Origin of the sequence: Sinorhizobium sp. CCBAU 05631 (genome assembly GCF_002288505.1) — a bacterium.
Taxonomy (GTDB): domain Bacteria; phylum Pseudomonadota; class Alphaproteobacteria; order Rhizobiales; family Rhizobiaceae; genus Sinorhizobium; species Sinorhizobium fredii_C.
The window spans coordinates 3,727,501-3,784,301 of record NZ_CP023063.1 but is presented as its reverse complement, the minus strand read 5'-3'; the positions used below and the strand labels follow the sequence as shown (position 1 = coordinate 3,784,301).

The 56,801-nt window shown below is 63.0% G+C and carries 52 protein-coding genes, 1 tRNA gene, 2 rRNA genes and 1 pseudogene (1 of these 56 running past the window's edge); 31 read left to right on the top strand and 25 right to left on the bottom strand.

The annotated features are described in order from the left end of the window. Positions 1–34 precede the first annotated feature (34 nt). The 9 genes from SS05631_RS18290 to SS05631_RS18250 form a co-directional block, all read right to left on the bottom strand. Positions 35–1,018 (bottom strand): type II secretion system F family protein, encoded by a 984-nt coding sequence (locus SS05631_RS18290; protein WP_037422676.1) that lies wholly within the window; start codon positions 1,016–1,018, stop codon positions 35–37. Positions 1,019–1,025: 7 nt separating this feature from the next. After that, on the bottom strand, positions 1,026–2,036 hold the full coding sequence (locus tag SS05631_RS18285; protein ID WP_037422679.1) for a type II secretion system F family protein: 1,011 nt from the start codon (positions 2,034–2,036) through the stop codon (positions 1,026–1,028). Positions 2,037–2,068: 32 nt separating this feature from the next. Then, positions 2,069–3,532, bottom strand: coding sequence for a CpaF family protein (locus SS05631_RS18280; protein WP_095678031.1), 1,464 nt, complete (start codon positions 3,530–3,532; stop codon positions 2,069–2,071). 44 nt (positions 3,533–3,576) lie between these two features. Next, a complete protein-coding gene (locus SS05631_RS18275; protein WP_037422683.1) occupies positions 3,577–4,860 on the bottom strand; it encodes a CpaE family protein in 1,284 nt (427 codons plus the stop codon). Positions 4,861–4,896: 36 nt separating this feature from the next. After that, positions 4,897–5,547, bottom strand: a complete 651-nt coding sequence (locus tag SS05631_RS18270) for a CpaD family pilus assembly protein (RefSeq protein ID WP_162109148.1) — start codon at positions 5,545–5,547, stop codon at positions 4,897–4,899. Positions 5,548–5,603: 56 nt separating this feature from the next. Then, the gene (locus SS05631_RS18265; RefSeq protein WP_234828106.1) at positions 5,604–7,076 is read right to left on the bottom strand and encodes a type II and III secretion system protein family protein; all 1,473 of its coding nucleotides are present in this window, start codon (positions 7,074–7,076) and stop codon (positions 5,604–5,606) included. 93 nt (positions 7,077–7,169) lie between these two features. After that, positions 7,170–7,982: a Flp pilus assembly protein CpaB gene (gene cpaB, locus SS05631_RS18260; RefSeq protein WP_037422692.1), complete on the bottom strand. Its 813-nt coding sequence runs from the start codon at positions 7,980–7,982 to the stop codon at positions 7,170–7,172. Between the two features lie 123 nt (positions 7,983–8,105). Next, complete coding sequence (locus tag SS05631_RS18255) at positions 8,106–8,618, bottom strand: prepilin peptidase (RefSeq protein ID WP_037422695.1); 513 nt, start codon at positions 8,616–8,618, stop codon at positions 8,106–8,108. 101 nt (positions 8,619–8,719) lie between these two features. Then, a complete protein-coding gene (locus tag SS05631_RS18250) occupies positions 8,720–8,902 on the bottom strand; it encodes a Flp family type IVb pilin (protein WP_037422698.1) in 183 nt (60 codons plus the stop codon). 251 nt (positions 8,903–9,153) lie between these two features. Between SS05631_RS18250 and SS05631_RS18245 the strand changes: the two genes are divergently transcribed. The 7 genes from SS05631_RS18245 (at position 9,154) to SS05631_RS18215 (ending at position 14,625) form a co-directional block, all read left to right on the top strand. Further along, entirely contained in the window at positions 9,154–9,579 is a 426-nt protein-coding gene (locus SS05631_RS18245) for a pilus assembly protein N-terminal domain-containing protein (RefSeq protein WP_037422701.1), read from the top strand. Positions 9,580–9,735: 156 nt separating this feature from the next. After that, positions 9,736–10,341: a TadE/TadG family type IV pilus assembly protein gene (locus tag SS05631_RS18240; RefSeq protein ID WP_037422704.1), complete on the top strand. Its 606-nt coding sequence runs from the start codon at positions 9,736–9,738 to the stop codon at positions 10,339–10,341. 25 nt (positions 10,342–10,366) lie between these two features. Then, positions 10,367–10,924, top strand: a complete 558-nt coding sequence (locus tag SS05631_RS18235) for a TadE/TadG family type IV pilus assembly protein (protein WP_083854184.1) — start codon at positions 10,367–10,369, stop codon at positions 10,922–10,924. Positions 10,925–11,049: 125 nt separating this feature from the next. Continuing rightward, entirely contained in the window at positions 11,050–12,270 is a 1,221-nt protein-coding gene (locus SS05631_RS18230) for a phosphopentomutase (protein WP_037422710.1), read from the top strand. After that, a complete protein-coding gene (locus SS05631_RS18225; protein ID WP_037422713.1) occupies positions 12,267–13,241 on the top strand; it encodes an adenosine deaminase in 975 nt (324 codons plus the stop codon). Before SS05631_RS18230 ends, SS05631_RS18225 begins: the two co-directional genes overlap by 4 nt. A 97-nt stretch (positions 13,242–13,338) precedes the next feature. Continuing rightward, on the top strand, positions 13,339–13,968 hold the full coding sequence (gene upp / locus SS05631_RS18220; protein ID WP_037422726.1) for a uracil phosphoribosyltransferase: 630 nt from the start codon (positions 13,339–13,341) through the stop codon (positions 13,966–13,968). Between the two features lie 132 nt (positions 13,969–14,100). Further along, positions 14,101–14,625 (top strand): TIGR02281 family clan AA aspartic protease, encoded by a 525-nt coding sequence (locus tag SS05631_RS18215; RefSeq protein WP_037422729.1) that lies wholly within the window; start codon positions 14,101–14,103, stop codon positions 14,623–14,625. Here the strand turns inward: SS05631_RS18215 and deoA are convergent. From deoA to SS05631_RS18175, 8 genes are all read right to left on the bottom strand, one after another. Beyond that, positions 14,618–15,934 carry a thymidine phosphorylase gene (deoA, locus tag SS05631_RS18210; RefSeq protein ID WP_037422715.1) on the bottom strand — a complete coding sequence of 439 codons (1,317 nt, stop codon included), beginning with the start codon at positions 15,932–15,934 and terminating at the stop codon, positions 14,618–14,620. The two genes, SS05631_RS18215 and deoA, sit on opposite strands and share 8 nt — an antisense overlap. A gap of 1 nt (position 15,935) precedes the next feature. Beyond that, on the bottom strand, positions 15,936–16,733 hold the full coding sequence (locus tag SS05631_RS18205; protein ID WP_037422718.1) for a purine-nucleoside phosphorylase: 798 nt from the start codon (positions 16,731–16,733) through the stop codon (positions 15,936–15,938). Beyond that, positions 16,730–17,125: a cytidine deaminase gene (locus SS05631_RS18200; protein ID WP_018235360.1), complete on the bottom strand. Its 396-nt coding sequence runs from the start codon at positions 17,123–17,125 to the stop codon at positions 16,730–16,732. The genes SS05631_RS18205 and SS05631_RS18200 overlap by 4 nt, the downstream gene beginning before the upstream one ends. Positions 17,126–17,248: 123 nt before the next feature. After that, entirely contained in the window at positions 17,249–18,220 is a 972-nt protein-coding gene (locus tag SS05631_RS18195; protein ID WP_037422741.1) for an ABC transporter permease, read from the bottom strand. A 4-nt stretch (positions 18,221–18,224) separates the two neighbouring features. Continuing rightward, positions 18,225–19,358 (bottom strand): ABC transporter permease, encoded by a 1,134-nt coding sequence (locus SS05631_RS18190; RefSeq protein ID WP_037422744.1) that lies wholly within the window; start codon positions 19,356–19,358, stop codon positions 18,225–18,227. Continuing rightward, positions 19,355–20,890 (bottom strand): ABC transporter ATP-binding protein, encoded by a 1,536-nt coding sequence (locus SS05631_RS18185; protein WP_037422745.1) that lies wholly within the window; start codon positions 20,888–20,890, stop codon positions 19,355–19,357. Before SS05631_RS18185 ends, SS05631_RS18190 begins: the two co-directional genes overlap by 4 nt. 521 nt (positions 20,891–21,411) lie before the next feature. Then, positions 21,412–23,664: a heavy metal translocating P-type ATPase gene (locus SS05631_RS18180; RefSeq protein ID WP_037422748.1), complete on the bottom strand. Its 2,253-nt coding sequence runs from the start codon at positions 23,662–23,664 to the stop codon at positions 21,412–21,414. Between the two features lie 320 nt (positions 23,665–23,984). After that, the gene (locus SS05631_RS18175; RefSeq protein ID WP_037422751.1) at positions 23,985–24,317 is read right to left on the bottom strand and encodes a hypothetical protein; all 333 of its coding nucleotides are present in this window, start codon (positions 24,315–24,317) and stop codon (positions 23,985–23,987) included. A gap of 211 nt (positions 24,318–24,528) precedes the next feature. Between SS05631_RS18175 and SS05631_RS18170 the strand changes: the two genes are divergently transcribed. Genes SS05631_RS18170 through SS05631_RS18155 form a run of 4 tightly spaced genes read left to right on the top strand, consistent with a single transcriptional unit; the run spans position 24,529 to position 30,033 of the window. Beyond that, a complete protein-coding gene (locus SS05631_RS18170; RefSeq protein ID WP_037422754.1) occupies positions 24,529–25,287 on the top strand; it encodes a DUF3365 domain-containing protein in 759 nt (252 codons plus the stop codon). Continuing rightward, positions 25,284–28,037: a response regulator gene (locus SS05631_RS18165; protein ID WP_037422757.1), complete on the top strand. Its 2,754-nt coding sequence runs from the start codon at positions 25,284–25,286 to the stop codon at positions 28,035–28,037. Before SS05631_RS18170 ends, SS05631_RS18165 begins: the two co-directional genes overlap by 4 nt. 49 nt (positions 28,038–28,086) lie before the next feature. Continuing rightward, the gene (locus SS05631_RS18160; protein WP_037422759.1) at positions 28,087–28,458 is read left to right on the top strand and encodes a response regulator; all 372 of its coding nucleotides are present in this window, start codon (positions 28,087–28,089) and stop codon (positions 28,456–28,458) included. Positions 28,459–28,470: 12 nt separating this feature from the next. After that, the gene (locus tag SS05631_RS18155) at positions 28,471–30,033 is read left to right on the top strand and encodes an adenylate/guanylate cyclase domain-containing protein (protein ID WP_037422781.1); all 1,563 of its coding nucleotides are present in this window, start codon (positions 28,471–28,473) and stop codon (positions 30,031–30,033) included. A gap of 64 nt (positions 30,034–30,097) precedes the next feature. Here SS05631_RS18155 and SS05631_RS18150 read toward each other — a convergent pair whose 3' ends face one another. Next, positions 30,098–31,423 carry an MFS transporter gene (locus SS05631_RS18150; protein WP_037422761.1) on the bottom strand — a complete coding sequence of 442 codons (1,326 nt, stop codon included), beginning with the start codon at positions 31,421–31,423 and terminating at the stop codon, positions 30,098–30,100. Here SS05631_RS18150 and SS05631_RS31100 point away from each other — a divergent pair. From SS05631_RS31100 to SS05631_RS18100, 11 genes are all read left to right on the top strand, one after another. Further along, a complete protein-coding gene (locus tag SS05631_RS31100; protein WP_157213192.1) occupies positions 31,422–31,727 on the top strand; it encodes a hypothetical protein in 306 nt (101 codons plus the stop codon). The two genes, SS05631_RS18150 and SS05631_RS31100, sit on opposite strands and share 2 nt — an antisense overlap. A 68-nt stretch (positions 31,728–31,795) precedes the next feature. After that, a complete protein-coding gene (locus SS05631_RS18145; protein WP_244412255.1) occupies positions 31,796–33,061 on the top strand; it encodes an ABC transporter substrate-binding protein in 1,266 nt (421 codons plus the stop codon). 67 nt (positions 33,062–33,128) lie between these two features. After that, a complete protein-coding gene (locus SS05631_RS18140; protein ID WP_244412257.1) occupies positions 33,129–34,055 on the top strand; it encodes a YVTN family beta-propeller repeat protein in 927 nt (308 codons plus the stop codon). A 35-nt stretch (positions 34,056–34,090) separates the two neighbouring features. Further along, entirely contained in the window at positions 34,091–34,573 is a 483-nt protein-coding gene (locus SS05631_RS18135; RefSeq protein ID WP_037422764.1) for a hypothetical protein, read from the top strand. 52 nt (positions 34,574–34,625) lie between these two features. Further along, positions 34,626–35,408: an ABC transporter ATP-binding protein gene (locus SS05631_RS18130; protein WP_086022777.1), complete on the top strand. Its 783-nt coding sequence runs from the start codon at positions 34,626–34,628 to the stop codon at positions 35,406–35,408. Continuing rightward, positions 35,405–36,271, top strand: coding sequence for an ABC transporter permease (locus SS05631_RS18125; protein WP_050988317.1), 867 nt, complete (start codon positions 35,405–35,407; stop codon positions 36,269–36,271). Before SS05631_RS18130 ends, SS05631_RS18125 begins: the two co-directional genes overlap by 4 nt. Beyond that, positions 36,271–36,900: a hypothetical protein gene (locus tag SS05631_RS18120; RefSeq protein WP_037422766.1), complete on the top strand. Its 630-nt coding sequence runs from the start codon at positions 36,271–36,273 to the stop codon at positions 36,898–36,900. Before SS05631_RS18125 ends, SS05631_RS18120 begins: the two co-directional genes overlap by 1 nt. 187 nt (positions 36,901–37,087) lie before the next feature. Then, positions 37,088–37,297 carry a hypothetical protein gene (locus SS05631_RS18115; protein ID WP_037422768.1) on the top strand — a complete coding sequence of 70 codons (210 nt, stop codon included), beginning with the start codon at positions 37,088–37,090 and terminating at the stop codon, positions 37,295–37,297. 18 nt (positions 37,298–37,315) lie between these two features. Beyond that, positions 37,316–38,323 carry an ABC transporter substrate-binding protein gene (locus tag SS05631_RS18110; RefSeq protein ID WP_245369159.1) on the top strand — a complete coding sequence of 336 codons (1,008 nt, stop codon included), beginning with the start codon at positions 37,316–37,318 and terminating at the stop codon, positions 38,321–38,323. Beyond that, complete coding sequence (locus SS05631_RS18105) at positions 38,320–39,144, top strand: ABC transporter permease (RefSeq protein WP_234820060.1); 825 nt, start codon at positions 38,320–38,322, stop codon at positions 39,142–39,144. The genes SS05631_RS18110 and SS05631_RS18105 overlap by 4 nt, the downstream gene beginning before the upstream one ends. Next, on the top strand, positions 39,113–39,853 hold the full coding sequence (locus SS05631_RS18100) for an ATP-binding cassette domain-containing protein (RefSeq protein WP_037422770.1): 741 nt from the start codon (positions 39,113–39,115) through the stop codon (positions 39,851–39,853). The genes SS05631_RS18105 and SS05631_RS18100 overlap by 32 nt, the downstream gene beginning before the upstream one ends. A gap of 21 nt (positions 39,854–39,874) precedes the next feature. Here the strand turns inward: SS05631_RS18100 and SS05631_RS18095 are convergent, their stop codons facing one another. After that, on the bottom strand, positions 39,875–40,222 hold the full coding sequence (locus tag SS05631_RS18095) for a hypothetical protein (RefSeq protein ID WP_037422773.1): 348 nt from the start codon (positions 40,220–40,222) through the stop codon (positions 39,875–39,877). A gap of 460 nt (positions 40,223–40,682) precedes the next feature. Between SS05631_RS18095 and SS05631_RS18090 the strand changes: the two genes are divergently transcribed. From SS05631_RS18090 to SS05631_RS18055, 8 genes are all read left to right on the top strand, one after another. After that, on the top strand, positions 40,683–42,554 hold the full coding sequence (locus tag SS05631_RS18090) for a methanol/ethanol family PQQ-dependent dehydrogenase (RefSeq protein ID WP_050988319.1): 1,872 nt from the start codon (positions 40,683–40,685) through the stop codon (positions 42,552–42,554). 123 nt (positions 42,555–42,677) lie between these two features. Beyond that, positions 42,678–43,202 carry a c-type cytochrome, methanol metabolism-related gene (locus tag SS05631_RS18085; protein WP_037422775.1) on the top strand — a complete coding sequence of 175 codons (525 nt, stop codon included), beginning with the start codon at positions 42,678–42,680 and terminating at the stop codon, positions 43,200–43,202. A gap of 1 nt (position 43,203) precedes the next feature. Next, positions 43,204–44,064 carry a substrate-binding domain-containing protein gene (locus SS05631_RS18080; RefSeq protein ID WP_037422778.1) on the top strand — a complete coding sequence of 287 codons (861 nt, stop codon included), beginning with the start codon at positions 43,204–43,206 and terminating at the stop codon, positions 44,062–44,064. Positions 44,065–44,213: 149 nt separating this feature from the next. Further along, positions 44,214–45,341 carry an S-(hydroxymethyl)glutathione dehydrogenase/class III alcohol dehydrogenase gene (locus tag SS05631_RS18075; protein ID WP_095678030.1) on the top strand — a complete coding sequence of 376 codons (1,128 nt, stop codon included), beginning with the start codon at positions 44,214–44,216 and terminating at the stop codon, positions 45,339–45,341. Positions 45,342–45,424: 83 nt separating this feature from the next. Then, positions 45,425–46,000, top strand: coding sequence for an S-(hydroxymethyl)glutathione synthase (gene gfa / locus SS05631_RS18070; RefSeq protein WP_037427500.1), 576 nt, complete (start codon positions 45,425–45,427; stop codon positions 45,998–46,000). 236 nt (positions 46,001–46,236) lie between these two features. Further along, on the top strand, positions 46,237–46,626 hold the full coding sequence (locus SS05631_RS18065; protein ID WP_037427502.1) for a hypothetical protein: 390 nt from the start codon (positions 46,237–46,239) through the stop codon (positions 46,624–46,626). A 469-nt stretch (positions 46,627–47,095) separates the two neighbouring features. Next, positions 47,096–47,416 (top strand): hypothetical protein, encoded by a 321-nt coding sequence (locus tag SS05631_RS18060; protein WP_083854376.1) that lies wholly within the window; start codon positions 47,096–47,098, stop codon positions 47,414–47,416. Positions 47,417–47,427: 11 nt separating this feature from the next. Further along, a complete protein-coding gene (locus SS05631_RS18055; RefSeq protein WP_037427505.1) occupies positions 47,428–47,772 on the top strand; it encodes a hypothetical protein in 345 nt (114 codons plus the stop codon). Between the two features lie 382 nt (positions 47,773–48,154). Here SS05631_RS18055 and SS05631_RS18050 read toward each other — a convergent pair whose 3' ends face one another. Further along, positions 48,155–48,790, bottom strand: coding sequence for a response regulator transcription factor (locus tag SS05631_RS18050; RefSeq protein ID WP_037427507.1), 636 nt, complete (start codon positions 48,788–48,790; stop codon positions 48,155–48,157). A 413-nt stretch (positions 48,791–49,203) separates the two neighbouring features. Between SS05631_RS18050 and SS05631_RS18045 the strand changes: the two genes are divergently transcribed. Further along, on the top strand, positions 49,204–49,584 hold the full coding sequence (locus SS05631_RS18045) for a response regulator (protein ID WP_037427509.1): 381 nt from the start codon (positions 49,204–49,206) through the stop codon (positions 49,582–49,584). Between the two features lie 35 nt (positions 49,585–49,619). Here SS05631_RS18045 and SS05631_RS18040 read toward each other — a convergent pair whose 3' ends face one another. The 5 genes and pseudogenes from SS05631_RS18040 to SS05631_RS18020 all read right to left on the bottom strand — a co-directional run. Next, entirely contained in the window at positions 49,620–52,745 is a 3,126-nt protein-coding gene (locus tag SS05631_RS18040; RefSeq protein WP_037427510.1) for a PAS domain S-box protein, read from the bottom strand. An 87-nt stretch (positions 52,746–52,832) separates the two neighbouring features. Continuing rightward, positions 52,833–54,021, bottom strand: a pseudogene (locus tag SS05631_RS18035) (IS3 family transposase). 186 nt (positions 54,022–54,207) lie between these two features. Then, a tRNA-Met gene (locus SS05631_RS18030) sits at positions 54,208–54,284 on the bottom strand. 88 nt (positions 54,285–54,372) lie between these two features. Further along, positions 54,373–54,487, bottom strand: a 5S ribosomal RNA gene (gene rrf, locus SS05631_RS18025). A gap of 234 nt (positions 54,488–54,721) precedes the next feature. Then, a 23S ribosomal RNA gene (locus SS05631_RS18020) occupies positions 54,722–56,801 on the bottom strand; it runs 716 nt beyond the window's last position.

Genomic DNA, 56,801 nt, shown 5'->3' with positions numbered 1-56,801 from the left:
GGGGGGCGATCGCTACTTCGGGAATGCGTCCGGCCTAAAACTTGTCCGCCACCTGAATTCCGGCAGGGCCGAGGATCACGGCGACGAGGACCGGCAGGAAGAAGAGGATCATGGGCACCGTCAGTTTCGGCGGCAGCGCGGCCGCCTTCTTTTCCGCCGCGGTCATGCGCTGGTCGCGGCTTTCCTGCGCCAGCACGCGCAGCGCCTGAGCGATCGGCGTGCCGTAGCGGTCGGCCTGGATCAGCGCCTGCATCACCGCCTTGACCTCCTCGAGGCCTGCGCGCAGGCCGAGATTTTCAAGCGCGATGCGCCGATCGGGCAGGAAGGAGAGTTCTGCCGTCGTCAGCACCAGTTCCTCGGCAAGCGCTGGAGACTGGGCGGCGATCTCGTCGGCGACGCGCCGCATGGCGAGTTCCATCGACACGCCCGATTCGACGCAGATCAGCAGGAGATCGAGCGCGTCCGGCCAGGCGCGGCGGATCGAGTGCTGGCGCTTCGAGATCGCATTGGCGATGAAGATATTCGGCGCGTAGAACCCGAGATAGGCGAAGCCGAGCGTGAAACATGTCCTTAGCATGAACGGCTTCTCGGCAAAGTTGCCCAGCACGAAAATATATACGATGGCAACCGCCAGAAACAGGAACGGCAGGCAGAAGCGGGCGAAAAGGAAGGTGTTCAGCGCGTTCTGGGTACGGTAGCCGGCGGTCTTTAGGCGGTTGACGGTGTTTTCGTCCACCAGCGCCCGCCGGAGATTGAGCCGCTCGACGATCTGGCGGACCGAGCTATTGTGCTGCGCCCGGAGGCTTGCCTTGCCGGCGGCCGCTTCGGCGTTCAGCCGGGCGCGCTCGCGGGCGCGGATCTGCTCGCGCTCGGTGGCGACGGACTTCATCCGCTTGGCAAGGTCGCCCCGCTCAAAAATCGGCACGGCGAGCGAGTAGAACGTCGCAAGCACCGCCATCGACACGAGAACCGCGATGAGGATGTTCGGATCGGTGAGTGTCCTTATCCAGCCGTCCATCGCAGCCTCAAATGTCGAAATTGATCATGTTGCGCATCACCCAGATGCCGATACTCATCCAGACGGCCGAAACGCCCATGATGAGATGGCCGCGCGGATCGGTGAAAAGCACCATCATGTAATCCGGCGACGTCAGATAGACGAGCGTTGCCACGATGAAGGGGAGTGCGCCGATGATGCAGGCCGAGGCCTTGGCTTCCATCGACAGGGCCCCCACCTTCGCCTTCATCTTCTTGCGCTCGCGCAGCACCTTGGAGAGGTTGCCGAGCGCCTCGGACAGGTTGCCGCCGGCCTGCGCCTGGATGGCGATGACAATCGCGAAGAAGTTGACCTCGGGCAGCGGAATGCTCTGGATCATGCGGGCGCAGGCTTCCGGCACGTTGAGACCGACCTGCTGGGACTCGACGACGCGGCGGAACTCCGTCTTCACCGGCTCCTGGCCGTCGCTGGCAATCAGCCGCAAGGCGTCGTTCAGCGGCAGGCCGGACTTGATCGAGCGGACCATCACGTCGAGGGCGTTCGGAAACTCGTCGAGGAATTTCTTGCAGCGCCGCTTGATCATCGCCCCGATCAGCCAGCGCGGCAGACCCGCGGCCGTGATCAGAGCGACGCCGACGGCAATCCACAGGCCGGCTCCGGCGATGAGGACGACAATCAGGGCGAACAGGCCGAAGGCCGCGCTGAAGAGGTAGAACCGCGTCGGGGAGATCGACAGGTTGGCCTGGACCAGCCGCTTCTTCATCGACGGGGCAGCGTTGGCCGATTTCTCCTGCTGCTTCTTTTCGAGCTCCTTCAACGAGTCCTGCAGGGATTTGCGCCGCTTCGACATCTCGTTGACGCGGTCGCGTGCCGCCTTGATCTTGGCGCGGTCGGTCTCGGCGGCACCGACGCGGCGAAGGCGCCCTTCCGCCTTCTTGTCGTTCTCGATGCGGGAATAGAGCACACCGTAGGCGAGCGCCGCCGCGGCAATCGCGACGAGGCCGGCCAGTGCCAGAACGGTGATGTCTATGCCGAACATCGAGTTATCGGTTCCTTTGCTCCAGCGCCGCCCTAGTTCTTTTCCATCGCATCGAGCGTGGCGGCGAGCCGCTTGTCCTCGTTGAAGTAGCGGGCACGATCCCAGAAATGCGGCCGGCCGATGCCGGTCGACACATGGCGGCCGATGATCCGGCCGTTGGCGTCCTCGCCGTCGATCTCGTAGCGCATCAGATCCTGGGTGACGATGACGTCGCCTTCCATGCCGGTCACCTCGGTGATGTGGGTGATGCGGCGCGACCCGTCGCGCAGGCGCGAGGCCTGGATGATGACGTCGACCGAGCCGGCGATGATTTCGCGAACGGTCTTGGCCGGCAGCGTATAGCCGCCCATTGCGATCATCGACTCCATGCGGCTCAGGCACTCGCGCGGCGTATTGGCGTGGATCGTGCCCATCGAGCCGTCATGGCCGGTGTTCATCGCCTGAAGCAGGTCGAACACCTCCGGGCCGCGCACTTCGCCAACGATGATGCGTTCGGGGCGCATGCGCAGGCAGTTCTTGATCAGGTCGCGCATGGTGATCTGGCCCTCGCCCTCGATGTTCGGCGGGCGGGTTTCTAGGCGAACCACATGCGGCTGCTGCAGTTGCAGTTCGGCGGAATCTTCGCAAGTGATGATCCGCTCGTCGGCGTCGATGTAACGCGTCAGGCAGTTCAAGAGCGTCGTCTTGCCGGAGCCGGTGCCGCCGGAAATGACGATGTTACAGCGGACGCGACCGATGATCTGCAGGAGCGTGGCACCCGCCGGCGTGATCGAGCCGAAGCGCACGAGCTGCTCCAGCGTCAGCTTGTCCTTCTTGAACTTGCGGATCGTCAGCGCCGTCCCGTCGATCGCCAGCGGCGGCGCGATGACGTTGACGCGCGAGCCGTCCGGCAGGCGCGCGTCGCAGATCGGGCTCGATTCGTCGACGCGGCGGCCCACCTGGCTGACGATCCGCTGGCAGATCGACAGGAGCTGGGCATTGTCGCGGAAGCGGACGTCCGACTCCTCGACCTTGCCGCCGACTTCGATGAAGGTCTGGCCGGCGCCGTTGACCATGATGTCGGCGATGTCGTCGCGGGCCAAAAGCGGCTCGAGCGGCCCGTAGCCGAGCACATCGTTGCAGATGTCGTCTAGCAGTTCCTCCTGCTCGGCGATCGACATCGCGAAATTCTTGATGGTGATGATGTCGTTGACGATGTCGCGGATTTCCTCGCGCGCGCTCTCGGTATCGAGCTTGGCGAGCTGCGACAGGTCGATCGTGTCGATCAGCGCTGAGAAGACCTGCGATTTCGTATCGTAATAGTCCTCGGCCCGCTGTGTGCGGCGGCGCGCCGGAGCGGCCGGCTGCACGCGGGGCACCGAAGCCGCCGGCTCGGCGAGAACCGGTGCGGCAGGACGCTCCATCACCGCCGAGGGCGCCGACGGCACGGCCGGCGGCGCCACGGGCGATTGCGCGCCGGTCTTGCCAAATCCCTCATTTCCGCGTTTGCCAAACATCACTTCATTCCACTTGCTGCATCGGTCCTTCCGCCGCCGGCTGCCTATCGCCTGCCGAGCTTTGCCAGAACCTTGCCGAGGCCGCCCTTGCGCGCCTTCTTGATCGCCGTGCGTCCGGTCAGAAGATGGGCGAGCTGCGAGAAGGTCTCGGCGGCGGGGGACTTTCTGTCGATTTCCGCAATCATCCGGCCGCTATTGGCGGCATTTCCGAAGAGCACCGCGTCGAAGGGGATGATGGCGGCGGCCTCGAGCTCCAGCGACTCGCAGAATTCGTTGGGGGCGATTTCCGGCCGCTTCGGCATGCCGACCTGGTTGAGGACGAGATGCGGCGCCCGATCGTTCGGCCGAAGCTTCTTCAGCGCGTCGTGGAGATTCTTCGTGTTTCTGAGGCTTGCGAGGTCCGGGACGGCGGTGATCACCACCTCATCGGCCTCGCCGAGCACCGAGCGGGTCCAGTCCGACCAGCCATGCGGAACGTCGAGCACCGAAACGGGGGCGCTGCGCTGCAGAATCTCGAGGATCGGCTGGAAGGCGCCCGCCTCAAAATCATAGGCGCGGTCGAGCATCGAGGGGGCGGCCAGCAGCGACAGGTGCTCGGAACATTTGGTCAAGAGCCGATCGAGAAAAACCTCGTCCAGCCGGTCCGGCGCCGAGACGGCCTCGGCAATCCCCTGCGGCGGGTCCTGGTCGAAATCGATGTTCGCCGTGCCATAGGGCAGGTCGAGATCGGCAAGAATGGTTTCCGTCGAAAACAGGTTGGAAATGCCCCAGGCGCAATTGTGAGCGATCACCGACGAACCGCTGCCGCCCTTGGCGCCGATGAAGGCGAGGCTTCGCCCGAGCGGCTCGGCTTCCGGATCGACGAAGATCGCCGCGACCGCGGCCAGCAGATCCGCCATTGCCACCGGCGCGACCATATATTCGGAGATGCCGTTGCGGATCAGTTCGCGATAAAGCGCAATGTCATTGTGACGGCCGATGATGACGACCTTGGTGCTCGGGTCGCAGACTTCGGCAAGCGGCGCCAGCTCCGTAAGGAGAGATCGCGGTTCCGTGACGGTCTCGAGGATGATGAGATTGGGCGTCGACACGCTCGCAAACATGTTTGCGGCGGCGGCGATGCTGCCCCCGGTGATGCGAAGGCTCACCTTCGCCATGCGGCGATCCTGTCCGCAGCGCTCCATGAGGCGCTGCATGGCCTCGCTTTCGCAGAAGGCATGGATCGAAATGCGCGGCAAAGGCCGGAGCTGATCGAGGTCGCCGGGGCGCGAGACGTCCGCCGCAAGCTCGGCTCCGCCGGTGTCGATGTTGTATTCAATCGCGCTCATCTTGGTTCCTCAAAACCCGCATCATTCCGCCGTCGCTCAGTCCGACGCCGCATCACGCCAGGCGTCGATCACTTCGCCGCGCTGGGCGGCGTCGACCGGCGACATCTGGCGCGGGCCGATCAGGTCCGTCGGGCTGGCGATCTGGGCGGCGAGGTTGGACTGCGAGGCGCAGCCGAAATTGTAAAAGTTGCGGTTCTCCATCGTCAGCGTGAGGTCCTCCGGCCATTCGCCGCAGGGTGCGGTCTGCGCGGTGATCGCGACATAGCTCAAGCGGATGGGGGCGGCATCGCCCGGCGCAAGCGCTTCGTAGCTGGTTTCGATCATCCTCTTCGGCGGCACGCCGCTTGCCGCCAGCACGCGGCGGATGTCCTTGCGCACGATCTGGGCGGCATGGCTGTTGGCGGAACCGCGCGGCAGCATGATCTGGATCACGCCGCTCGATGCGTTGCGATATTCGGTGGCAAAGCCGCGGATAACGTCGCGCGTGCCCGCCGTCAGCCGCCGGTCACCGGAGGCGACGGGAATATCGATCACCCGCTCTCCTTCAGCAATGACGATCGGATGACGGGTGCGGTAATCGTCCGGAATCGAGCCGGTCTTCAGCCTGTCTTGGCTGCCGCAGCCGGCAAGCAGACCGGCAAGGACCGCCAGTGCGGCGATCCGGGCGGAGGCGCGAGTCAGCGACATGGAGGCCGGTCTTTCAAGTCTTTTCTGAGCTGTGTTTCGGTTGTGCATGACCCGACCTATTTGTAGATGAAGCCGACATTGCCGTGATACCGGCCGACCGGGGGTGCCGCCTCGGGACGTCCGTAGAGGCGGTTGACGCGGCCGACGAAAAAGCTTTCCAGATCGTTGGCGGGATTGAAATTGTCGTCTGGCCGCGACAGCGCGCTGCGGGCGACCGGGCGCACCAGATAGGGCGTCGCGATGATCACCAGTTCCGTCTCGTTGCGTTGAAAATCCTTGCTGCGGAAGAGCGTGCCGAGAATCGGGATTTTGGACGCACCGGGCAGGCCCGACATTGCCTGGCGGATATTGTCCTGCACAAGGCCGGCGATGACGATCGAGCCGCCGGAGGGGAGTTCGACGCTGGTGGAGGCCTCGCGCCTGCGAATGCCGAGGAATGTACTGCCGGGAATATCTCTGAAACTGTTTCCCGTTACAACCGACCCCTCATAGGTCGGCTCCGAAACTTCTGTTTCGATTGCCAGACTGATGCGACCGGCACCAAGAACGACAGGCTTAAAGTTCAGGCGAATGCCATACTCGGCATCCTCGACTTCCCGTTCGACGACCGGCACGGGCTGTCCGGTAGCCGGATCCTCTTCCGTCGTGATCTCCTGGGGGCCGGCAAGGCGGAATTCGCCGCCAACATAGAACTTGGCCTCCTGACCGGAAATCGCCGTCAAGCTCGGTTCCGCAAGCGTGCGCATGACGCCGGCCTGCTCCATCGCGTTGATATAGCTCTGGACCAGCGTGCCACCGACATTGTTCTGTATGATCGAGTTCACGCCGACGCCGATCGCGTTGCCTAGATTGGCTGGGTTGCGGAAGCTTAATCCACTTTCGCCGTCGGAGACGCGGCCGTTGAAGCCGAGCTGCTTCAGCACCTGGCGACTGACTTCGGCGACAGTGACCTTCAAGGTCACCTGATCCTCGCCCTCGACCGTCAGGAGATTGACGATCTGCGAGGTCTGACGTTCCTCTGCAAAAATATCGGCGTCGCCGTTGGTGCCCTGGGCGGTGATGTTGCGAGTCGTCGCTTCGCCGCCTTGCAGGAAGGCGCGGGCAAGATCGACGGCCTTGGTCGAGTCGAGCGGCGTGCGGACGGTACCGGTCAGGACGACGTTATCGGAAACGATCTCGACATGAATATCGGCGTCGGGGATGAAACGGCGCAGGTTGGCTTCGAGGCCGGCGACATCACGCTCGACAGCAACATCGAGGCTGACGATCTCCTCGCCATTCGGTCCGAAGACGAAGATATTGGTCTGACCGACCGTTTTGCCGAACAAATAGATGCGGCGCGACGTACGTGTGACCGCATCGGCGAGCGCCGGGTCGGCAACGAGAATATCGTGGGCGTCGGTCGGGAGATCGACAACCACGGCCTTGTTGAGACCGAGATTGACCTTTTTCTTCACGCCCGGGCCGCTCTCGACGATGCGGACCACCGACGAGGCGGCCGCCTCCGCGGTCGGAACCGCCGGCAGCATCATGCCGGAAAATGCCAGCGAGAATGAAAGACCGGCTGCGAGACAGGTCCGAAATGTGTTTCCGCTCCGCTTCACGTTGCGCCCCGTCCGATCTTACTGCTGGTTCTGCGTGGTGGTGGTTTCATCGCTCTTGACGATGGAGCCGGATTTGATGACCTGAATGCTCGGCTGGCCGTCGCCGCTCAAAAGATAGCCGGCCGCCCCGGTATCGGCTTCCTGCGCATCCGCGACGCTGCGCAGCGCCAGCGAGATGCGCTCGGCCATCTGCTGCGCGACCGTCATCACTTTCGACTGGTCTGGCGTGAGCTCAAGCGTCGCCGTCGTACCGATGACGGATTTCGAGCCGTCATCCTTCTCTTCGACCTGCTGGTCGATCGCCAGCACCCGGACATTGCTGAGCACGGTTTCGGTCAGATAGACGTCGCCGTCGGACTTGCGCACCATAATCACGTCGACGCGGTCATTGGGCAGGATGAACCCGCCGGCGCCGGTCGCGACGGTGATTTCCGTGGCGACCGCCCGCTTTCCGGCCGGCAGAAGCGACGACATGATGCGGTTGGATGGGTCGGCGATCTTTTCCTGGCGGACGGGCTCGCCGTCGAAGAGCGGCAGGCGGACAATCGCACCGGACAGATCATCGATTGCAGCCGGGCGGCTTTCCTCGGTGATCATCCCGTCGGCGACGCCGTCCTTCGGCCAGGCCATCCAGTGGATCGAATCGCCGCCGAGCCGCGAGCCCACCGGCAGGCTCTTGCTGGCGACGAGCACATTGATGCTAGGCGCCTGCTCGACGAGCGGCTCGGCCGTCCGCTGCGCCGGAGCACGCGTGAGCTTCATCGCCAACAGCCCGGCCATTGCCGCGGAACCCACGGCCACCGCCAGAATGATGATGCGCACCGGTTTCATGATCGTCCAAGCCCCTGAAAATCCCCGGGGCCAGATTGATCAGGAAATGGTGTAATTATAGTTAACGGATCGCTTATGAACGCGGTTAACGAGACGTAACCGCGTTTTGTGGCTATGCCGTTGTCACCCAAGCTGAGCGAACACGGCTTCCATCAGCGGCGACGAGGGATAGGCGGCAAAGCCGCCGAGCGCAATCGCGATGCCGTAGGGTATCTTTTTTGCCGTCAGTAGCAGCTGCGGTACCGGAATGCCGCTCGCCAGGATCGCGTTCTCCTGTCTCCGCAGGAGAAGTACCGCAACAGTTAGCAACCCGCCGAAAATCGAAACATACGCCAGAAAGGCGACGAGCGATGCATCGAGGCCGAACCAGATGGCGCCGGCAGTCAGGAGCTTGGCGTCGCCGCCGCCCATGATGTTGACCGCAAAAAGGCAGAAGCAGACGGCAAAGACGAGGACAGCCGCCGCCATATGGAACCCGATCTGACCCAGGTCGAGACCTGCGAACGGCGCGACGAGGAAAAATGCGCCAAGCAGGATTGCCGACACCCGGTTCGGGATCGTCATCGTCAACAGGTCCGAGAACGCTGCCAGCGCGAGACAGAACGGAAGAATGACCAGAATGCACGCAATTGTCATGCCGTCCCCCTAAGCTGCACGATAGAGACAACCTACGGTCGAAAAAGAGAGCCGTTTCGAAGGAAACGGCTCTCTACGTTCTTTGCTAAGCTGGAGCCCAATTACATGCCTTCTTGGGCGGTCTTCATCTCATCCTTAAGGCCCGTGAACAACAGGTCGAGCTGATCACCAAGCTGCGTTGCGCCGGTGATGAGTGCAACAGAGATCAGAGCTGCGATCAGGCCGTACTCGATGGCCGTTGCACCGGACTCGTCCTTCATCAGGCGGGCGAAAATGGTCTTCATGGAGGTTCTCCTACTTCACGTTGTTGTCAGCACGTCCGCCAACTGTTTGCCGTTGATCGGATACCCTGAAATTAGCGGGGCCGAATTGCCACGGGCTTAAGGAAACCGGTTAGTGTGAAGTAAAAGCGCAACCGCTGTTTCTTGGGTGGATGTTCCGGAAAGGGATCCGGTTGATTGCGCAATACTGATGTAACCTTTCATTCACCAAAACACGCCAGAATGCGAGTAGCCATTCGCCACCGGGACGCATCATGAACACGCACTTCGCGACCAAGCAGGTCGCCACCCTTGCCTTTCTCGCAACCGCGCTTTTCGGTTTCTTTGTTGCCGAGGCAACGCAGGCGGCGGAGCAGATGATGCGCGTCTATATGGACCACGCGCGCGTGCTGAAGCTCGATCGGCCGGTGAGCAAGGTGATCATCGGCAATTCGGACGTCGCCGACGCGACGGTGGCGGATTCGAAGACGATCGTCCTGACGGGCCGCAATTTCGGCACCACGAACCTCGTCATCCTCGACCAGGACGGCAATGCCATTGTCGACGAGCGCATCCTCGTGTCGATCGACGAAGGCAACACCGTGCGCGTCTACAAGCAGACCACCCGTACCGTCTTCTCCTGCTCGCCGAACTGCGAGCGCCACGCCGAGCGCAAGGCAACGACGTCGAGCAGCAACTGAGGCCTCTCCAAGACCACTAAAATTCTTCGGGTCTCGGCAAACGATTCTTCAACAGTCTCAGCTTATTCTATCGACAATTGCATGAGGCGGAGGTGCAGGCGAATTCGCATGCCCTTCCCGAATCTCGCTCACGACGTGACATGACGGAACGGCGCAATGTCGATAAAAGTGAAAGCATCCACGGCGAACCGGCGCGCACCGCGCCCCCTCTTTCGCCGCCTGCTCGGAGATAAAAGGGGCGGCACGGCGATCGAGTTCGCGATCCTCGCCTTGCCCTTTTTCATCGTCGTCTTCGCCTCGATAGAGACCTTCGTGGCCTTTGCCGGCGAGCAGCTGCTCGCCAATGCGACCGACACCTTAGCACGCAAGATCCGCACTGGCGAGATCACTCAGGAGATGGGCGAATCAGAGTTCCGCCAAGCCTTCTGCGACGAGATCGCCATCCTCCTGACCTGCTCCGCGACGGAGGTCGACGAGCCGGAAAAGCTCTACCTGGATGTTCGCCAAGTCGCCGATCCGTCGCAGTTTCCGGCGGCGGTGCCGCGGGTCGGGTCGGGCGATTCCTCCGATCTCGACACCAGCGGCTTCCAGTTCGCGCCGGGCGGCGGCAAGGAATACACGATGGTGCGCGCCTATTACCGCTGGCGGGTGATCACCGATCTCGTGCGGCCCTATGTCACCAACTTGCGGTCGGCGGGCAGCAGCATGCCGGACGACTATTTGATGGTCGCGACCGCAACATTCCGCAACGAAGACTATTGAGGACGCCATGGAACGCTCGCATGGAATGACCTCCGCCCGGCGTATCCTGTCGCGTCTGTCGCACGACCGTCGCGGCGTCGGCGGCGTCGAGTTCGCCCTCGTCGCGCCGCTGTTGATCATGGCCTATATCGGCGCTTTCGAGCTTTCGGTCGGACTGAACGTGGTGCGCAAGGTCGCCCGCGCCTCGAGCACCGTCGCCGATCTGGTCAGCCAGGGGTTGAGCGTCGATACGGACTTCCTGGATAGCATGAACAATGTCGCGGAGAGCGTCCTGGCCCCCTATGCCGGACCGGACTACACGCTGAAGATCACCGGCATACAGGTTAACGGCACCACGACCGGCACCGTTCTCTGGTCGCGCGACCAGGACGGCGGCACGCCTTATCCGGCGAATTCCACGACCACGGTTCCCTCCGATCTCGAGGCTGTAAACGCCTTCGTGGTGCGCACCGAACTCGTCGTCCCGCACGAACTGATGCTCTTTTCCCAAGATCTTTCGAGCAACGTGAGCACGATCGATCTCTCCAAGACCTCCTATTACCGCCAGCGCTCCGGCACGAAGATCGAATGCACCGACTGCTGAGTCACTCCTCCCGCTCAATTGCATTGAATTTGGCGCCGCGCTATTCCTGCGAAATTGCGCGGGATCGCTCCCGCGCTCGTCAATAGCACCGGACCGCGCCCGCGCTCCGGTCCAGCGGGTGTTCAATGGCGCGTGCCTTTCTCTTCGTGCTCGATTCCTTCGGCATCGGCGGTGCCCCGGACGCCGAGGCATTCGGCGATCGCGGTGCCGACACGCTCGGCCACATCGCCGAGTTCTGCGCGGCCGGCGCTGGAGACCGCGCCGGCTTGCGCGAGGGTCCCCTGCACCTCCCCAACATGTCGGCGCTCGGGCTGATCCATGCGGCGCGGCTGGCGACCGGTCGGGTTCCTGCCGGTATGCCGCTGCCGGAGCGCGTTTACGGCGTCTACGGCGCCGCCAGCGAGGTTTCGCGCGGCAAGGACACGCCGTCGGGCCATTGGGAGATCGCCGGCACGCCGGTGAGGTTCGACTGGGGCTATTTTCCATCCGAGGGGGAGGCATTTCCGCCGGAGCTCGTCGAGGCGATCTGCCGCGAAGGCGAGGTTGCGGGCATTCTCGGCAATTGCCACGCCTCCGGCACCGACATCATCGCTCGCCACGGCGAGGAGCATATGCGAAGCGGCAAGCCGATCTGCTACACCTCGTCCGACTCGGTCTTCCAGATCGCGGCGCACGAGCGGAGCTTCGGGCTCGAGCGGCTCCTGGAACTCTGCCAGGTCGTGCGTCGGCTCGTCGACGACTACAATATCGGCCGTGTCATCGCCCGGCCCTTCGTGGGCGACAATCCCGACAATTTCACCCGAACCGGCAATCGCCGCGACTATTCCGTCCTGCCGCCGGAGCCGACGGTCCTCGATCGGCTCGAGGAGGCCGGGCGACAGGTGCACGCGATCGGCAAGATCGGCGACATATTCGCGCATCAGGGCGTGACGAAGCTCACCAAGGCGAACGGCAACATGGCGCTCTTCGACGCCAGTCTCGCGGCGCTCGAAGAGGCGGAGGAGGGCGATTTGGTCTTCACCAATTTTGTCGATTTCGACATGCTCTACGGCCACCGCCGCGACGTCCCGGGCTATGCGGCGGCGCTCGAAGCCTTCGATGCCCGGCTGCCCGATCTCGACCGGCGGCTCCGGCCCGGCGACATGGTGATCCTCACCGCCGACCACGGCTGCGACCCCACCTGGCGCGGCACCGACCATACGCGCGAGCGCGTGCCGGTGTTGATGTTCGGTCCGTCGCTCAGGAGCCGGTCGTTCGGCGTTGCGAACAGTTTTGCCCATATCGGCGAGACCGTCGCCCGACATCTCGGCATCGCGCCGGGTCCACATGGGAGAAGTCTTCTTTGACCGCACATCTGAAAAAAGCCGAGCTGCATTGCCACATAGAAGGCGCCACGCCGCCGGAACTGGCGCTGCGGCAGGCGGGCAAATACGGCGTCGACACGAGCGCCATCATCCGCGAGGGAGCCTATGTCTGGGAGGATTTCACCAGCTTCGTGAAATGCTACGACGCGGTCGCCTCGCTGTTCCGCACCGAGGGCGACTATGCGTTGCTCGCGGAGACCTATCTCACCGAACTCGCCGAGGCGGGAACGATCTATAGCGAAATCATCGTTTCGCCGGACCACGGCAACACGATCGGGCTCGGAGCCGACGCCTATCTCGAGGGGCTTGCGGCCGGCATGGAGGCGGCCAGGGCGAAGAGGGGGATCGAGTCGCGCATGCTGATCACCGGCATCCGCCATCTCGGGCCGGAATCGGTCGTCCGGACCGCCGAGTATGCGGCCATGCGCCGCCACCCGCTGGTGACCGGCTTCAACCTGGCGGGCGAGGAGCGGCTGCACAGCGTCGCCGAGTTTTCCCGCGCCTTCGACGTGGTCCGCGACGCCGGTCTCGGCCTGACCATCCATGCCGGCGAACTTTCCGGCGCGTTCAGCGTCCGCGACGCGCTGGACCATGTGCGCCCCTCGCGCATCAGCCACGGCGTCCGGGCGATCGAGGACGCGGATCTCGTCAAGCGACTTGCCGAGGAGGGCGTGGTGCTCGAGGTCTGCCCGGGTTCCAACATTTCGCTGCAAGTGTTCCCGGATTTCTTCTCGCACCCGCTCAGGCCGCTTTACGAGGCGGGCGTCCGCGTCACGCTCAACTCCGACGATCCGCCCTTCTTCCACACCTCGCTTGCCCAGGAATATGAGATCGCCGCGCATGTGATGGGCTTTGGCGACAGCGAGATCGACCGGATGACGAGAACCGCGATCGAAGCCGCCTTCGTGGACGAGCCGACGAGAGAGAGGCTGCTCAAGGCACTGCATATGTAGCCGCGATATTCGCCGGAAGCACGCCAACACCCTTGCAGCGTCCGCTCATTCCATGGAAAAGAAGGCGGATATGCCAATTCTCGGGGAAGGTGAAGCCATGGACGGCGTGACAGTGATCGATCATCCGCTGGTGCAGCACAAGCTGACCATCATGCGCAAGAAGGAGACGTCGACCGCAGGATTCCGCCGGCTGCTGCGCGAGATCTCGACGCTGCTCTGCTACGAGGTGACGCGCGATCTGGAACTGACCATCGAGCGGATCGAAACGCCGCTCGAGGAGATGGACTCCCCCATTCTCGAGGGCAAGAAGCTCGTCTTCGCCTCGATCCTGCGCGCCGGCAACGGGCTGCTCGAGGGCATGCTCGAACTGGTGCCGTCCGCCCGCGTCTCGCATATCGGCGTCTATCGCGACCATGAAACGCTGCAGCCAGTCGAGTATTACTTCAAGGCGCCGGAGAACCTCTCGGAGCGACTGATCATCGTCGTCGACCCGATGCTTGCGACCGGCAATTCCTCGATTGCGGCAATCGACAAGCTGAAGGAGCGGGGCGCCAGGAATATCCGCTTCCTCTGCCTGCTTGCCGCACCCGAAGGCATCCGCAATTTTCAGGGGGCGCATCCGGACGTGCCGATCTTCACCGCCTCGATCGACAGCCACCTGAACGAAAAAGGCTATATCATGCCGGGCCTCGGCGACGCCGGCGACCGCATGTACGGCACCAAATAGCTTCGCTCTTTCTTAACCAGACGATGAAGAAACGAGATGGCGCCGGATTTTCCGGCGGATTTTTTGCGTGACGTTAGCAAAGCTCCGCAGAAGATCGGCGAAAAGCGCCAGCCGATATCCGGAGAGCCGAGAATGCTGACACGCCTCATCGCCTTTGCCGGCGGACTTGCCGCCATCGCCCTCGTCGTCCCGGACCTCGTCTCCAATTATCTCGATCGCCGGGAGTCCGGGTCGCCGCAGCAAGCGGCTGCGGGCGCCACCCCGGCTGCCGCCAGCAATGCGGGCGGCAAGGCCGTCGTCCTCGAAGCGGATCGCTCCGGCCACTTCGTCGGCACGTTCCGGATCAACGGACGGCCGGAACAGGGGCTGGTCGACACCGGTGCAAGCACGATTGCCATCAATGCTTCCCTGGCCCGGCGGTTCGGCATCACCGTCGGCAGCCTCTCCTTCGATGCACGGGCGCAGACGGCGAACGGCGTCGTCGAGGCGGCCTCGGTCAGCCTCGATCGCGTCGAGATCGGCGGCATTTCCCTCCGGAACGTCGAGGCCATGGTTCTTCCGGACAAGGCGCTTTCGGGCATGCTCGTCGGCATGTCCTTCCTCAACCGGCTGTCCTCCTATCGCGTCGAGGACGGTGCGCTCCAGCTCGTCAAATAATTCTTGAGACGATGACGGGGCTCGGTTGAGGCGGCTCGTCGGCGATCACATAGAGCCCGGCAACCCTGTCTCTCACCGCTTCCGCCCGCTGCCGGTCGGCGGCATGCACAAAGGCGATCGGCTCGCCCCTCTCGACCCTTGTCCCGAGCGGTTTGAGGCCGGCAAGGCCGACCCGATGGTCAATCCGGTCGTCCGGGCGCGTTCGCCCGCCGCCGAGCGCGATGATTGTCATCCCGAGCTCGCGCGTCTCGCACGCCGAAAGGTAGCCGTCGCGGTGGGCGGGCACGGGGATTATCGCCGGCGCCCTTTCGAGATAAGCATCGGAACGATCGACGAAATCGGCAGGTCCGCCGAGGCCATGCACCATGAGAGCGAAGCGTTCCATCGCGTCGCCACTCTCCAGAGCGCGACGAGCCATGGCCTCGCCTTCAGCCCTATGGGCCGACATCCTCGCCGCGACCAGCATTTCCGCCGCAAAAGCCATCACCACCTGATCGAGACGGGTACCCGCCTTCTCGCCGCGCAGATAAGCAAGGCAGTTCCCGACTTCCAGCGCATTTCCGGCAGCATCCGCCAGCGGCTCGTTCATGTCGGTGATCAGCGCCGAGGTGTGCACCCCTGCCCCGTTCGCAACATCGACGAGCGAACGCGCCAAGATTTCGGTTTCGCCGGGATCCGTCAGGAAGGACCCGTTGCCGACCTTGACGTCGAGCACCAGCGATTGCAGGCCGGCGGCGAGCTTCTTGGAGAGGATCGACGCAGTGATCAGCGGCACCGAGTCGACCGTCGCCGTCACGTCCCGGATCGCATAGAGGCGCTTGTCGGCCGGCGCCAGATTGGCGGTCTGGCCGATGATGGCGCAACCGACCTCCTCGACGATCTGGCGAAACAGTTCGGGCGGCGGCTGGATGTCATAGCCCGGGATCGATTCGAGCTTGTCGAGCGTACCCCCGGTGTGGCCGAGCCCTCGCCCCGAAATCATCGGCACGGCGGCGCCGCAGGCGGCAATGATCGGCGCCAGCATCAACGAGACATTGTCGCCGACGCCGCCCGTCGAATGCTTGTCGGCGATGGGGCGGCCGAACGCGCTCCAGTCGAGGGTCTCGCCGGAATCGCGCATTGCCAGCGTCAGCGCCACGCATTCGTCGCGGTTCATGCCCGAGAACCAGGTGGCCATGGCGAAGGCGGCAACCTGCCCCTCCGAGACAGAACCATCGGTGACGCCCTCGATGAAGCCGCGTATCTCCGCCGGTTCGAGCCGACCGCCATCCCTCTTCTTGCGGATCACTTCCTGAGGAAGAGGGGCCATATCAGCCTTCGCTCGCAACCATCTCTTTGAGGATCGACGCCAGCCGCTGGCCGCCGAAAGGCGCCATCTCCTTGGTCTCGTGGTGGCTGAGCTCGGCACCGGTCATGCCGGCGCCGTAGTTGGTGATGACCGACGCGGCCGCAACCTTCATGCCGAAGAACCGGGCGAGGATCACCTCCGGCACGGTGGACATGCCGACCGCATCGGCGCCGAGAACGCGGGCCATGCGGATTTCCGCCGGCGTTTCGAAGCTCGGGCCGGAGAACCACATATAGACGCCGCGGGCGAGCGGGATGCCGAGCCGCTCGGCGGCCTCTTCCATCTGAACGGCGAGCGCCGCGTCATAGGCATTCGTCATGCCGACGAAGCGATCGTCGCTCTCGACGCCGATCAGCGGATTGGCGCCGGAAAAGGCGATATGATCGGCGATGCGCATCACCGAGCCGGGCGGCATATCTTCGCGCAGCGATCCGGCCGAGTTGGTGAGGATCAGATTCTCGACGCCGATCCGCTTCAGCGTTTCGATCGGCACGCGCATCGCATTGGCGTCGCCGCGCTCGTAATAATGAACCCGGCCGGACAGGATTGCGACCGGTGCGTCGCCGAGGCGGCCGAGGACGAGCTCGCCCGCATGGCCGGAGACGCTGCTGACCGGGAAGCCCGGTATGTCCGCATAGGAAAAGCGGACCGGCGCGCTGACTGCCTCGACGAGCGAGCCGAGACCTGAGCCGAGAACGATGGCATGGCGCGGCGATAGATCGCCGAGTTTGTCACGCAGGAATTCAGCCGCGCCGGTCATCCGAGGATCTCGGTCTCAAAGCTGTGCGGCAGCAGGTCGGAAAGCGCCAGGCTCTTCTTGATGCCCGTCTCGTCGCATAGATAGATGCGGGTGCTGGCGCCGGAGAATTCCGCCAGCCGCTGCCGGCAGCCGCCGCACGGCGGGCAGAGCGCGAGCTTCTCGGCAATCACCGCCACTTCCATGATCTTGCGCTGGCCGGCCATCACCATGTGGCTGATCGCTGTCGTCTCGGCGCACCAGCCTTCCGGGAAGGACAGGTTCTCGATATTGGCGCCCGTATAGATCCTGCCATCCTCGGCGCGGATCGCCGCCCCCACCGGAAATTTCGAATAGGGTGCATGGGCCTTGGCCATGGCCTCACGCGCGGCGACGAAGAGCTCGTTCTTCGGCATGGTCTGTCCTTATGTTGTGCATGTCGTTGTCCCCAAAACCGCTACGCACTTTTGGGCGACATGCATCCTTGATTCATGCATGTCGTTGCCCCAAAACCGCTGCGCACTTTTGGGCGACATGCATTAACGCTCCTTCACATAGGGCACGCCGCCGGCCTTCGGCGGAATGGCCTTTCCGATAAAGCCGGCGAGCAGGATGACGGTGAGGATATAGGGCAGCGCCTGCATCAACTGCACCGGAACCTGGCCGACGAGCGGCAAGGGCGTGCCCTGCAGGCGGATGGCGAGCGCATCGAGGAAGCCGAAGAGCAGGCAGGCGAACATGACGTTCTTCGGCCGCCACTTGGCGAAGATCAGCGCCGCGAGCGCGATATAGCCCTTGCCCGCCGTCATCCCCTTGACGAAGCCGGCGGTCATCGCCAGCGACAGGTAGGCGCCGGCAAAACCGCAGAGGATGCCGCAGCAGATGACCGCGCGGTATCTGAGCCAGATTACCGAGATGCCGGCCGTATCGACCGCGCCGGGATTCTCGCCGACGGCCCTCAGGCGAAGTCCGAAGCGAGTGCGGTAGAGGATCCACCAGCTTGCCGGAACCATGGCGAAGGCGAGATAGGTGAGCAGGAAATGTCCGGAGAGCAGGTCCGCATAGATCGGACCGAGGACCGGCACGTCGCGGACGGCGTCCGCGCCGGGCAGATTGATGGTCTGGAACCGGGCGCCCTCGGCAAGCGCCGGCGTGCGGCCGCCCTGGCGGAACCAGGCCTCGCCGAGGATCACCGTCGAGCCGGCAACGATGAAGTTGATCGCCACGCCCGAGACGATCTGATTGCCGCGCTGGGTGATCGAGGCATAGCCGTGAACCAGCGACAGAAGAATGGAGATGAGGATAGCCGCGAGGAGCCCCATCCAGACCGACTGGGTGACGGCGGCGACGGCACCGGCCGCGAAGGCGGCGCCGAGCATCTTGCCTTCAAGCCCGATGTCGAAGACGCCGGCACGCTCGGTGAAGAGGCCGGCGAGCGCGGCAAAGACGAGCGGCACGGACACGCGGATCGTCGATTCGAGGAGCACCACGAGGACGTGGAAGAAATCCATGGCTTCAGGCCCCCTTGGTCTGGACGACGGCGGCCGCGCGCTGGCCGCGCATGGCGAAGGCGCGGGTGATCGCCGGGCGGAACATGTTTTCGAGCGCGCCGGCAAAGAGGATGACGAGACCCTGGATGATGACGATCATGTCGCGCGAGATCGACGGCATCTCGAAGGCGATCTCGGCGCCGCCCTGGTAGAGGACGCCGAAGAGGATCGCCGCGGGAATGATGCCGCCCGGATGCGACCGGCCCATCAGCGCCACCGCGATGCCGACGAAACCGGCGCCCTGAACGAAATCGAGCTGCATGCGGAACTGCTCGCCCATGATCGGGTTCAGCGCCATCATCCCCGCTAGGCCGCCGGAGATCATCATGGTGATGACGGTGATGCGGCTTTCGCGAATTCCGGCATAGCGGGCAGCCGAGGGGCTATGGCCCATGGTGCGCATCTCGTAGCCGAGCTTGGTGCGCCAGATCAGCACCCAGACGCCGAAGGCGGCGGCGAGCGCCAGCAGGAAGGAGATATTGAACGGCGCGGTTCCGACATTGAGGCCGAAGATCGACAGCAGCCAGTCTAGCTTCGGCAATTGCCCGCCCTCCGCGAAGGTCCGCGTCTGCGGCGCCATCGAGCCGAGCGGCTTCAGGACGCGCGTCAGCAGATAGACCATCAGGCTCGAGGCGATGAAGTTGAACATGATGGTGGTGATGACGATATGGCTCCCGCGCTTGGCCTGCAGCCAGCCCGGCAGGAAGGCCCAGAGAGCGCCGAAGAAGACCGAGCCGACGATAGCCAGCGGGAAGACCACGTACCAGGGCATCACCTGGTCGAGCCAGAGGCAGGCGAGCGCGACGCCGATGCCGCCGACATAGGCCTGTCCCTCACCGCCGATATTGAAGAGCCCGGCATGGAAGGCGACGGCGACGGCAAGTCCGGTGAAGATGAAGGTGGTCGCGTAATAGAGCGTGAAGCCGATATATTCGCCGCGGCCGAAGGCGCCGTTGATCAGGTGGTAGGCGGCCTCGAACGGATTCTCGCCGACGAGCAGCACGACCAGACCGGCGACGAGAAAGGCGACGGCAAGGTTTATCAGCGGGATGAGGCCATATTCGACCCAGCCCGGGAGCTTCGCATAGGGTGTGCTCATTCTGCGGCCTCCTTGCGGCCCTCGACGCCGGCCATCAGCAGGCCGAGTTCGCCCTCCGTCGCCTCCGGGCTGCGCTCGCCGACCACGCGGCCGGCAAACATCACCAGGATACGGTCGGAAAGCGAGCGGATTTCGTCGAGCTCGACGGAGACGAGCAGCACGGCCTTGCCCTGGTCGCGCATCTCGATGATCCGCTTGTGGATGAATTCGATCGCGCCGACGTCGACGCCGCGGGTCGGCTGGCCGATGATCAGCACATCGGGGCCACGCTCCATCTCTCGGGCAAGGACGATCTTCTGCTGGTTGCCGCCGGAGAAATTGGCGGTCTTCAGCCGCGCATTCGGCGGACGGATGTCGTATTTGGCGATCTTCTCCTCGGCATCCTTGCGGATCGCGTCGATATCGAGGAAGGCGCCCTTCAGGTAACGCGGGTCGTTGTGGTAGCCGAGAATGGCGTTCTCGCTCTCCTCGAACTTGAGGACCAGACCGACGTGATGCCGGTCTTCCGGGACATGCGCCAGCCCGCGGGCTCGGAGCTCGGCGGGATCCCTGTGGCCCGTCACATCGACGGACCTGCCGTTCAAAAGCACGGTTCCGGAGGTGGCCCTGCGGATGCCGGCGATCGCCTCGAGCAGTTCCGACTGGCCGTTGCCGGCAACACCGGCAATACCGACGATCTCGCCGGCGCGGACCTCGAAGGAGACGTCGTCGACCATGGTCACGCCGCGGCTGTCCTTGACGGTCAGCCCCTCAACCGCAAGCTTCACGTCGCCGGGGCTCGCCTCACCCTTTTCGACGCGCAGCAGCACGCGGCGGCCGACCATGAGCTCGGCAAGCTCCTCGACCGAGGTCTCGCGCGTCGTGCGGGTCGCGACCATCTCGCCGCGGCGCATGACGGAGACCTCGTCGGTGATCGCCATGATTTCGCGCAGCTTGTGGGTGATCAGGATGATCGTCTTCCCTTGAGCCTTGAGCTGGCCGAGGATGCGGAAGAGATGGTCGGCCTCGGCCGGGGTCAGAACGCCGGTCGGCTCGTCGAGGATCAGGATGTCGGCCCTACGGTAGAGGGCTTTCAGGATCTCCACCCGCTGCTGCAGGCCGACCGGCAGTTCCTCTATCAGCGCATCTGGATTGACCTCGAGCGCATATTCCCGTTCGAGCCGCTTCAGTTCCTGGCGCGCCTTGGCGATGCCCTTGTTGAGGATCTGACTGTCCTCGGCGCCGAGCATGACGTTCTCGAGCACGGTGAAATTCTCCACCAGCATGAAATGCTGGTGGACCATGCCGATGCCGACGGAGATCGCCGTGTTCGGATCGCGAATGGCGACCTCCTTGCCGTCGACGAATATCTCGCCGTTGTCGGCCTGGTAGAAGCCGTAGAGGATCGACATCAGCGTCGATTTCCCGGCGCCATTCTCACCGATGATGCCGTGGATCGTGCCCTTGCGAACCTTGAGATTGATGTCCTTGTTGGCATGGACCGGACCGAAGCTCTTGTCGATCCCGCGCAATTCGATGGCAATATTGTCCATATTGGCCTGCGATCCCCTTCTTGCCCGCTTCGGCCCTGCCCCAAGACCGTGCCGGCAATTTTTTACCATTTGGTATAAGTTTATCATCGATTTTCCGGCGCGAAAGCCTCAAATCGCGATCTCCTTATACTCTCATCGGATCGCCGGTGAGAGTCCAGCTCGAATATACACAGGAGGAGTGGGCAACACCTACAGCGCGGTCGCATCCTTCGGGCCGCACACAGGACGCTGAAACTCTTCGAAAATACGCATCGTACCTTCCGAAAAGCGCGTCCGATTTGCGGACCGATGCGCCAGGGCAGCACGACGCCGCGACGCGCACCTTCGAAGCCTGCGCTCCAAGGCGCAAAACCCCTCCCCAACCCCTCCCCACGAGGAGGGGGAGGGACTTAGGGTGCTGCGCAGTTCCCGTACCTGGTCAGCCTTTGCGTGTGCTGCAACGGATCGACTTGGCGGGTTAATCGAGGCGCGCTAGAAGCCCCTCCCCCTTGTGGGGAGGGGTTACGGAGGGGTCGCGTCACCTATGCTTCCACAGGCGTCCACAGCAGTCTCAGCGCGTTGACGGTCACCAGGACGGTGGCGCCGGTGTCGGCCAGGATCGCCGGCCAGAGGCCGGTGACGCCGACAATGGTCGTCACGAGAAAGACGCCCTTGAGGCCCAGCGCCATCGCGATGTTCTGGTGGATGTTGCGCATGGTGGCGCGCGACAGCCCCACCATCGCGGCGATATCGGCGACGCGCCCGTGGAGGCTGGCGGCGTCGGCCGTCTCGAGGGCGACGTCGGTGCCGCCGCCGACCGCGATGCCGACATCGGCCGCCGCCAGCGCCGGCGCGTCGTTGATGCCGTCGCCGACCTTGGCGACCACGTGACCCTCCGCCTTCAATTCACCGACGATGCGTTGCTTGTCTTGCGGCAGGAGTTCGGCGCGCGCCTCGATGCCGAGCCGGCCGGCGACAGCCTCCGCCGTGCACCGGTTGTCGCCGGTGAGCATGATCACGCGAAGGCCCTGTCCGGCGAGCGCCTTGACGCCCGCCGCAGCATCGGGCCGCGGCTCGTCGCGCATGGCAAGCGCGCCGGCCACACGGCCATCGGCGATGAGCAGCGAAACGGTCTTTCCTTGATCGTGCAGGGTTGCCACGCGCGCCTTCTGCTCGGCCGTCAAAGCTACGCGGCGGTCGGCCTCCTGCGGCGAACCGAGGAAGAGGTCGGCGCCCGCCGCCCTGCCGCTGACGCCTTTGCCGCCGAGCGCCTTGACGTCCGAAACGGCCGGCACCGCCACCCGATCGGCCTCGGCGCGGGAGAGGATCGCCTGCGCCAGCGGGTGGCTGGAGCCCCGTTCGAGGGCGGCCGCATGGCTGAGAACCTCCGTTTCGGATCGGTTGAATCCAATAATATCCGTCACCATCGGCTTACCTTGGGTGAGCGTGCCGGTCTTGTCGAAGGCGACGGCGGTGACCTTGCCGACGGTCTCGAGCACGGCGCCACCCTTGATCAGCAGGCCGCGGCGTGCGCCGGCCGACAGGCTGGCGGCGATCGCCGCCGGGGTGGAAATGACCAGCGCGCAGGGACAGCCGATCAACAGAAGCGCCAAGCCCTTGTAGATCCACTCCTGCCAGAGCCCGCCAAGGAAGAGAGGCGGCACGGTCGCAACGAGCGCCGCGACGAGGGCAACGGCCGGCGTGTAGGTACGGGAGAACCGGTCGATGAAGCGTTCCGTCGGCGCCTTCATCTCCTGCGCCTCCTCGACGAGCCGGATGACGCGGGCAATCGTGTTGTCGGCGGCCGCGGCGGTGACGCGCAGCCGCAAGGCTCCGTCGCCGTTGACCGTTCCGGCAAAGACGCTGTCGCCGGGGCCCTTCAGAACGGGCGCGCTCTCGCCGGTCACCGGCGCTTCGTCGATGCCGCTCTCGCCGCTGAGAACCACCCCGTCGGCGGCGAGCCGGTCGCCGGGGCGAACGAGAATAGTGGCGCCGACCGGCAGGCTCTCCGCCGATACCTCGATCAAGCCGCCGCCCTCCGCGTCGACGAGCGCCGTTTTCGGCACAAGCGCGGTCAGCGCTTCGATGCTCGCCCGCGCCTTACCCGCGGCGATCCCCTCCAGGAGTTCGCCGATCAGGAAGAGAAACACCACCATCGCCGCCTCTTCGCCGGCGCCGATGATCACGGCGCCGGCCGCCGCGATGGTCATCAGCATCTCGATCGAGAACGGCGTGCCGGCCGAAGCGGCCATCACCGCCCTTCTGGCGATCGGCAGCAGCCCGACAAGCATGGCCAAGGTGAATATCCAGGGCTCGGTCGCGGGCCACAGCTTGCCGATGCCGTAGGCACCGGCAAGTGCCACCCCGCAGGCAACCGTCAGCCTGCCCTTCCTAGTGCGCCACCACGGCTGCGCTCGGCGCAGAGGGACTGCGGCGCCGGCATTCGGCAGGTCGGCGGACGGTGCGGAGCGGAAAGCATCGCCGTGCGCGTGGTCGGCACTGCCGGCGGCATGGGCATGGCCGCAGCAGGCATCCTCGCCCGCGGACGACAAGGCCGGCGAAGCTTCGCCAGTCAGCGGCGACAGCCCGTAACCGAGCCCCGCCACCTTGCGCAGGATTGCCGGGCCGACATCGCCGCGGTCCGCATGCCGGACCGTCATCGTGGCCGCAGTCACCGAGACGCTCACATCCCCGACGCCGACGACGCGCCTGACGGCGGTGTCGATCTTCGCTGCGCAGGACGCGCAGTCCATGCCTTCGACGCGATACCTGCTTTCCCGAACCAGACCGGTCATGCTCTGCTCCTTTAGGCTTTAGGAACAGGCTACAACCTCTAGCGCCTAGAGCTACAAGCAAAAAGTCTCCCCTGGCGGCGCTCCGGCCGTGCTTGGGCAGGCATCGCAGCACCGCGCGACTCGCGACAAACCCCTAATTTTTGGTTGCAAAAGGAATGCAACCATGTATGTTCATTTCCGCTATGGCACAACCTGCGGACCTCCAAGGATAACGGCGGAAGGGCCTGCGGTCGATATTGCCGTGCCACTGCGTTCTTCCCAGCCTCGAGAAAGAAATCGCCCTGACCGGGAACGGTCAGGGCAATTCCTATGTGGCGCTATCACTCGTGAATTGTATAGGACGCCAGCTTGCAGAGATCCTGCTTGTCTACCGTCGTCTCGAGGTCCGAATTCTCGTCGAACTCAAAACGCATGTCGTACTCGCAGACATCGCGGCCATCGGCAATCGTCAGTTCGATCGATTCGCCCGGCTCCAGAACCTGGCTGCCGAACACGTCGTCTTCCCATTCCTCGACGCCGACCGGAGACGTATGGAAGCGAACAAGCGTCGCGCTTGTGTCGTTCTTCAACGTGAAGACCAGGTCCTCGGCGTGAGCCGCCGACGTGAAAGCGAGCGCCGCCATGCCGGCAGCAACCAGAACGATATGCTTCATGAAGTAAGTCCCCCGCCCGGAATTGAGCCCGCGCACCCTACGTAGGACAGATAGCGCCACAACCCTTTTTCCAGCGTTTCCCGCGCAACGCACCAAAAATGGAGCGTCCCGGCCCTGCAAGCGTACACGGTGGTGTTCCAGAGATGACTCCTTCCAGGGTGCGTCCTGTGCTATCCTTTCCGCCTTGTGCTTCCTTGCGGAGGAAAGCATTATGGGGGCTCTCAAAGGCTTCACGCGGAACTGCGCAGTCGCTGTCTTCTCCGGTTGCATGCTTCTCTCGCCTCCGGCACCGGCCGAGGAGGCTGCCGATGTCGCGACCGGGACGCGGCTCGCCGAATTGCTCAGGGCGGCCCGGAGCGTCCTTTCGAACTATCAGTCGCTCATCAACGATCCGGCCGTCGCCGACAAGCATCTCGACGGCGAACGGTTCACGGCCGAAGCGATCGCGCTTTACGGCAAGCGCACCGGCAGTCCGTTGATCTCCGACGATCTGGCCGAGCGCGACCGCAAGCTGCTCCAGGCTCAGGTCGACGCCATGCGCGAGGTGATCGACGAGCATCAGGACGACATCAATCGTCCGGGCATTGCCTTCAAGGGCTTCGTTCCAGCCGTCTTCGCGCGCCTGATGAACGAGAAATTCGCCGTCAAGGTGGGAAACGAAGCGCTGGTCCGCGTCACGGCGCCGGAGGTGCTGGTGCGCAATCGCAAGTCGCTTCCCGATGCCTGGGAGGCGAAGGTCATCGAGGAGGTTTTCCCGGATCCGCAGCGACCGAAGGAGGCGAGCTATACGGAAGTGACGACCGTCAACGGTCGCCCTGCCTTTCGCATGCTGCTGCCAGAGTATTACACCGATTCCTGCCTTGTCTGCCACGGCGTTCCGAAGGGGGAAATCGACGTCACCGGCTATCCGAAGGAGGGCGGCAAGGCCGGCGACCTCGGCGGTGCGATCAGCATCGTCTTGTTCCAATGAGCGCGCTTCGCGAGCAGTTGCAGCCACTAAAGCCTGTCCCGGCGCCGAGGCTTGCCAGCCGGATCGCCAATCTGCCGATCTCGGCACGCGTCGCGACGCTGACCGCGGCTGGCATGATCAGCCTTGTACTATCGTCGGTTTTCCTGACGCAGGCGCTCCATCGCAGCGCCGCGCGCATGGCCGAAACCCAGGAACTCTTCGACCGGGCCGCATCGGCGGCGGCGGCGCATGTCGCCTTCGGCGACCTCCGGTACTGGCTGACCGATCTCTCCGTCAGCCTGCTGATGAATTCGCAGCGCAATGCCGAGCAGGCCCGCGAGCGCCTGCAGGTCCAGTTGGAGCGCCTTGCCAAGCACTCTCCGGCCGCCGTCAGGGAAATCCGCACGGAAATCGACGCCTATATCGCGACGGCGCTGCAGGCAACGGAAAGCTATACCCAGGACAACCGCATCCTGGGCAACACCCTCCTGGCGGAAGCACGCACCCATAGCGGCCATGTCGATCGGAACCTCAACAGGCTTGTCGAGCAGGTGAAGGCCGATGCTGAGGCTGCCCGCAACGAGGTCGTGGCGCAGACGCAAAAGACGGCCACGACCGCGGCCATCCTCGTCGGCGGGGTCGTCCTGATCGGCTCGCTCCTGACGCTCCTCGTCCTGCGCTCGATCGTCGGGCCGCTCCGGCGCCTCAACCGGGTGATCGGCGACCTGACCGAGGGCCGCTACGATGTCGAGGTCCCCCAGGAGGGCGGCGACGAATTCGGGGCGATGGCGAAAACGCTTTCGCTGTTCCAGCAGAACGCCATCGAAAAGAAGAAACTCGAGGACCAGGCGGAGCGGCAAAGGCGGACGGTCGCCGCGGCGCTCGAGGCGATTTCCGACGGGTTCGTGCTCTATGATCCGGACGACCGTATCCTCGTCGCCAACAGCAAATATTGCGAAATCTTCCCCAGCCACAAGCCGAACGAACTGCGCGGCAAGAGCTTCCGCGAAATCCTGGAGCAGAACCTGGCAAAAGGGAAAGTGGACCTCGAAGGCAAGGCGCCGGAAGAGTGGATCGAGGAACGCCTGCGCCTCCACCGCGATCCCGCCGGCCTCGTCGACGAGAGGCGGTTCAATGACAAATGGGTGCGCATCACCAAGCGCAAGATCCCGGACGGTGGGACGGTCGCCGTCTATACCGACATTACCGAACTCAAGCAGAGGCAGGTCGAGCTCGAGCGTGCCAAGAGCAATGCCGAAGCGGCCAGCGAGGCCAAGAGCCGGTTCCTCGCCTCGATGAGCCACGAATTGCGCACGCCGCTGAATGCGATCATCGGTTATAGCGAGATGCTGATAGAGGAAGCGCGCGACCATGACGAGGACGAGCTGGTCCCGGACCTCGAGAAAATCGCTTCGGCCGGCCGGCATCTGCTGTCGCTCATCAACGATATTCTCGACCTGTCGAAGATCGAGGCGAACAAGATGGAGGTCTTCCTCGAAACCTTCGACGTCGCCCGGCTGCTCGGCGACGTGACCGCCACCGTCGCGCCGCTGATGGCGAAGAACCGCAACGAATTCATCCAGGAGTTCGACGGCGATCTCGGGGAGATGCATTCGGACCAGACCAAGCTGCGCCAGAATCTCTTCAACCTGCTCAGCAACGCGGCGAAGTTCACCAATAGCGGCCGGGTCACGCTGTCGGCCCGGCGCGAAGAGCGAGCCGACGGCGACTGGCTCGTCTTCAAGGTCTCCGACACCGGCATCGGCATGACGCCGGAACAGCAGAACCGGCTTTTCAACGCCTTCACGCAGGCCGATGCGTCCACCACCCGCAACTACGGCGGCACCGGCCTCGGCTTGAGCATCACCCGCAGTTTCAGCCGCATGATCGGCGGCGCCGTCGATGTCGAAAGCGAAGTGGGAAAGGGCTCGGTCTTCACGATGGAAGTGCCGGCGCGATGCCGGCGGGAGGCCGGCGTGGCGCCGGCAGCCGAGCCATCGCAGATCATCCAGCCGGGCCGCACCGCGCTCATCATCGACGACGACCCGGCCGCCCGCAACCTGATCGCAAAGGCGCTGGCGGAAGCGGGTCTCGCCTCGATGCAGGCGGCGAGCGGCGCGGAGGGGATAACAGTCGCCCGCGAGCATCGGCCCGACGCCATCATTCTCGACATCATCATGCCGCACCAGGACGGCTGGTCGGTGCTGCGCACGCTGAAGAGCGACCCCGACCTCTGCACCATCCCGGTGATCCTGGCGACCATTCTGGCGGATCGCGAGCTCGGTCTCTCGCTCGGCGCGGTCGAATATCTGACCAAGCCGATCGACACCGACAAGCTGATCCGGACCGTCGAGGCTTGCGGCGGTGGAAACCGCGACGTGCTCGTCATCGACGACGACCTGGCTTCCCGCGAATTCCTGCGGCGCATTCTGGTGAAGAGGGATTGGATGGTCCACGAGGCAGGTGACGGCGTGCGCGGCCTCGACATGATGAAACGGCTTCTGCCGCGCCTCGTCCTGCTCGATCTGCTGATGCCGGAAATGGACGGATTCCAGACGCTCAGCGAGATGCAGGGAATTCCGGAGCTGCAGAACATTCCGGTGGTCGTGGTCACGTCGAAGGACCTCTCCGCCAACGAGTTGCGGTGGCTGCGCGAGCGGGCGGTCGCCGTCGTCAACAAGGGGGCAAACAGCAGGTCGCAACTGGTGGAGGCTCTCGAGCGCCAGATCGCATCGCGTGAAACGGCCGGCCAGACCGTCGGCGACCGCTGAAGGCTAAATCGTGCCGTGCAAACCTGCAGCGGGCAGGAGGAGACCGGAAATGACGAGAATCCTTCTGGTGGAAGACAATGAAATGAACCGCGACATGCTTTCGCGGCGTTTGTCCCGCCGCGGCTTCGACGTGCTCATTGCCGAAAACGGCAAGGCCGGCGTCGAGCTCGCCGCTTCCGAAAGGCCCGATGTGATCCTGATGGATATGAGCCTGCCGGTCATGGACGGCTGGGAAGCGACCCGACAGATCAAGGCCAACCCGCTTACGTCCGGGATACCTGTCATCGCGCTGACGGCCCACGCCATGGCCAGCGACCGGGACATGGCGCTGGATGCCGGTTGCGACGACTATGACAGCAAGCCGGTCGACCTGACGCAGCTTGTCCGGAAGATCGAACAATTGCTCACCGCATCTCCCTGAGTGGCGTTGAAAATGAGCGTCGGGAACGAATTTCAGCGTCAGGCCCTTGCCACCCATGTGGCGCAGCGGATGGCCGGCCCGGCACAGGCGATCCTGGGGTTTCAGGAATTGCTGCTCGAACAGGCGCGCGATCTCGGCGCACTCGAGCTGCTCGCCGACCTGGAACGCATCGGCGCCGCAGCAAGACAACTGAACAGTTTTATCGAGAGCCTCGTCGACGCAAAGACGGGATGCCCGGGCGGAGACGCCGCCGAGGCGGAGGCACGGCTGCGGCACGATCTTCGTACACCGCTCAACGCCATCATCGGCTATTCCGAAATGATCCTCGAAGAGGCCGGAGAGCCGCAGCCGCACACACTGAAGGATGACCTCGGCGTAATTCTGGGCGCGGCCTCCGAGCTGTTGAAGCAGGTCGACGCCATCGCCGGTCTTTCGCGCGGAGCCGCCATCGGGGCGCTTCAACCGCGGGATGAGACCGGGCTAGACACGGCCGAACTCGAACGGCTGCTGTTCCAGAGCAGGCAGGAGGCCTGGACCGATCAGGGCGGCAGGATCCTGGTGGTCGACGATGTCGCCAGCAATCGCGATCTTCTCAGCCGCCGCCTTCGCCACGAGGGCCATCGCGTCGTCGTGGCCGATTCCGGCCGCTCGGCGCTTGCAAGACTGGCGGAGGGGGAGTTCGACCTCATCCTGCTCGATATCCTGATGCCGGACATGAACGGCATCGAAGTCCTCGCACGGCTGAAGGCGGAAGACCGATGGCGGCACGTGCCGGTCATCATGATATCGGGCCTCAGCGAAGTGGCGGCCGTGGCCCGTTGCATCGAGGCCGGCGCTGACGATTATCTGACGAAGCCGTTTAATCCCGTCCTGCTTCGGGCGCGGATCAACTCCACGCTCGAAAAGAAACGCTGGCTAGACCGCGAGCACCGCTATCTCGAGCAGATCGAAATGGAAAAGCGGCGCGCCGATTCCCTTGTTCACGCGATCCTGCCCGACCAGATCGTTGCCCGGCTGCAGGGCGGCGAGGAGATCATCGCCGATCGCTTCGAAGAGGTGTCCATTCTGTTCGCCGACATTGTCGGCTTTTCGCCCATCGCGGCAAGGCTGCCGCCGTCCGACCTCGTCAGGCGACTGGACGCGATGTTCAGCAAGTTCGATCTTCTGACCGAGCAGCATCGCGTCGAGAAGATCAAGACGATCGGCGACGCCTATATGGCCGCCTGCGGCATTCCGGAACCTTCCGCCGATCACGCCGACAGGATCGTCGCCCTCGGGAAATCGATGCTGGAAGCGCTGCAGGGCTCAGCCTCCGACACCGACCGCTTCCGGGTTCGAATCGGCGTCCACTCGGGGCCGGTGGTCGCCGGATTGATCGGCCGGCTTCGTTTCGTCTACGACGTCTGGGGGGAAACGGTGAACATTGCGAGCCGTCTCGAATCCCAAGGCGTGCCCGACAGCGTTCAGATCTCGGAGGCGACGAGGCGCGCCCTGCATGGCCGGTGGACGCTCGAGCCGCGACGCGCCCTCGATCTGAAGGGCATCGGCAAGATCGAGACCTACCTCGTGCGATAGGTCAGTTGCTCCCCTTCCCAAACTGCGGGGCTGAGCCCCGCACTTTGGGCACGTCTCCTCAATCTCAACCCGCTCTGGGCTCGACCGGCTCCCAAATGCTGACCTTGTGGGTCTCGGGCATCAGGTAAAGCGCAAGCAGGAAGCAGACGGCAGGCACGACGATCGGATAGATCAGCGCGTAGCCGACGCTGCCGGTGGCCGCGAAGGCCGCCGAGGTGACGAAGGGCACCAATCCGCCGCCCCAGCCGTTGCCGATGTGATACGGCACCGAGACCGAGGTGTACCGAATACGGCCGGGAAAGTATTCCGCCAGGAATGCCCCAACCGGGCCATAGACCATCCCGACATAGCAGACGAGAATGAAGATGATGAAGATCGCCGTCGGGTAGTTGATATTGTCCGGCTGGGTGACGGTGCCCAGCCACAGATACAGCGGGTAGTAGGTGATCGCGGCGAGCAGCATGCCTCCGAGGATCACCGGCTTGCGGCCGATGATGTCGGACAGCCATCCGAAGAAGATTAAGCTCGGCGTCGCCAGGAGCAGCGCTGCGCCGACGATATAGGCGGAGTTCAATGCATCCACCTTGGAAACCTGCTGCAGGAAGTAGAGCGCCCAGAACTGGCCGCTGTACCAGACCACCCCCTGCCCGATCAGCACGATGGTGGCGATCCCGACGAATTTGATGTTGGAACTGAGGAAGGCCTCCTTCCAGGGATTTCGGGTCATCTGCCCCTTGGCCTTTATCTCCGCGAAGATCGGCGTCTCCTGGAGCTGAAGCCGGATGTAGATCGCGATGCCGACCAGCAGGAACGACACCAGAAACGGAACGCGCCAGGCCCATGCTTCGAAGACCTCGTTGCCGAAATAGGTGCGGGTCGCGATGATGACGGCGAGCGACACCACGATACCGAGCGTCGGAGAGGTCTGAAGCCAGCCGGTGTAGTAGCCGCGGCGCTCGTCCGGCACATGCTCGGCGACATAGGTGATGGCGCCGCCATATTCGCCGCCGAGGCACAGGCCCTGGATCATCCGCAAGCCGAAGAGAAGAAATGCGGCGGTGAGGCCGATCGCCTCATAGGTGGGGATCAGGCCGATGGCGCCGGTGCCCAAGCCCATTCCGCTGAGCGTGATCAGGAAGGTGTATTTGCGACCGACCCGGTCGCCCATCCAGCCGAACAGGAACGCCCCCAGCGGACGGATCAGGAAGCCCGCCGTGAACAGCGCGATCGTACTCAGGAGCGCGGCGACCGGGTGCGACTGTTCGAAGAACTTGACCGAGAGAACTGCGGCCAAGCTGCCGAAGATGTAGAAATCGTACCATTCGATGATGTTTCCGACCGATGCGGCAACGATCACCCGCCGGAAGTCCTTCGGGACCTGGACAGCCATGTTTCTTCCTCCCGTTTCAACACATGGCCCCCATATTTTTCCGGTATTCTATCACGAAACCAGCGCAGCAAAAGAGTTTGCTCCGGCAGCGACAGTTTTCCGAAGTAATGCTTCGTCGTGGATACCCGACTTTGCTAAAGTTCAGCGGTTGTCGCTGACGAATTCCCATGTGGAACGCCGGGAAGATTCGAACATTGCGCCGGGACACATTGCCGCCCAGCGCGCCGCCGGCCTTTGCCTGAGCTGTTCTATTGCGGAGAAACATGCAGGCGTTGGCAGGACTGCTGCATCGCAGCCGGGTTGAAATCAGCGAAATCTCGACTAAGCTGTCTGCGGCACCGAGCAATTGCACAGATCCGACAGGCGTCGGAGATGGTGCATGCTGTCGATCGAATGGGATCAGCGGTGCGCTATGCCCTGACGCTCCTTATCGCGGTTCTTCTTGCGGCTTCCGGCTCCCGGGCCGTTGCGCAGCAGCCTGCGCCCGTCGGCAAGACGGCTCCGGCCGAGCAGGTCCTGGAACTCAAGCTGGGCTATCTCCGGGCCTATGCGCCTGAACTCGCCCTTTCGGTGCTCGACGTGCCGCCGCGTGACGAAGGCGTCGCCGGAGCCAAGGTGGCGGTGGGCGACAACAACACGACCGGTACCTTCCTCGGACAGAAGTTCACGCTCGATCTGACCGAAATAAGGCCGGACGCCGATGCCGTGCCGGCCTTCAACGACATGGTGTCGAAGGGCGCGCGCTATATTCTCGCCGATCTCTCGGCCGCGCAGCTTCTGTCGATCGCCGAAATCGCCCGCGACAAGGGAGTGCTGATCTTCAACGTCGGCGCCACCGACGACCGTCTGCGCGAGGAGGAGTGCCGGGCGAACGTCTTCCACACCGCCCCGACCCGCACGATGCTGGCCGACGGGCTGGCGCAATATCTGGTCTGGAAGCAGTGGCGCCGATGGGTGCTGGTCCACGGCTCCCATGAGCCCGACCGACTGTTCGCCGATGCGCTGCGCCGCGCCGCCACGCGCTTCGGTGGCGAGATCATCGCCGAAAAGGAGTTCACTGACACCGGCACGGCGCGGCGAACGGATACCGGCGTGGTCCAGATCCAGCGGCAAATGCCCGTCTTCACGCAGGCGTTCCCCGACCACGACGTGCTGCTCGTCGCCGACGAAAGCGAGGTTTTCGGAACATACGTGCCGTTCCGGACCTGGATTCCGCGCCCGGTGGCCGGCACTGCCGGCCTGATCCCTTCTGCCTGGCACCCGGCCAGCGAGCAATGGGGCGGCACGCAGATCCAGAACCGTTTCGCCAAGGCGAATGGCCGGCACATGCTGTCGAAGGACATGGCCGCCTGGACGGCGGCGAGGATCGTCGGCGAGGCCGCGACGCGCACGCAAAGCGCCGATCCCGAGACGCTCGCAGCCTATATACGCTCCGACGACTTCTCGCTCGCGGCCTTCAAGGGGCAGAAGCTGACCTTCCGTAAATGGAACTGGCAGCTGCGCCAGCCGATCTTCCTGGGCGACGGCCGTTCCGTGGTTTCGACCTCGCCCCAGGAAGGGTTCCTGCATCAGGTCTCCGAACTCGACACGCTCGGCGTCGACCAGCCGGAGACAAAATGTGCTCTGACGTTGCCTTAAACAGGGAGAGAGACAGGTGCTGCGAAGACTGACGTATCTTTCGGCCGGACTTGCCGTCGCCGCCAGCATGGCTTCGCCGGCCTTCGCCTACATGGTCTATGTCTCCAACGAGAAGGACAACACGGTGACTGTGGTCGACTCGTTCACGAAGGAAGTGGTGCGCACGATCAATGTCGGCCAGCGGCCGCGCGGCATTACCATTTCGCACGACGGCAAGTTCATCTATCTCTGCGCAAGCGACGACGACACGATCGAGATCATCGACACGGCCACCTACGAGATTGTCGGATCGCTACCCTCCGGCCCGGATCCCGAGCTGTTCGTCCTCTCACCCGACGGCAAGACGCTCTATGTCGCCAACGAGGACGACAATCTGGTCACCGTCATCGACCTCGAGGGCAAGAAAGTGGTGGCGGAGGTGCCGGTCGGCGTCGAACCCGAGGGAATGGGCATCAGCCCGGACGGCAAGACCATGGTCAACACCTCCGAGACGACCAACATGGCCCATTTCATCGACACGGCAACCAACGAAATCACCCACAATGTTCTCGTCGATTCGCGGCCGCGCTTCGCCGAGTTCAAGCCCGACAATTCAGAGGTCTGGGTCAGCGCCGAAATCGGCGGCACCATCTCGATCATCGACAATGCGAGCCGTGAGGTAAAGCACAAGATCACCTTCGAGATTCCTGGCCTGCGCTCGGAATCGATCCAGCCGGTCGGCGTGCGCATCACCGCCGACGGCACGAAAGCCTATGTGGCGCTCGGCCCCGCCAACCGCGTGGCGGTGATCGATGCGAAGACCTATGAGGTCGAAAAATACGTGCTCGTCGGGCAACGGGTCTGGCAGCTCGCCTTCACCCCCGACCAGAAGACGATCATAAGCACCAACGGCGTCTCGAACGACATCACCTTCATTGACGTCGCGACCGACGAGGCAATTCAATCGGTGACCGTCGGAGCGCTGCCCTGGGGCGTGGTCGTGCATCCGAACTGACGGGACGGCAAAGCTCTTTGGCAGCGGAGGAGGAAATGCAGAGCTATCGGAATTTCGCGCTTGCCGTGTTTCTCGGCGTGATCTTGTCGGTAACATCCGGTTCCGCGCAGGCAGCCGACGACGTTGATAACGACGCGACGCAGCCGGCTGCGGCCGCCGAGCAGGTGACGCGGGCCAGCAAGGACGTCCCCGAGCTGATCCTTGGATCGAAGGATGATCAGTTCACCGTCAATCAAAAGGATTTCGCGCTGATCGCCGGCCAAGGCTACCGCTGGAAGATATCGGCTGCGGGCGGTCTGGAGTATAAATTCCACACCGACCTCTTCCGCAATGTTTGGATGAACCAGATCGTCATCAACGATCTCGAAGTGCACATGAACGGCGCCCCGGCCTGGCTCGAATATGATGCGGACGGCACCATCCAGATCCAGTTCACCACCGTGCGCCCGGGTAGCTACAGCTGGTCGGTTCCCGATCTCGCCGAGAGAGGCATGAAAGGAACGATCACGATCAAATAAGGTTGGATGATCGGGCAAATGAGGTTGGATGATCGAGGAGGACGATGCCAACATGCAGCATGTGAGGGCAAACGACGGATTGAGCCTGCCCGCCGCGCTCGACGTCTCGGCGGTCGACCACAGCTACGGCCGGAAGCAGGTTCTGTCCGACATTTCCTTCGCGATTGCGGCAGGGCGCTTCACCGTCCTTCTCGGCCTGAACGGGGCCGGAAAGACGACGCTGTTCTCGCTGATCAGCCGTCTCTTCGACACGCGTCGGGGGTCGATCCGCATCTTCGGCCACGACGTCAGCCGCGAACCGGGCGAGGCTCTGCGGCGGCTCGGCATCGTCTTCCAGCCGCGCACCCTCGATCTCGACCTCAGCGTCTATCAGAATCTCTCCTACCACGCCTCGCTGCACGGCATCGGGCAGAGAGAGGCCCGCGCGCGCATCGAAGCGCTGCTGGCCCAGATCGGCATGAGCGACCGTTTGCACGACAAGGCGCGCAGTCTTTCCGGGGGGCAGATGCGGCGCATCGAAATCGCCCGGGCGCTCTTGCACCGGCCGCCGCTGCTGCTCCTTGACGAGGCAACGGTCGGGCTGGACATACAATCGCGAGCCGAGATTCTCGCGACCATTCGCAAGCTCGTGGCGACCGACGGCATCGGCGTCTTCTGGGCGACCCATCTCATCGACGAGGTCGAGGACGGCGATCACGTCGTCATACTCCACCAAGGCAGGGTGCTCGCGGACGGCAGGGTCGATGACGTCGTCCGCTCCTCAGGCGCAGGCAGCATTCGAGACGCCTTCGCGACGCTGACCGGGGTCGCTACGGCAGGCGGAGGCGCCCAATGAGCTTTCACTCTGCCGCAGACGGAATTCCGGCCGATCGCAGACCGGGCTTCAGCGCCCGCCAGTATCTCGTCTGCCTCAGGGGCATCCTCATCCGCGAAGGACTTCGCTTTCTCAACCAGCGGGAGCGCTTCGTCTCGTCGCTGGTTCGTCCGCTCCTGTGGCTCTTCGTGTTCGCGGCGGGCTTCCGTCAGGTTCTCGGCGTCTCGATCATCCCACCCTACAAGACCTACGTGCTCTACGAGGTCTATATCACCCCCGGATTATGCGGCATGATCCTGTTGTTCAGTGGCATGCAGTCTTCGCTTTCGATGGTCTACGACCGGGAATTGGGAAACATGCGGACCCTGCTGGTCAGCCCATTTCCACGCTGGTTCCTGCTGGTGTCCAAGCTGCTCGCAGGCGTCTCCGTTTCGATCCTGCAGGTCTATGCCTTTCTTGCCGTCGCCTGGTTCTGGGGCGTCAGGCCGCCATGGACCGGCTATCTGCTGATCCTGCCCGCACTGTTCCTTTCCGGGATGATGCTCTGCTCGCTCGGAATGCTCCTGTCCTCGATGATCAAGCAACTGGAGAACTTCGCAGGGATCATGAACTTCGTGATCTTCCCGATGTATTTCGCCTCGCCGGCACTTTATCCACTGTGGCGCATTCAGGAATCGAGCCCGCTTCTCCACAAGATCTGCGTCGCAAACCCGTTCACCTATGTGGTCGAACTCATCCGCTTCGCCCTTTACGGACAGAGCGACTGGGGATCGCTGTCGATCGTGGTTGCGTTCACCGTGCTGTTTCTTGGCGGCGCGATCCTCGCCTATGATCCGTCGAACGGCTTGCTCAGCCGCAGGCAGGATACGGGAGGAAATGCCTGATGCGGTGCTTGCTTCTGACGCGCATCCTGCCGGCCGCGATCGCTGCAGCGGTCGCAGGGCCCGTTTTGGCAGCGCAGGGCGGCGATCCGGACTGGCCGTGCATTCAGCGCAAGGTTCCGGAGCTCTCGCTCGGGCAGATATGGACCGGCGCCGCACTGCCGCAAACGGCCGCCGACTGGTCGAAGGATGCGGCCATCGCTCATTTGGTGACGGAGCTCTCGGCGCGCCGCGTGCCGCTGCCGGAGGCACAGCAAAAGATCCGGGAATATGCGGATAGCCTGCCGGAGGGCGAGAAGGAACGGCGCATGACCATGCTCGCGCAGGGCCTGTTCGAGCACATGAACCGGGAACGCTCGGATGTCATCGCCGGCATCGCCCGCTACGCCCACGCGCAGAGGGACATGGCGGCATTCCTGCGGCAGGAGGCGTCGGCGGTCGATGCCTTGCGAGCGAAGCCCGCTGCCGACCCGAAGGAGCTTGCACGGCGGAACGACCGGCTGGTGTTTCAGACGCGCGTTTTTCAGGAGCGCGCGCAATCGCTGGGCTTCGTCTGCGAGGTGCCGACGCTCATCGAGCAGCGCCTCTACGCTCTGGCCAAATCGATCGCGCAGACGCTCAGCGATCGATAAACCCCCGAAGCTGTCGCTCACGGCGAAGCGGGGGCTTTCCGCGATAATTGACGCTGGTTTATCGCGCGCGTATCCTTCTCATGCGGGCTTTCCATCAGGCACCTTGTGAAAGCCGGTTATCGGACTGGTGCGCCAAGCGTCTCAGTCGGCGTTGCCTCTGCGCGCGTTCGTGCGGAAAGGTGCTTAGGTGAACCTCGTCGATCTCGTCCTGACCGTCTGCATGCTGGCCGACCATACCCGTTGCCGCACCGAGCACCTGTATTTCCAGAGCCACGGATCGCTGGTCCAATGCATGATGCTGGCTCCGGCTGAGATCGCCAAGTGGTCCGTAAGCCATCCGACACTGAAGATCGTGCGATGGAAATGTGTTTTCCCGCCCGAGGAGCAGGAAATCTGACGTCCCTCTAGGAAATTGATGGAAGGTGACATCATGAACATATCGCGGCGTGCGCTTTGCGGAGTGGCTTTTCTGGCTGCCGTCAGTCCTCTGGGAATGCCTGCCTTTGCAGCGCCGTCGGCGCCGAAAGTGCGTGTGGGTGTGCTGAAATTCGGCACGGTGAATTGGGAACTCGATACCATCAAGCACAACAAGTTCGACGCGGCCAACGGCATCGAGGTGGAGGTCGTCTATTTCGCCGGCGAGGACGCGACCAATGTCGCCATGCTTGCGCGCGATCTCGACGTCATCGTTTCCGACTGGCTGTGGGTGTCGCGTCAACGTTCCGAGGGCGAAGACCTGACGCTTGCCCCCTACTCGACAGCCGTTGGCGCCATCATGGTCAAAAACGAGGCGCCAATCCGCCAAATCCCCGACCTCATCGGCAAGAAGATCGGCGTTGCCGGCGGATCGCTCGACAAGAGCTGGCTCCTGATCCAGGGACTTGCCGAGCGCGACCACAAGATCGACCTGGCCAAAGAGAGCGACGTCGTTTTCGGCGCCCCGCCGCTGCTGTCGGAGAAGGCGCTTTCCGGTGAGCTCGACGCGGTCCTGAATTTTTGGCATTTCTGCGCTCGGCTGGAGGCAAACGGCTTTCGCCGGCTGATCGGTGCCGACGATGCAGCGAAGGCCCTTGGGGCATCGGGGCCGGTCTCGGCACTCGGTTACGTGTTCCGCGACAAATGGGCGAACGAAAACCCGGATGCGGCGATGGGCTTTGTCAAGGCAAGCGCAGACGCCAAGAAGCTGCTGGCTCGGTCGGATGACGAATGGCAGCGCTTGGCGCCTATCGTGCGCGCCGAGGGCAGAGAGCTCGAGGTGCTGCGCGATCGCTATCGGGAAGGCATTCCGAACCGGCCTCTCGCCGAAGAGGAAAGCGATGCCGCTAAGCTCTATGAAGTTCTCGCGCAACTGGGAGGGGAGAAGCTCGTCGGCGAAGCGCGGCAGATGGCTCCCGGGACATTCTGGGCGGCATTGAAGACATGACGGCGGAATTCGGATCGGAAAACGGGCTGTCGGCGCGCCGGCGCGCGCGCAGGGCCCGTGGGATCGGCGCCGCCTTACCGGCGGCGACGGCCGTGGCATCGCTCGCCGCCCTGTGCCTGCTCTGGAGCCTCGCGGCCGGCATCTGGCCGAGCCGTGCTTTCCCGCCGCCGCTCGCAGTCTGGCAGGTGCTTCTCAAGGAGGCGGCCAGCGGCGACCTTGGTTATCACCTGGCAATGACCCTCTGGCGGGTCGCGGCCGCCTATGTCGTCGCCATGATCGTCGGATCGGTCATCGGCGTGCTGCTCGGCATGCACCGGCGGGCGGACGTCTTCTTCAATCCGTGGCTCGTGCTCTTCCTCAATCTCCCGGCCCTGGTCGTCATCGTACTCGCTTATATCTGGTTCGGCCTGACCGAGGCTGCCGCAATCGGCGCCGTCGCCATCAACAAAATACCCAACGTCGTCGTCACCATGCGTGAGGGCGCGCGGGCGCTCGAGCCCCGTTTCGCGGAAATGGCCACGGTCTACCGGCTCGGGCCGCTCGACCAGGTTCGCCATATACTGGTGCCGCAGTTGCAGCCCTATTTCGCCGCCGCCTCGCGCTTGGGCATTGCGCTGATCTGGAAGATCGTGCTCGTCGTCGAGCTGCTCGGCCGTTCGAGCGGCGTCGGCTTCCAGATCTATCTCTACTTCCAGATATTCGACGTTGCCGCCATCCTTGCCTACACGCTCGCTTTCGTGGCTATCATGCTGTCGATCGAACTCCTTCTGGTGCAGCCACTTGAACGACATGCAACCCGCTGGCGCCGCCGCTCCGCTTAAGGTCGACATTGCCGAGAAGACGTTCCGCTCGGCGGAGGGCGTTACGATCGTTGCGCTGCGCGGTCTTTCCTTCGCGGTGAGACAGGGCGAATTTGCCTGCCTGCTCGGCCCGTCGGGCTGCGGCAAGACAACGACTCTGCGCATTCTGCTGGGCCTCGATCGGCAATTTTCCGGCAGCTATCAACTGCCCGAAGGCGGTTCCGACCGCGTCGCTGCGGTCTTCCAGGAGCCGGTGCTTCTCCCCTGGCGGACGGTGGAGCAGAACGTCCGTCTTGCGCTCGCGCCGCGCCTCAGGGACAAGGACCTGGACTGGCTGTTCGACATTCTGGGGCTTTCGGCAATGCGGGCGCTCTATCCTTCGGAACTTTCGCTCGGCCTGGCGCGCCGCGCCGCGCTCGCCCGGGCTTTCGCCACCGAGCCCGCGGTACTTTTTCTGGACGAGCCGTTCGCCTCAATCGACGAGCGAACCGCCGACAAGTTGCGCCAGCTTCTGATGAGGGTGTGGGCGGCGAGACCCACCACGGCCCTGATGGTCACCCACAATTTGCGCGAGGCGCTTCTGCTTGCCGATCGCATCGTGGTGCTGTCGCCGCGCCCGGCGCATGTGCTGGGTATCTTCGACGTGGGCGTGCCGCGTCACGCCCGTGAGGCGGCATCGCTGGACCAGCTTGTCTCGGAGTTTCACAAGAGGTTTCCGGACGCGGACTGATTGTCCCGAGCGGGCGACGGGTCAGAAGCAGCGGACCTCCGCCTCGGCCTGCGCTCGCCTGAGTTCGGCGTCGGCGGATTTTGCTGGCGCGCTTTGCCGGAACAGAACCCCTCTTTCGCCTGTCTGAAGTCCGAGGCTCCTGAAGGTCTCGGCCGTCTCATAGCGTTCGTAAGGCATGATCGACGCTATGACGTCGATCGAGCATGAACAGCGTTCGAGGGCGGCACGCGTTTCGCCATTAGCCTTCATGCAGCCATACACATAGTCGACGACGGCAACCGTCGGGTAACCTCCGTCGGCCGATGCCGGTGCGGCGCCCGAGAGCGCAACGAGCAAGCCGATCACTTCCAAGTTACCAATCGTCACCATGAACCTCCGCCAGCTTCGTCACCTAGGACAGGTTCTTAAATTAACCTGCCGTGAGGATGTATTAGTGTAGTAAATTCTCGCATAGTATCCAATCTAGATTTGTCAAATATTAGTAACTTTCGTGTTGCGCGGCAGCATATTTTGTTTTGCGCTGCAGCATCAATTGTATAATGAACCTTGCTTTATTCTTTATGATCGCCTATTCTCCAGCGGTTTCCGGCTTCAAGCCTTGTCTGGGAGCGGCGAAGTCTCGCTTATCGAGAGGTTTGGCAATAACGGTGCCCTCTGCCGATCCGAATGAGCCGTGACACGCTGACGGAAGCGCATGTCCCACGACAAGCATGACATGCTTGGGCTGGCCTTTGTGGTCGCCTGCGGAATTGTGAAGACGAGCCTCGGGTGACTATCGACATCGGGAGGACTTCGCATGCGCATACTCGGAAAATTCGCATATCTGCCGATGGCGGCCGCTGGAGTTCTGACAGCGTCGCTTGCCGGAAATGCGTTGGCCAATGACGAACTGAAGGCCCTTGCGGCCGACCCGAAGAACTGGGCCATGCCCACGGGCGACTATGCCAATCAGCGTTATTCCAAGCTGAACCAGATCAACAAGGACAATGCTAAGGATCTGCAGGTCAAGTGGACCTTCTCCACCGGCGTATTGCGCGGCCATGAAGGCGGCCCGCTGGTGATCGGCGACGTCATGTACGTCCATACGCCGTTCCCGAACATTGTTTATGCACTTGATCTCAAGAACGACGGCAGGATCCTCTGGAAATACGAACCGAAGCAGGATCCGAGCGTTATCGCGATCATGTGCTGCGACACAGTCAACCGCGGTCCGGCCTATGGTGACGGAAAGATCATCCTCTACCAGGCCGACACCATGGTGACGGCGCTCGATGCCAAGACCGGCAAGGTCGCCTGGCAAGCCCAGAACGGCGAGAAGATCGACGGGAGCCTGTCCGAATCCGGCACGTCCGCGCCCATGGTGGTCAAGGACAAGGTCATCGTCGGCGTCTCGGGTGCCGAATATGGTGTCCGCGGCCACCTCACTGCCTACAATCTGAGCGACGGCAAGCGTGCCTGGCGGGCCTATTCGACCGGCCCTGATTCAGAAACGCTGATCGACCCGGAGAAGACGACCCATCTCGGCAAGCCGGTCGGCAAGGACTCCGGAATGAACACCTGGGAAGGCGAGCAGTGGAAGACCGGCGGCGGCACCACCTGGGGGTGGTACGCCTATGATCCGGAACTCAACCTCGTCTACTATGGTACGGGCAATCCTTCGACCTGGAATCCCAACCAGAGACCCGGCGACAACCGATGGTCAATGACGATCTTCGCGCGCGACGCCGATACGGGTATGGCCAAGTGGGCCTATCAAATGACGCCGCATGACGAATGGGACTATGACGGCGTCAACGAAATGATCCTTGTCGACGACATGGAGATCATGGGTCAACCGCGCGACGTGCTCGTGCATTTCGACCGCAACGGCTTCGGCTATACGCTCGATCGTGCGACGGGTGAGCTTCTGGTTGCCAAGAAATACGATCCCACCGTGAACTGGGCGACCGAGGTCGTGATGGACCCGAAGAGCGACCAGTATGGCCGTCCGCAGGTGGTGGACAAGTACTCCACCGAGCATAACGGCGAGGACTTCAACACCACGGGCGTTTGCCCGGCGGCGCTTGGAACGAAAGACCAACAACCGGCAACCTATTCGCCGAAGACGAAGCTGTTCTATGTGCCGACCAACCATGTCTGCATGGACTACGAGCCCTACCGGGTGAGCTACACGGCCGGCCAAGCCTATGTGGGCGCGACCGTGAACATGTACCCGACGCCCAACAGTCACGGCGGCATGGGCAATTTCATCGCTTGGGACGCGGCCAAGGGCGAGATCGTCTGGTCGAAGCCGGAACAGTTCTCGGTGTGGTCGGGTGCGCTCGCAACGGAAGGCGACGTGATCTTCTACGGCACGCTTGAGGGCTACATCAAGGCCGTGGATATGCAGGGAAATGAACTCTACAAGTTCAAGACTCCCTCAGGCATCATCGGCAACATCAACACCTACGAGCATGGTGGCAAGCAATATATTGCGGTGCTGTCGGGTGTCGGTGGCTGGGCAGGCATTGGGCTTGCCGGCGGCCTTCTGGCGGCCGAAGGTGCAGCGGCGTGGCAACAGGCCGTAGCGGGCGAGAAAGCTCCGACCGAAGAAAGCGAAGCCATCGCCACGGCGGGTTTGGGTGCGGTGGGCGGCTATGCCGCACTGGCCGAGTACACCACACTCGGCGGGCAACTGACCGTATTCGGTCTCCCGGATTGATAGCCGGGCAAACCCTGCCTGAACGAGAGCCCGTATCAGCAGAGGCTGCCGGGCTCTCGGCTTCACCAACAGAATCTCACGCCCTCAGCCATGGTCGATGGCGGTTGGAAGACGAGGTCACGCATGTCACCACGCTTCATCAGTTCGGCGCTTGCCGTGGTCCTCCTGCTGAGTGCAAGTGGCACTCTCCGCGCTGCCGAGGACAGCAAGGAAAAGGCGGCCAGCGCCACGGAGGAAGACGGCAAGCATTTCGACGCCGACGGCAATCCCACCTTCAAGATCGAGAACGGCGTCGTCGATTGGTACACTTTCAACGGATATCGCCGCTATCACGCCGATTGTCATGTCTGCCACGGGCCCGATGGCGAAGGCTCCTCCTATGCGCCGGCTCTCGCCAAGACCATGATCAACCTCGATTACGGGACCTTCCTGTCGATCGTCGCCGAAGGACGCAAGAGTGTCGTCGGCGGCAAGGAGGTCGTCATGCCGGCCTTCGGCGAAAACAAGAATGTCTATTGCTATCTCGACGACATCTACATCTACCTGCGCGCCCGCGCCGTCGGCGCTGCGCCCCGAGGGCGTCCGCCCAAGAAGGCCGACAAGCCGGAGGCGGCTACCGCCTATGAAACGTCCTGCATGGGGGGATGAGATGGCACACGGCATCCAGCGGACCTGCAGGGCTTTCATTTCCCTGGTGGCGGCCGTGCTGATGCCATGGCAAGCGCATTCGCAGAGTGCCGGGCTCGGGGCTGCCGGCGAACTGGTCGACCCGGAGACGCTGCGGGTCTGCGCCGACCCCTCCAACATGCCCTTCTCCGACGAGAGCGGCGAAGGCTTCGAGAACAAGCTCGCCGAGATGGTCGCGGCCGCGACGGGACGAAGCTCGGTCGCCTACACGTGGTTTCCCTCGATCCCGGGTTTCGTCCGCAATACGCTCGGCGCCAATCGCTGCGACATCATCATGGGCTACGCGCAAGGGGACGAACTGGTCCAGAATACCAACGCCTATTACCGCTCGTCCTATGTGCTGATCTACAGGAAGGATGGCGATCTTGCCGGCGTCGAAACGCTGAGCGACCCGAGGCTTCTCGACAAGCGGATCGGCGTGGTCCACGCAACGCCACCCTCCGCAAAGATGGCGGCGGCAAAACTGATGCGCAAAGCGAAGGTCTATCCTCTCGTGGTCGACACGCGGAACGTGCCATCGATGGCCGAGGTGATGATCCGGGACATGGTGGCAGGCGTGATTGACGCGGCCGTGGTCTGGGGGCCGATGGCGGGCTATTATGCAGAAAAGTCGAAGGTCGCGATGGCGATCGTGCCCCTAACCGGGGAGAAGGGCGGCTCGCGCATGACCTATCGGATCACGATGGGGGTGCGGCCGTCCGATCAGCAATGGAAACGCACGCTTAACACCTTCATCCGGGACAATCAGGCGGACATCAACAAACTCCTGCTCTCCTATGGTGTGCCGCTGCTCGATGAACAGGACGAGAGGATCACGCAGTGACGGCCGGCGACGTCGCTCTTGTCTCTGAGATGATCACCGGTGGTCACCGGCCAAGATTGACTGCGAGCGTCGGGAAGAGGGCTGCGTTTGGTCGGGTATACTGACGAAGCAGCCCAAGTCGATTATAATGTGCAAAGGGGGATGGAGACATGGACGTACGCGCCGCCGTCGCCACTGAGGCCGGCAAGCCGCTGGAAATCATGACGGTTCAGCTCGAGGGCCCGAAGGCCGGCGAGGTGCTGATCGAGGTCAAGGCCACCGGCATCTGCCACACCGACGATTTCACCCTCTCGGGTGCCGACCCGGAAGGGCTGTTCCCGGCGATCCTCGGCCATGAGGGTGCCGGCATCGTCGTCGACGTCGGCCCCGGCGTCACGAGCGTGAAGAAGGGCGACCATGTCATTCCGCTCTATACGCCGGAATGCCGCGCCTGCCCGTCCTGCCTCAGCCGCAAGACCAATCTCTGCACCGCCATCCGCGCCACCCAGGGGCAAGGCGTCATGCCGGACGGCACCTCGCGGTTCTCGATCGGCAAGGACAAGATCCACCACTATATGGGCTGCTCGACCTTCGCCAACTTCACCGTGCTGCCGGAGATCGCGCTCGCCAAGGTCAATCCGGACGCTCCGTTCGACAAGATCTGCTATATCGGCTGCGGCGTCACCACCGGCATCGGCGCGGTGGTCAACACCGCCAAGGTGGAGATGGGCTCGACCGCGATCGTCTTCGGTCTCGGCGGCATCGGTTTGAACGTCATCCAGGGGCTGCGGCTTGCCGGCGCCGACATGATCATCGGCGTCGATCTGAACAACGACAAGAAGGCCTGGGGCGAGAAGTTCGGCATGACCCACTTCGTCAACCCGACGGAGATCGACGGCGACATCGTCGCCCATCTGGTCAACATGACGAAGCGCGGCGCCGACCAGATCGGCGGCGCCGACTACACCTTCGACTGCACCGGCAATGTGAAGGTGATGCGCCAGGCGCTGGAGGCCTCGCATCGCGGCTGGGGCAAGTCGGTGGTGATCGGCGTCGCCGGCGCCGGCCAGGAGATTTCCACCCGGCCGTTCCAGCTGGTCACCGGCCGCCAATGGATGGGCACCGCCTTCGGCGGCGCCCGCGGCCGCACCGACGTGCCGAAGATCGTCGACTGGTACATGGAGGGCAAGATCGAGATCGACCCGATGATCACCCACACCATGCCGCTCGACGAGATCAACAGGGGCTTCGAGCTGATGCATTCGGGCGAGAGCATCCGGAGCGTGGTGATCTATTGAGCGTATCTGCGGGTCGCTGGGACCAACCGAAGCGCCACAGCACCCGAGAGGATTGGGCTTCGGCACAACAGGGAGGACACGCAATGGACAGTTCTATTCGAATTCATCCGGCGGTGGATGGCGGCATCAGGGCGGCCAGCCCGAATTTTGCCGGAGGCACGCTTGTCTGCGACTGCGCGGACAGGCCGGTCAAGGTGCGGATCGAGGGACAGATCGCCCACAACCACGCCTGCGGCTGCACCAAATGCTGGAAGCCTGGCGGCGCCTATTTCTCCATTGTCGCGGTTGTTCCGCATGACAAGGTGACGGTGCTCGAAAATGGCGACAAGCTGCAGGTGGTCGATCCCTCGGCGCTGATCCAGCGGCACGCCTGCCGCGAGTGCGGCGTTCATATGTATGGGCCGGTGGAGCGCGAGCATGCCTTCCAGGGGCTGGACTTCATTCATCCCGAGCGCTTCCAGGAGGCGGGCTGGGCCCCGCCCGGCTTTGCGGCCTTCGTGTCCTCCATCATCGAAGCGGGTGTCGACCCCAGTCGCATGGATGGCATTCGGGGCCGCCTGCGAGAGCTTGGACTGGAGCCCTATGATTGCCTGTCGCCAGCCCTGATGGACTATGTGGCCACCTGGGTCGCGAAAAAATCGGGCGCACTTTCCAGCTGATCGGCACAGGCCGAGTCGAGGCCGCCTTACAGCGCGCTGAGCAAAGCGCGCTGTAAGCGCGTTTGCACGAGCTTCGAGTCGCGCATGATAAGCCCGCAAAATCCGTGAGAATTTAAGCACGCGTTGAATTTAAAGGCAGTCGGCTATCCACAAGGAACTCTTCGCGCAGAGCTTTGTTTGGCCCCCAGAGGATAACGGACGCAGTGCGTCCCCAACAGCGAGGCGAAGAGAGCAAAATGTCGATACGTCTTGTAGCGGCTACCGCCGTCCCCCTTCTTCTGGCTGCGCCGGCATTCGCGGACTGCCGCCAGGAACTCGAGAAGCTCGACCAGGCTATCGTTTCCGCCGAAACGGGCGGTTCCGGCGGGGCGGTTACGCAGCACCAGGAAGAGGTTACCGCCGGCGAACAGAAGAAGGGCGTCGGAACGGAAATAACCGGATCGACCGGTACCCAGACCGAAGCGATATCGCCCCATCAGGAGCAGGTAACCGGAACCCGTACCGGTGAAAGCGCCGACAAGCCAAGTACCTTGGCGGCCGAGGCCCGCAAGATGGCGGACGCCGGCGACGAGGCGGGCTGTATGAAGAAGCTGACGGAAATCAAGGGCCTGATCGGCGAGAAGTGAAGGCTCGCAGGCAATGGCACGCTGACGGTTTTCCGGCCAGTGCTACTGCATGTCTCCATAAATCGACCTCGATTTAAGGAGAAAGACACTAAGGGACCGCTCCCAACGGCGCTTTCCGAAGGGCATAGCGCGTCATCTCGTTCCGCGTGCCTCCTTTGGAAGGCGCCTTCCAGCGCGGCGCATTCGGGGATAGCTGCAAACGCCGTGCGCCTTGTTCTTGGTCATCTCCATACCGCCTCCCGAAACCGGGGCATATTGTGGGCGACGCGCATTAGACCGCCGTATAGGGAACCCCCTCCTCGTTGATATCCGATCCGTACTCCCGATCAATAGTTCGGTCGGGAGCCCTGCTGCTATGCTCAGCTACATACTCCCGCGGAGAGCCGTTTCCGCCGGGCGCCATGATCAAAAAGCGGCGCTGGGGAGCGCCAGAGGCGCTGCAACGGCGGCTCAAATTGAGGTGTGGAATATGAGCAAGCCAGCAGCGGTCCTCCTTGCCGTCGCGACAGCCGTTCCGGCAGCTGCGCATGATGCGACGCCGACGGCGGCGCAGCCGAACGGATGGACCTATCCGTTCTCATGCTGCAGCGGAATGGACTGCCGCGAAATCCGGGATCAGGCGGTTCTCGAAGGGCCGCGAGGGTATGTCATCAAGCTAACGGGCGAGCTCATCATGCCGCGGGACACTCGCATCAAAAACAGCCCGGACGGGCAGTTTCACCACTGCACCGTGGCCGGCGAGCCCACGGGGCGCACCATCTGCCTCTTCGTTCCTCCGCGTTCCTTCTAGGGATTGTGACCATGACACAGGAACCCAACAGCATCGAAATCGATCTGCTCCCATTGCAGCTGTTCTCCCAGCGCGTATCGGAAGGATGGACCGCCCTGCCGGGCCATCCGCTCTACATGCCGCCCGACTATGCGCCACGGCCGAATCCGCACTCGGAAGCGCATTTGATGACATTTTGCGTTACGCCGCGGGAGCCGGCCGCGCATCAGGGGGGCCGAGCTCTGCGCGCCCCGACATCCGCCTTCACACTTTACGTCACCGGAACCCGCTTCGGCCTTTCCTGGTACTCGCTGGAGCTTGTTCGCCTGGTTGAGGAAGAACTCAGCCCTCCTGTGCAGACCTTGACCATACATTAGGGTCAAGGCGCCCATCGGGCCTTACGCCATCTTTTACCTGGCCGCGACCGGCTCGAAGCTGACGATCGCGGCGCCCTTCCTCTCTCCCACCACTTCAGAAGAGATTGATCCGCTCATGTGGTCCCCGCGGCCATCCGGGTGCTCGTTCCCGCACGACTTCCGGGCGCCGGGCTATGACCCGCAGATCGATGCCGACAAAAAAAGCCCCTCCGGGACGGGGAGGGGCACAAAGCGGGCCGATCTGAAAGCAAATGGCCCGACGGGAAGAAGTAGCCCTGAGGGTAACAGCAAGGGTCCGCGACGGCTATTGGCCAGGAGGAAAGATCGGGCACCGGCGCGGAGGGGATGACCTATACGTGAGGCCATCATGTCTTATACGAACTTATGAGCCTTGCGGATTTCCGGGCGCGAGCTTCAGCTTGTCCGCCATGCGGGCGAGCTCCGGCAAGGACTTCGCCCGCATCTTCTGCATCACCTGGCTGCGATGGACCTTCACCGTGATCTCGCTGACGCCCAGATCGCCGGCGATCTGCTTGTTGAGCCGTCCCGCCACCACCAAAGCCATCACCTCGCGCTCCCGGGGCGTCAGGCTCTCGTAACTTGCATGCAAGGTGGACAAGGCCTTTTCATTCTCAAGCCAGGCACGGTCGCGGGCGAGGCCGAGATGAACGGCGTCGAGAAGATCCTGATCGCGGAACGGCTTCGTCAGGAACTCGATTGCCCCTCCCTTCATCGCCTGCACGGACATTGGAATGTCGCCATGCCCGGTAATGAAGACGATCGGGAGCTGAATGTCTCGCCGCGACAGCTCCCGCTGACATTCAAGCCCACTTTGCCCGGGCAGGCGGACATCGAGCACGAGGCAGCTCGGCCCGGCTGGTCGACCTGAATTGAGGAGGTCGCTCACCGAGGCGAGGAGTTGCACTTCAAACCCGACGGACCGCAGCAGGCTGCCGAGCGCCTCGCGAATTGCCGGATCGTCATCGATGACGATGACGGTTGCAGGCGCCTCGGTCATGTCGTCGCTCCCCAACAGGGAGCCCGCTCTTGTTGAAGCGATCTGTCGGCGCCCGCCGCTGCGGCCTCGCGCGGAGGCGAAGCGGCAGAGCGCGGGTGACGCGATGTCAACACTCCCCTCTCCTCAGCCATTTCCGAAACGAACTCGTCTCGTAGCTCAGCATGCGCCCGAATTATCTCGGTCACAAGGCATGGCGACGGGGCTGGTGGGGCGTCGCGTTCGGGCCGCTGCGGAGCGGCATCGTCGGCACCCGCGAGCCGGGAAATTCACGCTCGTCGCGCGGACCCTTCCGATGAAGCTATACCATTGTATAGGGTGCTCTGCCTTTGTCGCCCCCGCTTGCTGCTGTAAGTTACGACCTGCTCCGTAACGCTCGATTTCAGCAAGACGCCATCGCGTATTTGGAGGCGGCAGTGCCAACCAAGAAGCCTCTCATTGCGATCGTCGATGACGACCAGTCGATGCGCGAGGCGACCACGGGCCTTATGAGATCGCTGGGGTTCGACGCGGAGGCCTTTTCATCCGCCGACCATTTCCTTGCCTTCCCCCGTCTTCGCGACACGGACTGCCTGGTTACGGACATCCACATGCCAGGCATGAGCGGGCTCGAGCTGCACCGCCGGCTCGTCGACTTGGGCGTGAGCATGCCGACCGTCCTGATCACTGCCTATCCGAACGAGAATCTGCGGGCGCGCGGGCTGAGCCCGGACATTGTCGGCTATCTGGAAAAGCCGTTTGGCGAGCAGGAACTGCTGACCTGCATCCGCTCAGCCCTGGAGCGGCATCCCAGGTGATTGAAGTCCGAACCGCTGCCGCTACAGCGATCCTTCTACGTCCCCGCAGCAGAAACGCTGTCGTCCGGATACGTGGGCAGGCAGAATTGAAAAACGGCTCCCCAGGGTTCCTTAGCTTCGGCCCATAGCCGGCCCCCATGCGCCTCGATGATCGAACGGCAGATTGCCAGTCCCATGCCCAGACCCTCGGCCTTCGTCGTATAAAACGCCTCGAACACGCGCTCCGTATCCTTCGGTTCCAGTCCGACGCCGGTGTCCTGCACCGCCACCAACGCCATCCCGGATGCTTCGGATCTGGAGGTGATGAGCAACTCTCGTGGCCGGTCCGCGACTTTCTTCATAGACTCGATGCCGTTCATCACCAGGTTCAGAATTACCTGCTGCAGTTGGACCCGGTCGCCTGCGACAGGCGGCAGGTCCTCAGCCAGTTCGGTTCGCAGCGTCACGCGGTGGCCGCGGACCTCGCCGTGAACGAGTGCTATCGAATCTTCGATGAGACCGTTCAGATCCACCTGTGCCGTGACCGTCGCCGTCTTCTTCAGGAGGCCCCGCACCCGGCCGATCACCTCGCCGGCGCGGTGGCCGTCCCGCACGATGCGCCCCAGCGTCTGCCGCGCTTCCTCGAGGTTGGGGGGCTGGCTTGCAAGCCAGCGCAGGGCGGCGTTGGCATTGGTGACCACGGCGGCCAGCGGCTGGTTGACCTCGTGAGCGATCGAGGATGTCAGGGCGCCCATCGTCGTTACGCGGGTGACATGGGCAAGCTCCGCCTGCGCCTGCTGCAGCGCTTCCTCGGCTCGCTTTCGGTCTTCGATGTCGACGAGGAAACCGTACCATTTGACAATGTTTCCGTGCTCGTCCCTGAGCGGCACGGCACTTTCGAACCACCAGCGATACTCGCCGTCCGACGCTCGGCGGATCCGCACCTCGGCCTCGAAGGGTCGCCCCGTTACCAGGGACGCACGCCATCTGGACATGTAGTGCTCGAGGTCGTCCGAGTGGAACCGGGCTTCGGGCTCCCAGTCTGCCCGCGGAACCCCGTCGAGAGACAGGCCGGTGAACTCCTGCCACCGCCGATTGATGAAATCGATGCGGCCATCGGGCAAGGCGGTCCACACCATTGCCGGAACTGTCTCAATCACCTCGCGAAGTTCCTCTTCGCTGCGCCGGGCGGCCTCTTCGGCGCGCTTGCGCTCGGTAACGTCTTCGCAGACGATCAGGATGACGGGCCGCTTCCTGATCACCATCGATCGGGCCGTCTCGCGAACCCAGAGCATCGAGCCGTCCTTGCGGATCTTACGCAGCTCCCAGCTCATCGCCTGGCCGAGATGTTCGAGGCAGGCGGCCGCATGCCGCATCACGGCGTCCCGGTCCGCCTCGTAAAAGACGTCCTGCACGGGACGGCCGATCAATTCGTCGACCGTGTAACCGAGCTGCTCCGCCCCAAAGGGGTTCACGGACACAATTGTGCCGGTCGCGTCCACCATGAAATACATCGTCGGATTGTTCTCGAATACGGCTCTCCACTGTTCCTCGCTGTCGCGCAGCGCCTCTTCCGCCCGCTTGCGTTCCGTGATGTCCTGGATCGTGCCGAACATGCTGAGCGCCCGGCCCGACATGTCCCTGGTCAGATCGCCTTGGCTGTGAACGATACGCTGCTCGCCGGTGGGCCGGATGATGCGGTACTCCAGGTCGTAACGCGACTCGCCGCGCACGGCTTCGGTGGCGGCCTTGCTCCAGCTCGACCGGTCCTCCGGATGTATCCGATCGACCGCTTCGGCGAGACTGACCGCGCCAGCGCGCGGCGCCAGCCCGAAGATGCGGTAGGTCTCCTCGGACCAGGTGAGACAATCCGTGCCGAGATCGCGTTCCCAATAGCCTACATGGGTAACGCGCTGCGCTTCTGCGAAATTGGCCTCACTTCGACGCAGCCCCTCCAGCGTCTCCTTGAGACGGGAGGTCATGAGGGTGAAGGCTTCGGTAAGCAGCCCGACTTCATCGTTTCGGCGAACCTTGGGAACGTCCCGCCATTCCCCGCTTGCTATCGCATGCGCCGCCTGCGTCAGCGCCGTCAGCGGCCGCAAGGTGCGTCCGACCACCGCAAGTCCGAGAACCACGAAGCTGGCGATGATGGCGGCGCCGACGCCGATGGAGAGAATGGCCGCGCGGAACACAGGCGTCAGGAAATCCGAAGCCGGCACGGCCGAGACGATCGTCCAGTTCAGCGCAGCGGGTTCGACCCCGTCGACCGCCGCATAGATCGTGCCGTGCTCAGGATCGCTGAAGGAAAACACGCTCGGCTCAGCCGAAGACGACCCGGCGACGGCTGGATACCGGCCAAGGTAGCCGGCGGTCGCGTGGACAATGGGATCGGTGGCCGCGGATGCCTGCAGACGCACATGCCCGCCATCAGCACCGATGGTGACGGGCGACACGCCTCCCGAAGCTCCTATCAAATGTCCGCTGGCGTCAACGATGAAGGCACGGCCATTGTCGCCGACATCGAGCGTCTGTAGGGACCTGGAAAGTTGCGTGAGGATGAGGTCGATCCCGCCCACCCCAACGAAGTTGCCGTTCTTGTCGACGACCGGAGTGGAAAGGGACGTCCCCAGAATCGGCTCGACCAGACCGAGATAGGGCTCCGTCCAATATCGCGCGCCCGTTTTCTTTGCCTCAACGTACCAGGTCCTTCCGCGTGCATCGAACGGGGCTTCCGACTTGCGCAAACGGCCGATCCTGCCGCCTTCCAATGCTTCGAACTCGCGCACGACGCCGGCACGAAAATCATCGGTCATCAGGAACACGACGCTCGAATCCGCCAGTCGTCCGACAGAAACGAGCCCGCCGGCCTCGTTGCCGAAAAACATCCAGTCGACATCGGGCTCCTCGGCCAACAAAGCATAAAGCTCCCGTGCGACCGCCTCGCGATCACGGAGCGCGACGTCGCGGCGGAGAAGATCATTGGCGAGGCGCGATACCGCCTTCTCGGCGGCGCGAACCCGATGGCCGACGTCGCGATTGACGGCTTGAGTCACCTCCCGGATCAGGCGCTCCGACATGATCGAGACGATAAAATTCCCCGTCCAAATCCATAAGCCGGCCAACACGAGACATAGAACGAGAACGACGCCTGCGACGGGGAGGATTAAGCGGTGCCGTAACATGATCCCCGAGTTCCCCCGGATTAATATTCTCCGTTGCTTATATTGCGCCCGTGGATGCGCTCCGGCAATTGACCTGCCACTGAACTTTCATCCAGCGGCGATTAGAGCCTCGGCGGTTTTCATTACGCCACTTGGCGCGGTGGGAGCAACCGGCGGAAGCGCGTAGCCTTCATCTTGCGCAGCGTTGGAGCCGGTTGCGGCGATGGTTCCGGCATAGCTTGCCGGGGTCTGATATCCGAGCGATGAGTGCGGCCGGGAATGGTTATAATCGTCTGCCCATTCGGCGATGGCGCTGCGGGCATGATCGAGACCGAAAAACAGGCTTTCGTTCAGCAGCTCGTCGCGCATCCGCCCGTTGAAGGACTCGATATAGCCGTTCTGCATCGGCTTTCCCGGTGCGATGTAATGCCACTCGACCTTGTGCTCCTTTGACCAGGCGAGGATCGCGTTCGACGTGAATTCCGTGCCATGGTCGGAGACAATCATGCCGGGCTTGCCGCGCCGCTCGAGGAGCGCCGTCAATTCGCGAGCAACACGACGGCCGGAGATCGAGGTGTCGGGGATCGCTGCCAGGCATTCGCGCGTCACGTCATCGACGATGTTGAGCACGCGAAATCTTCTTCCGCAGGCGAACTGATCATGGACGAAATCCAGCGACCAGCGGGCATTGGCCTTCGCTTCGACCAGTATCGGCGCACGCGTGCCGACGGCACGCCGCCTGGCTTTCCGCTTGCGAACCGTAAGCCCTTCCTCGCGATACAGCCGATAGATGCGGTTGACGCCGGACGGCTCTCCCTCCCGCCTGAGCAGGACGAACAGTCGCCGGTAGCCGAAACGCCGTCGCTCGTTGGCGAGGTCGCGAAGCTTCTTCCGCAGTTCGGCCTCTGACGGTCGGCGTGACCGATAGCGCACCATCTTCCGGTCAGCGGAGATGATCTGGCAGGCCCGCCGCTCCGAGAGGCCCATGACGGCCTTCAGATGCGCGACGGCTTCACGCTTGGCGGCGGGCCTTACCATTTTTTTGCAAGAAGCTCGCGGAGTGCGGCGGCATCCAGCATCTGCTCGGCGAGCAGCTTCTTCAGCTTGGCGTTCTCCTCTTCGAGCGCCTTCAGGCGCTTCGCCTCGGAAACCTCCATGCCCCGTATTTGGCTTTCCAATTGTAAAATGTCGCATCCGAAATCCCATGCTTGCGGCAGAGGTCCGCCACCTTCGCGCCAGCCTCCTGCTCCTTCAGTACCGCAATAATCTGCTCTTCCGTAAATCTCTGCTTCTTCATGCGTCCGTCCTTCAATAGGCCGGACTCTAATCCAAACTGGAGGAAATTACCCGTGGCAGGTCACCTCGATCCGGACAAGGGAGGCGGAGGACAGGTTCGGCGGGGCTTGTGCCGGCTTCAGCGGGGGTTGCGCGGGGAGGCGAACGCAAAAAGGCCCGCGCTTGGCGGGCCGTTTTGAGGACTGTTTGGTTGCGGGGGCAGGATTTGAACCTGCGGCCTTCAGGTTATGAGCCTGACGAGCTACCGGGCTGCTCCACCCCGCGTCAAGTCGTCGAATTCCGAGTTGTGTTGGCCCGGTCTTGGGAGGGGCCGGGTGTGTGCGAGAAGATGTTTTTGACTTGCGCTTTGCAGACCTGGCAGCGACCTACTCTCCCGCGTCTTAAGACGAAGTACCATCGGCGCTGGGGCGTTTCACGGCCGTGTTCGGAATGGGAACGGGTGCAGCCACCCCGCCAGAACCACCAGGTCGGCAAAGCGCAAGTTTTGCTCCCGGAGGGAGCAATTGTGAGAAGCTGGTGAGGCTTTCGCCTCTTTTTTTGAACACGTCTTTTGTCTGCCGCCCCGGCCGAATGCCGCAAGCGCAGAGCGCGTCGCGCCTTGTGGCGCGCGCCGTCCGCAGCGAAGCGATCTTCCGATCGCGACAGCGTGAGGACAGAAGATAGCATCATCAAACTTCGTTTGATGAGCATAGGCAACAAGAACGATCAAGCCGATCGAACGATTAGTACCGGTAAGCTTCATGCGTTGCCGCACTTCCACACCCGGCCTATCAACGTGGTCGTCTTCCACGGTTCTCGAGGGAATACTCGTTTTCAGGTGGGTTTCCCGCTTAGATGCCTTCAGCGGTTATCCCTTCCATATATAGCTACCCTGCTATGCCCTTGGCAGGACAACAGGTCCACCAGAGATATGTCCATCCCGGTCCTCTCGTACTAGGGACAGATCCTGTCAATATTCCTACACCCACGGCAGATAGGGACCGAACTGTCTCACGACGTTCTGAACCCAGCTCACGTACCGCTTTAATTGGCGAACAGCCAAACCCTTGGGACCTGCTCCAGCCCCAGGATGCGATGAGCCGACATCGAGGTGCCAAACAACCCCGTCGATATGGACTCTTGGGGGTCATCAGCCTGTTATCCCCGGCGTACCTTTTATCCGTTGAGCGATGGCCCTTCCACGCGGGACCACCGGATCACTATGACCGACTTTCGTCTCTGCTCGACTTGTCAGTCTCGCAGTCAGGCGGGCTTATGCCATTGCACTCGACGAGCGATTTCCGACCGCTCTGAGCCCACCATCGCGCGCCTCCGTTACTCTTTCGGAGGCGACCGCCCCAGTCAAACTACCCACCATACACTGTCCCGGATCCGGATGACGGACCGCGGTTAGACATCCATGACGATAAGGGTGGTATTTCAAGGATGGCTCCACAGGAACTGGCGTCCCTGCTTCAAAGCCTACCACCTATCCTACACATGCCGACACGAATGCCAGTGTAAAGCTATAGTAAAGGTGCACGGGGTCTTTCCGTCTGACCGCAGGAACCCCGCATCTTCACGGGGAATTCAATTTCACTGAGTCTGCGTTGGAGACAGCGGGGAAGTCGTTACGCCATTCGTGCAGGTCGGAACTTACCCGACAAGGAATTTCGCTACCTTAGGACCGTTATAGTTACGGCCGCCGTTTACTGGGGCTTCGATTCAGAGCTTGCACCCCTCCTCTTAACCTTCCAGCACCGGGCAGGCGTCAGACCCTATACGTCGTCTTGCGACTTCGCAGAGCCCTGTGTTTTTGATAAACAGTCGCTACCCCCTGGTCTGTGCCACCCCATCATGGTTGCCCATAATGGGGTCACGCTTCTTCCGAAGTTACGCGTGCAATTTGCCGAGTTCCTTCAACGCAGTTCTCTCAAGCGCCTTGGTATACTCTACCTGACCACCTGTGTCGGTTTCGGGTACGGTCTATACGGTGGAGCTATTTCCCGGGACCGCGTCCAAGCCTGGACAATCCAATAAGTCCAGACAAGTTAAGCGATCCGTCACTACCACCAGGCCCACGAATATTAACGTGGTTCCCATCGACTACGCGTGTCCGCCTCGTCTTAGGGGCCGGCTAACCCTGCTCAGATTAACTTTAAGCAGGAACCCTTGGTCTTTCGGCGAGAGGGTCTCTCACCCTCTTTATCGTTACTCATGTCAACATTCGCACTTCCGATACCTCCAGGACCCCTCACGGGTATCCCTTCACAGGCTTACGGAACGCTCCGCTACCACGTGCCTTGCGGCACATCCTCAGCTTCGGTGCATGGCTTCAGCCCCGTTACATTTTCGGCGCAAAGACCCTTATTTAGACCAGTGAGCTGTTACGCTTTCTTTAAATGATGGCTGCTTCTAAGCCAACATCCTGGTTGTTTTGGGATCCTCACATCCTTTCCCACTTAGCCATGACTTGGGGACCTTAGCTGGAGGTCAGGGTTGTTGCCCTTTTCACGACGGACGTTAGCACCCGCCGTGTGTCTGCCGACTAGTACTCCCCGGTATTCGGAGTTTGGTTAGGATCAGTAAGACGGTGAGTCCCCATAGCCCATCCAGTGCTCTACCCCCGGGGTATTCGGTCGACGCTCTACCTAAATAGATTTCGCGGAGAACCAGCTATTTCCGAGTTTGATTGGCCTTTCACCCCTAGCCACAAGTCATCCCAATCTATTGCAACAGATGCGGGTTCGGTCCTCCAGTTGGTGTTACCCAACCTTCAACCTGCTCATGGCTAGATCACTC

Excerpts from the sequence above, each read along its gene's own strand:
- SS05631_RS18290 (WP_037422676.1), bottom strand. The coding sequence starts at position 1,018 with ATGGACGGCTGGATAAGGACACTCACCGATCCGAACATCCTCATCGCG.
- SS05631_RS18285 (WP_037422679.1), bottom strand. The coding sequence starts at position 2,036 with ATGTTCGGCATAGACATCACCGTTCTGGCACTGGCCGGCCTCGTCGCG.
- SS05631_RS18280 (WP_095678031.1), bottom strand. The coding sequence starts at position 3,532 with ATGTTTGGCAAACGCGGAAATGAGGGATTTGGCAAGACCGGCGCGCAA.
- SS05631_RS18275 (WP_037422683.1), bottom strand. The coding sequence starts at position 4,860 with ATGAGCGCGATTGAATACAACATCGACACCGGCGGAGCCGAGCTTGCG.
- SS05631_RS18270 (WP_162109148.1), bottom strand. The coding sequence starts at position 5,547 with ATGTCGCTGACTCGCGCCTCCGCCCGGATCGCCGCACTGGCGGTCCTT.
- SS05631_RS18265 (WP_234828106.1), bottom strand. The coding sequence starts at position 7,076 with ATGCTGCCGGCGGTTCCGACCGCGGAGGCGGCCGCCTCGTCGGTGGTC.
- cpaB (WP_037422692.1), bottom strand. The coding sequence starts at position 7,982 with ATGAAACCGGTGCGCATCATCATTCTGGCGGTGGCCGTGGGTTCCGCG.
- SS05631_RS18255 (WP_037422695.1), bottom strand. The coding sequence starts at position 8,618 with ATGACAATTGCGTGCATTCTGGTCATTCTTCCGTTCTGTCTCGCGCTG.
- SS05631_RS18250 (WP_037422698.1), bottom strand. The coding sequence starts at position 8,902 with ATGAAGACCATTTTCGCCCGCCTGATGAAGGACGAGTCCGGTGCAACG.
- SS05631_RS18245 (WP_037422701.1), top strand. The coding sequence starts at position 9,154 with ATGAACACGCACTTCGCGACCAAGCAGGTCGCCACCCTTGCCTTTCTC.
- SS05631_RS18240 (WP_037422704.1), top strand. The coding sequence starts at position 9,736 with ATGTCGATAAAAGTGAAAGCATCCACGGCGAACCGGCGCGCACCGCGC.
- SS05631_RS18235 (WP_083854184.1), top strand. The coding sequence starts at position 10,367 with ATGACCTCCGCCCGGCGTATCCTGTCGCGTCTGTCGCACGACCGTCGC.
- SS05631_RS18230 (WP_037422710.1), top strand. The coding sequence starts at position 11,050 with ATGGCGCGTGCCTTTCTCTTCGTGCTCGATTCCTTCGGCATCGGCGGT.
- upp (WP_037422726.1), top strand. The coding sequence starts at position 13,339 with ATGGACGGCGTGACAGTGATCGATCATCCGCTGGTGCAGCACAAGCTG.
- SS05631_RS18215 (WP_037422729.1), top strand. The coding sequence starts at position 14,101 with ATGCTGACACGCCTCATCGCCTTTGCCGGCGGACTTGCCGCCATCGCC.
- deoA (WP_037422715.1), bottom strand. The coding sequence starts at position 15,934 with ATGGCCCCTCTTCCTCAGGAAGTGATCCGCAAGAAGAGGGATGGCGGT.
- SS05631_RS18205 (WP_037422718.1), bottom strand. The coding sequence starts at position 16,733 with ATGACCGGCGCGGCTGAATTCCTGCGTGACAAACTCGGCGATCTATCG.
- SS05631_RS18200 (WP_018235360.1), bottom strand. The coding sequence starts at position 17,125 with ATGCCGAAGAACGAGCTCTTCGTCGCCGCGCGTGAGGCCATGGCCAAG.
- SS05631_RS18195 (WP_037422741.1), bottom strand. The coding sequence starts at position 18,220 with ATGGATTTCTTCCACGTCCTCGTGGTGCTCCTCGAATCGACGATCCGC.
- SS05631_RS18190 (WP_037422744.1), bottom strand. The coding sequence starts at position 19,358 with ATGAGCACACCCTATGCGAAGCTCCCGGGCTGGGTCGAATATGGCCTC.
- SS05631_RS18185 (WP_037422745.1), bottom strand. The coding sequence starts at position 20,890 with ATGGACAATATTGCCATCGAATTGCGCGGGATCGACAAGAGCTTCGGT.
- SS05631_RS18180 (WP_037422748.1), bottom strand. The coding sequence starts at position 23,664 with ATGACCGGTCTGGTTCGGGAAAGCAGGTATCGCGTCGAAGGCATGGAC.
- SS05631_RS18175 (WP_037422751.1), bottom strand. The coding sequence starts at position 24,317 with ATGAAGCATATCGTTCTGGTTGCTGCCGGCATGGCGGCGCTCGCTTTC.
- SS05631_RS18170 (WP_037422754.1), top strand. The coding sequence starts at position 24,529 with ATGGGGGCTCTCAAAGGCTTCACGCGGAACTGCGCAGTCGCTGTCTTC.
- SS05631_RS18165 (WP_037422757.1), top strand. The coding sequence starts at position 25,284 with ATGAGCGCGCTTCGCGAGCAGTTGCAGCCACTAAAGCCTGTCCCGGCG.
- SS05631_RS18160 (WP_037422759.1), top strand. The coding sequence starts at position 28,087 with ATGACGAGAATCCTTCTGGTGGAAGACAATGAAATGAACCGCGACATG.
- SS05631_RS18155 (WP_037422781.1), top strand. The coding sequence starts at position 28,471 with ATGAGCGTCGGGAACGAATTTCAGCGTCAGGCCCTTGCCACCCATGTG.
- SS05631_RS31100 (WP_157213192.1), top strand. The coding sequence starts at position 31,422 with ATGTTTCTTCCTCCCGTTTCAACACATGGCCCCCATATTTTTCCGGTA.
- SS05631_RS18150 (WP_037422761.1), bottom strand. The coding sequence starts at position 31,423 with ATGGCTGTCCAGGTCCCGAAGGACTTCCGGCGGGTGATCGTTGCCGCA.
- SS05631_RS18145 (WP_244412255.1), top strand. The coding sequence starts at position 31,796 with ATGGTGCATGCTGTCGATCGAATGGGATCAGCGGTGCGCTATGCCCTG.
- SS05631_RS18140 (WP_244412257.1), top strand. The coding sequence starts at position 33,129 with ATGGCTTCGCCGGCCTTCGCCTACATGGTCTATGTCTCCAACGAGAAG.
- SS05631_RS18135 (WP_037422764.1), top strand. The coding sequence starts at position 34,091 with ATGCAGAGCTATCGGAATTTCGCGCTTGCCGTGTTTCTCGGCGTGATC.
- SS05631_RS18130 (WP_086022777.1), top strand. The coding sequence starts at position 34,626 with ATGCAGCATGTGAGGGCAAACGACGGATTGAGCCTGCCCGCCGCGCTC.
- SS05631_RS18125 (WP_050988317.1), top strand. The coding sequence starts at position 35,405 with ATGAGCTTTCACTCTGCCGCAGACGGAATTCCGGCCGATCGCAGACCG.
- SS05631_RS18120 (WP_037422766.1), top strand. The coding sequence starts at position 36,271 with ATGCGGTGCTTGCTTCTGACGCGCATCCTGCCGGCCGCGATCGCTGCA.
- SS05631_RS18110 (WP_245369159.1), top strand. The coding sequence starts at position 37,316 with ATGGAAGGTGACATCATGAACATATCGCGGCGTGCGCTTTGCGGAGTG.
- SS05631_RS18105 (WP_234820060.1), top strand. The coding sequence starts at position 38,320 with ATGACGGCGGAATTCGGATCGGAAAACGGGCTGTCGGCGCGCCGGCGC.
- SS05631_RS18100 (WP_037422770.1), top strand. The coding sequence starts at position 39,113 with ATGCAACCCGCTGGCGCCGCCGCTCCGCTTAAGGTCGACATTGCCGAG.
- SS05631_RS18095 (WP_037422773.1), bottom strand. The coding sequence starts at position 40,222 with ATGGTGACGATTGGTAACTTGGAAGTGATCGGCTTGCTCGTTGCGCTC.
- SS05631_RS18090 (WP_050988319.1), top strand. The coding sequence starts at position 40,683 with ATGGCGGCCGCTGGAGTTCTGACAGCGTCGCTTGCCGGAAATGCGTTG.
- SS05631_RS18085 (WP_037422775.1), top strand. The coding sequence starts at position 42,678 with ATGTCACCACGCTTCATCAGTTCGGCGCTTGCCGTGGTCCTCCTGCTG.
- SS05631_RS18080 (WP_037422778.1), top strand. The coding sequence starts at position 43,204 with ATGGCACACGGCATCCAGCGGACCTGCAGGGCTTTCATTTCCCTGGTG.
- SS05631_RS18075 (WP_095678030.1), top strand. The coding sequence starts at position 44,214 with ATGGACGTACGCGCCGCCGTCGCCACTGAGGCCGGCAAGCCGCTGGAA.
- gfa (WP_037427500.1), top strand. The coding sequence starts at position 45,425 with ATGGACAGTTCTATTCGAATTCATCCGGCGGTGGATGGCGGCATCAGG.
- SS05631_RS18065 (WP_037427502.1), top strand. The coding sequence starts at position 46,237 with ATGTCGATACGTCTTGTAGCGGCTACCGCCGTCCCCCTTCTTCTGGCT.
- SS05631_RS18060 (WP_083854376.1), top strand. The coding sequence starts at position 47,096 with ATGAGCAAGCCAGCAGCGGTCCTCCTTGCCGTCGCGACAGCCGTTCCG.
- SS05631_RS18055 (WP_037427505.1), top strand. The coding sequence starts at position 47,428 with ATGACACAGGAACCCAACAGCATCGAAATCGATCTGCTCCCATTGCAG.
- SS05631_RS18050 (WP_037427507.1), bottom strand. The coding sequence starts at position 48,790 with ATGACCGAGGCGCCTGCAACCGTCATCGTCATCGATGACGATCCGGCA.
- SS05631_RS18040 (WP_037427510.1), bottom strand. The coding sequence starts at position 52,745 with ATGTTACGGCACCGCTTAATCCTCCCCGTCGCAGGCGTCGTTCTCGTT.